The 57,671-nt window shown below is 41.6% G+C and carries 38 protein-coding genes and 4 pseudogenes; 14 read left to right on the forward strand and 28 right to left on the reverse strand.

The window, feature by feature from the left end:
- Nucleotides 1–529: 529 nt before the first annotated feature.
- Genes V7K30_RS19970 through V7K30_RS19980 form a run of 3 tightly spaced genes read right to left on the reverse strand, consistent with a single transcriptional unit; the run spans nucleotide 530 to nucleotide 4,154 of the window.
- Complete coding sequence (locus V7K30_RS19970) at nucleotides 530–1,966, reverse strand: sulfotransferase domain-containing protein (RefSeq protein WP_335002187.1); 1,437 nt, start codon at nucleotides 1,964–1,966, stop codon at nucleotides 530–532.
- A gap of 44 nt (nucleotides 1,967–2,010) precedes the next feature.
- Nucleotides 2,011–3,369 (reverse strand): ABC transporter ATP-binding protein, encoded by a 1,359-nt coding sequence (locus tag V7K30_RS19975; protein WP_335002189.1) that lies wholly within the window; start codon nucleotides 3,367–3,369, stop codon nucleotides 2,011–2,013.
- Nucleotides 3,366–4,154 carry an ABC transporter permease gene (locus V7K30_RS19980; RefSeq protein ID WP_335002191.1) on the reverse strand — a complete coding sequence of 263 codons (789 nt, stop codon included), beginning with the start codon at nucleotides 4,152–4,154 and terminating at the stop codon, nucleotides 3,366–3,368. Before V7K30_RS19980 ends, V7K30_RS19975 begins: the two co-directional genes overlap by 4 nt.
- A gap of 114 nt (nucleotides 4,155–4,268) precedes the next feature.
- Between V7K30_RS19980 and V7K30_RS19985 the strand changes: the two genes are divergently transcribed.
- The gene (locus V7K30_RS19985) at nucleotides 4,269–6,563 is read left to right on the forward strand and encodes a glycosyltransferase (RefSeq protein ID WP_335002193.1); all 2,295 of its coding nucleotides are present in this window, start codon (nucleotides 4,269–4,271) and stop codon (nucleotides 6,561–6,563) included.
- 12 nt (nucleotides 6,564–6,575) lie between these two features.
- The gene (locus V7K30_RS19990) at nucleotides 6,576–8,828 is read left to right on the forward strand and encodes a glycosyltransferase (RefSeq protein ID WP_335002195.1); all 2,253 of its coding nucleotides are present in this window, start codon (nucleotides 6,576–6,578) and stop codon (nucleotides 8,826–8,828) included.
- A 69-nt stretch (nucleotides 8,829–8,897) separates the two neighbouring features.
- Here the strand turns inward: V7K30_RS19990 and V7K30_RS19995 are convergent, their stop codons facing one another.
- On the reverse strand, nucleotides 8,898–9,032 hold the full coding sequence (locus V7K30_RS19995; RefSeq protein WP_335002197.1) for a hypothetical protein: 135 nt from the start codon (nucleotides 9,030–9,032) through the stop codon (nucleotides 8,898–8,900).
- 552 nt (nucleotides 9,033–9,584) lie between these two features.
- The gene (locus V7K30_RS20000) at nucleotides 9,585–14,300 is read right to left on the reverse strand and encodes an amino acid adenylation domain-containing protein (RefSeq protein WP_335002198.1); all 4,716 of its coding nucleotides are present in this window, start codon (nucleotides 14,298–14,300) and stop codon (nucleotides 9,585–9,587) included.
- A 181-nt stretch (nucleotides 14,301–14,481) separates the two neighbouring features.
- Between V7K30_RS20000 and V7K30_RS20005 the strand changes: the two genes are divergently transcribed.
- On the forward strand, nucleotides 14,482–15,582 hold the full coding sequence (locus V7K30_RS20005; protein WP_335002200.1) for an alpha/beta fold hydrolase: 1,101 nt from the start codon (nucleotides 14,482–14,484) through the stop codon (nucleotides 15,580–15,582).
- Between the two features lie 73 nt (nucleotides 15,583–15,655).
- On the opposite strand, the gene V7K30_RS20010 is transcribed toward V7K30_RS20005, so the two are convergent.
- The 3 genes from V7K30_RS20010 to V7K30_RS20020 all read right to left on the reverse strand — a co-directional run bounded on the left by V7K30_RS20010 (nucleotide 15,656) and on the right by V7K30_RS20020 (nucleotide 23,441).
- Nucleotides 15,656–18,916 carry a non-ribosomal peptide synthetase gene (locus tag V7K30_RS20010; protein ID WP_335002202.1) on the reverse strand — a complete coding sequence of 1,087 codons (3,261 nt, stop codon included), beginning with the start codon at nucleotides 18,914–18,916 and terminating at the stop codon, nucleotides 15,656–15,658.
- Between the two features lie 9 nt (nucleotides 18,917–18,925).
- Nucleotides 18,926–22,960 (reverse strand): non-ribosomal peptide synthetase, encoded by a 4,035-nt coding sequence (locus V7K30_RS20015; RefSeq protein WP_335002203.1) that lies wholly within the window; start codon nucleotides 22,958–22,960, stop codon nucleotides 18,926–18,928.
- 241 nt (nucleotides 22,961–23,201) lie between these two features.
- Nucleotides 23,202–23,441 carry a reverse transcriptase N-terminal domain-containing protein gene (locus V7K30_RS20020; RefSeq protein ID WP_335002205.1) on the reverse strand — a complete coding sequence of 80 codons (240 nt, stop codon included), beginning with the start codon at nucleotides 23,439–23,441 and terminating at the stop codon, nucleotides 23,202–23,204.
- 287 nt (nucleotides 23,442–23,728) lie between these two features.
- Between V7K30_RS20020 and V7K30_RS34320 the strand changes: the two genes are divergently transcribed.
- The 3 genes from V7K30_RS34320 to V7K30_RS20030 all read left to right on the forward strand — a co-directional run bounded on the left by V7K30_RS34320 (nucleotide 23,729) and on the right by V7K30_RS20030 (nucleotide 24,904).
- The gene (locus tag V7K30_RS34320; protein ID WP_442941083.1) at nucleotides 23,729–24,037 is read left to right on the forward strand and encodes a transposase; all 309 of its coding nucleotides are present in this window, start codon (nucleotides 23,729–23,731) and stop codon (nucleotides 24,035–24,037) included.
- 62 nt (nucleotides 24,038–24,099) lie between these two features.
- Complete coding sequence (locus V7K30_RS20025; RefSeq protein ID WP_335002207.1) at nucleotides 24,100–24,294, forward strand: hypothetical protein; 195 nt, start codon at nucleotides 24,100–24,102, stop codon at nucleotides 24,292–24,294.
- 130 nt (nucleotides 24,295–24,424) lie between these two features.
- Nucleotides 24,425–24,904 (forward strand): hypothetical protein, encoded by a 480-nt coding sequence (locus V7K30_RS20030; RefSeq protein ID WP_335002209.1) that lies wholly within the window; start codon nucleotides 24,425–24,427, stop codon nucleotides 24,902–24,904.
- A gap of 288 nt (nucleotides 24,905–25,192) precedes the next feature.
- Here V7K30_RS20030 and V7K30_RS20035 read toward each other — a convergent pair whose 3' ends face one another.
- Together V7K30_RS20035 and V7K30_RS20040 are read right to left on the reverse strand one after the other, a co-directional pair.
- Complete coding sequence (locus V7K30_RS20035) at nucleotides 25,193–26,158, reverse strand: aldo/keto reductase (protein ID WP_335002211.1); 966 nt, start codon at nucleotides 26,156–26,158, stop codon at nucleotides 25,193–25,195.
- 318 nt (nucleotides 26,159–26,476) lie between these two features.
- Entirely contained in the window at nucleotides 26,477–26,878 is a 402-nt protein-coding gene (locus tag V7K30_RS20040) for an Hsp20/alpha crystallin family protein (RefSeq protein ID WP_335002381.1), read from the reverse strand.
- Nucleotides 26,879–27,069: 191 nt separating this feature from the next.
- Between V7K30_RS20040 and V7K30_RS20045 the strand changes: the two genes are divergently transcribed.
- Nucleotides 27,070–27,276, forward strand: coding sequence for a hypothetical protein (locus tag V7K30_RS20045; RefSeq protein ID WP_335002213.1), 207 nt, complete (start codon nucleotides 27,070–27,072; stop codon nucleotides 27,274–27,276).
- Between the two features lie 243 nt (nucleotides 27,277–27,519).
- Here the strand turns inward: V7K30_RS20045 and V7K30_RS20050 are convergent, their stop codons facing one another.
- The 3 genes and pseudogenes from V7K30_RS20050 to V7K30_RS20060 all read right to left on the reverse strand — a co-directional run bounded on the left by V7K30_RS20050 (nucleotide 27,520) and on the right by V7K30_RS20060 (nucleotide 28,632).
- Entirely contained in the window at nucleotides 27,520–27,738 is a 219-nt protein-coding gene (locus V7K30_RS20050) for a hypothetical protein (RefSeq protein WP_335002214.1), read from the reverse strand.
- Nucleotides 27,739–28,088: 350 nt separating this feature from the next.
- Nucleotides 28,089–28,469 (reverse strand): annotated as a pseudogene (locus V7K30_RS20055) (hypothetical protein); the annotation flags it as partial.
- A complete protein-coding gene (locus V7K30_RS20060) occupies nucleotides 28,453–28,632 on the reverse strand; it encodes a hypothetical protein (RefSeq protein WP_335002216.1) in 180 nt (59 codons plus the stop codon). The pseudogene V7K30_RS20055 and the gene V7K30_RS20060, both read right to left, overlap by 17 nt.
- Here V7K30_RS20060 and V7K30_RS20065 point away from each other — a divergent pair.
- Nucleotides 28,544–28,834, forward strand: a pseudogene (locus tag V7K30_RS20065) (hypothetical protein); the annotation flags it as partial. The gene V7K30_RS20060 and the pseudogene V7K30_RS20065 overlap by 89 nt on opposite strands.
- 12 nt (nucleotides 28,835–28,846) lie before the next feature.
- Here V7K30_RS20065 and V7K30_RS20070 read toward each other — a convergent pair.
- Nucleotides 28,847–29,305, reverse strand: coding sequence for a hypothetical protein (locus V7K30_RS20070; RefSeq protein WP_335002218.1), 459 nt, complete (start codon nucleotides 29,303–29,305; stop codon nucleotides 28,847–28,849).
- Between the two features lie 209 nt (nucleotides 29,306–29,514).
- Here V7K30_RS20070 and V7K30_RS20075 point away from each other — a divergent pair, with 209 nt between their 5' ends.
- Entirely contained in the window at nucleotides 29,515–30,216 is a 702-nt protein-coding gene (locus V7K30_RS20075; protein ID WP_335002220.1) for a Crp/Fnr family transcriptional regulator, read from the forward strand.
- A 142-nt stretch (nucleotides 30,217–30,358) separates the two neighbouring features.
- On the opposite strand, the gene V7K30_RS20080 is transcribed toward V7K30_RS20075, so the two are convergent.
- The 14 genes and pseudogenes from V7K30_RS20080 to V7K30_RS20145 form a co-directional block, all read right to left on the reverse strand.
- Nucleotides 30,359–30,697, reverse strand: coding sequence for a cupin domain-containing protein (locus tag V7K30_RS20080; RefSeq protein WP_335002222.1), 339 nt, complete (start codon nucleotides 30,695–30,697; stop codon nucleotides 30,359–30,361).
- 390 nt (nucleotides 30,698–31,087) lie between these two features.
- Nucleotides 31,088–31,780, reverse strand: coding sequence for an alternative oxidase (locus tag V7K30_RS20085; RefSeq protein WP_335002224.1), 693 nt, complete (start codon nucleotides 31,778–31,780; stop codon nucleotides 31,088–31,090).
- A 54-nt stretch (nucleotides 31,781–31,834) separates the two neighbouring features.
- On the reverse strand, nucleotides 31,835–32,116 hold the full coding sequence (locus V7K30_RS20090; protein WP_334860033.1) for a hexameric tyrosine-coordinated heme protein: 282 nt from the start codon (nucleotides 32,114–32,116) through the stop codon (nucleotides 31,835–31,837).
- A gap of 33 nt (nucleotides 32,117–32,149) precedes the next feature.
- Nucleotides 32,150–32,800 carry a nitroreductase gene (locus V7K30_RS20095; protein ID WP_335002226.1) on the reverse strand — a complete coding sequence of 217 codons (651 nt, stop codon included), beginning with the start codon at nucleotides 32,798–32,800 and terminating at the stop codon, nucleotides 32,150–32,152.
- 86 nt (nucleotides 32,801–32,886) lie between these two features.
- The gene (locus V7K30_RS20100; RefSeq protein WP_335002228.1) at nucleotides 32,887–33,294 is read right to left on the reverse strand and encodes a hypothetical protein; all 408 of its coding nucleotides are present in this window, start codon (nucleotides 33,292–33,294) and stop codon (nucleotides 32,887–32,889) included.
- Nucleotides 33,295–33,373: 79 nt separating this feature from the next.
- Entirely contained in the window at nucleotides 33,374–34,933 is a 1,560-nt protein-coding gene (locus tag V7K30_RS20105) for a GMC family oxidoreductase (protein WP_335002230.1), read from the reverse strand.
- Between the two features lie 300 nt (nucleotides 34,934–35,233).
- Nucleotides 35,234–36,196: an NAD-dependent epimerase/dehydratase family protein gene (locus tag V7K30_RS20110; protein ID WP_335002232.1), complete on the reverse strand. Its 963-nt coding sequence runs from the start codon at nucleotides 36,194–36,196 to the stop codon at nucleotides 35,234–35,236.
- Between the two features lie 192 nt (nucleotides 36,197–36,388).
- Nucleotides 36,389–36,904 carry a DsbA family protein gene (locus V7K30_RS20115; RefSeq protein ID WP_335002234.1) on the reverse strand — a complete coding sequence of 172 codons (516 nt, stop codon included), beginning with the start codon at nucleotides 36,902–36,904 and terminating at the stop codon, nucleotides 36,389–36,391.
- A gap of 560 nt (nucleotides 36,905–37,464) precedes the next feature.
- A complete protein-coding gene (locus tag V7K30_RS20120) occupies nucleotides 37,465–38,121 on the reverse strand; it encodes a response regulator transcription factor (RefSeq protein ID WP_335002236.1) in 657 nt (218 codons plus the stop codon).
- Complete coding sequence (locus V7K30_RS20125) at nucleotides 38,118–44,132, reverse strand: AAA family ATPase (protein WP_335002238.1); 6,015 nt, start codon at nucleotides 44,130–44,132, stop codon at nucleotides 38,118–38,120. Before V7K30_RS20125 ends, V7K30_RS20120 begins: the two co-directional genes overlap by 4 nt.
- Before the next feature lie 220 nt (nucleotides 44,133–44,352).
- A pseudogene (locus V7K30_RS20130) lies at nucleotides 44,353–44,901 on the reverse strand (tyrosine-type recombinase/integrase); the annotation flags it as partial.
- Between the two features lie 71 nt (nucleotides 44,902–44,972).
- A complete protein-coding gene (locus tag V7K30_RS20135; RefSeq protein ID WP_335002239.1) occupies nucleotides 44,973–45,839 on the reverse strand; it encodes a hypothetical protein in 867 nt (288 codons plus the stop codon).
- Nucleotides 45,826–45,909: pseudogene (locus tag V7K30_RS20140) on the reverse strand (element excision factor XisI family protein); the annotation flags it as partial. The gene V7K30_RS20135 and the pseudogene V7K30_RS20140, both read right to left, overlap by 14 nt.
- A gap of 24 nt (nucleotides 45,910–45,933) precedes the next feature.
- Nucleotides 45,934–46,068 carry a hypothetical protein gene (locus V7K30_RS20145; RefSeq protein ID WP_335002241.1) on the reverse strand — a complete coding sequence of 45 codons (135 nt, stop codon included), beginning with the start codon at nucleotides 46,066–46,068 and terminating at the stop codon, nucleotides 45,934–45,936.
- Nucleotides 46,069–46,678: 610 nt separating this feature from the next.
- Between V7K30_RS20145 and V7K30_RS20150 the strand changes: the two genes are divergently transcribed.
- The 5 genes from V7K30_RS20150 (at nucleotide 46,679) to V7K30_RS20170 (ending at nucleotide 57,402) form a co-directional block, all read left to right on the forward strand.
- The gene (locus tag V7K30_RS20150; RefSeq protein ID WP_335002243.1) at nucleotides 46,679–48,481 is read left to right on the forward strand and encodes a ShlB/FhaC/HecB family hemolysin secretion/activation protein; all 1,803 of its coding nucleotides are present in this window, start codon (nucleotides 46,679–46,681) and stop codon (nucleotides 48,479–48,481) included.
- A gap of 129 nt (nucleotides 48,482–48,610) precedes the next feature.
- Entirely contained in the window at nucleotides 48,611–51,256 is a 2,646-nt protein-coding gene (locus V7K30_RS20155; RefSeq protein WP_335002245.1) for an S-layer family protein, read from the forward strand.
- A gap of 74 nt (nucleotides 51,257–51,330) precedes the next feature.
- Entirely contained in the window at nucleotides 51,331–53,952 is a 2,622-nt protein-coding gene (locus tag V7K30_RS20160) for an S-layer family protein (RefSeq protein ID WP_335002247.1), read from the forward strand.
- Nucleotides 53,953–54,031: 79 nt separating this feature from the next.
- Complete coding sequence (locus V7K30_RS20165; RefSeq protein WP_335002248.1) at nucleotides 54,032–56,734, forward strand: S-layer family protein; 2,703 nt, start codon at nucleotides 54,032–54,034, stop codon at nucleotides 56,732–56,734.
- Nucleotides 56,735–56,784: 50 nt separating this feature from the next.
- A complete protein-coding gene (locus V7K30_RS20170) occupies nucleotides 56,785–57,402 on the forward strand; it encodes a Uma2 family endonuclease (protein ID WP_335002250.1) in 618 nt (205 codons plus the stop codon).
- Nucleotides 57,403–57,671 lie beyond the last annotated feature (269 nt).

Consider the following 57,671-nt stretch of genomic DNA (forward strand, 5'->3'; position numbering starts at 1 on the left):
TCTACTTCCCCTCAAAACTATACCTATCAACCGTTTCGCTTTAATTTTAAGTATTTTATCTGTTTGTTAAGAAAGATCCGGGTAATGGATAGCCTACAAGGGAAGGGGGTTAGGGGGTTAGGTCTATTTGCATACGTGTACCTCACCGGATTGAAAAAGTATAGATATCTATAGCAATCCTAAATCATTCGTGAACAATAAGATCCCTGACGGGAGCATCTCACTTTCGTAAAAAGCCTTGTAAAACCTCACTCCAACCCTCTCCTTCGTAAGGAGAGGGAGCAATAGACCTCTTGCAAAAGTGCCTAACATCGCACGCCTAACCCCTCCTCGCTTGCGGGGAGGGGAGACAAAGCGTAGCTTTGGCGGGGTGGGGTTCTTATTTTTGATTTATGCAAGAGGTCTAATAATCTTGTTTCTCATCTGGTATATTTGCAAAGCTGAGATGCTCCCATCCTCGATTTCTTAGAGAAGTGGGGAATCTTTAGCTTTGCAATATTCACAAATCAAAGAGGGTGCTGTAATATAATTATTCCCAATCAAATTTCATACCTAAATAATCTTCCAGCTTTCGATTGTGCGGTTGAAAAAAATTAGATAGCTTTTGGCGCAATTCGTTGCTAGTTCTTGAATAAGAACCAGAATTAACCTTGGGATATCCTGAAAGCGAGTAATTAGATATTCCTAAAAACTCATAAACCTGTTTCATAGTTTTATCGGTTTGATTATCAAGGTCTTCACTTCGCAAAATCAAAAACTGTTCTCTCGGAAAAAGAGTCATCCACTTTTCTAAAAAATAGAAGTATAAACCAAACCAGAGATATCCTTTTTCTGTTTGCCAGTATTTATCATTAACTTGGGTAGAGTCTATTATATCTTTTAGGATTTCCAGTTCAGATGTCATTGCTACTTCTAAAGAACGATGTTCTTTCATCAGTTTCAGATTCATATAGTAATGAGAAATAGCTCTATCTACTGGGTTACGTAGTATAGCAATTAGCTTAATTTGGGAAAATAGCTGAAATACTTTTTTTTCAACTTCATAGCTACCGAGATACCAAGGAGTTGCTTCTCCGGTTAAAAAGCCTCCTGCTACAGGAAGGGGAGGAAAATGAGCTAGATACCAATCCAGTCCGAGGTCAAAATTTTTAGTAAAAAAATGTAATTCTTTGTCGGTAGCTGGGAGAATTTTAGGGTGTTGACACAGATAATGATAAAGCGAAGAAGTGCCAGCTTTACCCATGCCAATAATTAAGAAGCTTACATTGTAAATTTTAGGAGAATCTATATACTTGTTTGGATATTTGTTATTGGCATAAATTGTTTTATCAATGCCAGTTTTATACGCAGTAATAGCTTCTGTTATTTTACCTTGTTTAGTAAGGATGTCTCCTAACGCCACATCAGCATAGGATGGAGTTAAACGTCCTTCAATGATTTGATAATAGGAGGCAATGATTCTCGCTAATTCATTTTGCTCAAGTAAGGTACAGTAGCAAATTATATAATTTAATGCAAAGTAAGATAAAGATAAGGATGGTTCAATTTCAATTGCTTTCATATAAGCAGCAATTGCTTCATTCCATTGATTTTTTTCTTTGAAATCATATCCTAAGACAATAGCATCCTTCCATGTCTTAGCATCAGCAGCAGTTTTCACTGTCTCAGAACGTGACAGCAGCATATGAAAGCTTTCATATGCTAATTTACTTTGGAGAAGATTTTGAAAAGCAGTAATTTCTTCTCCTTCAAAACCTAGAGTTTGTAGCATCGTCTTTAAAACTTTAGGTACTGATGCTATATCTGGCTGAATTTGCAAAGCTTCTTGGCAGACTTCGAGGGTTTTATCTAATTCTCCTTGTTCATAATAAAGTTCAGCTATTTTTTCATAAAAAGTTAGGTCGTCAGGCTTTATCTGTAGAGCTTTTCGATAATGAGTTACTAACTTTTTTAACTGATATTCCATAATTCCTGCTTGGGCGTTTTCATTATTGTTATCGCTGATTATTACTACTTTGAGCTTGTAATAACTTTAATTTGCCCATTTCCCGGCAAATTACATAATCCAAAATGAGAGTGATGATTGAAGGTGTAATGGGGTGCAACGTAAAAAACACCTACCTTTTCATAAACATCACAAATCTGAATATGGCTGTTAAATTCCGCTTGGGGAAGTTCATCGATGCAAGCATAATCATCAGCCTGCATTGTTACCAAAGCAAAACCGAGAACGTATTCACCCGGAGCGATACTAAGGTTAATACTACGACAAAAACGCACGCGATCGCCTTGACTAACTTGCTTAGGAACACTAACTTTTTGTAGACAGGAAGACTTACTATGAATTATCACATTAAACTTATTAGTAATCATGAGAGCAACAATTGGGACATCAAGACTTTGCTTTATTTGAAACTCGCAACAAAAATAAGCTTGTTCGCCTTGCAAAAAATTGGCTGTAGCTTCACCCTTAGCATTACAAATACCATAACGGGTTATCTGTGCATAGTTCGTCTTCGGAAAAGAAATAGGAATGAAAACTTCATCACCAGGCCAAAAAAAATCATCTGGTGTTTCTAGAAGCGGCACATCCACCTTTTTTTGAACAATAGCCGGAGAAACATTATTTACCAACCCACCTTTGAGTTGATAAAACTTAATAACACCTTTCATTGGTTCGCCTTGAAATATTTTTTCTCCATGATGCAGCAAAATCACCTCTTTACAATATTGCTGTACCGCAGCTAATTGATGAGTCACTAAAATAATCGTAATTTGTTTGGCTATCAGTTCCTCAAGACGGGCATAGCATTTCTGTTGAAAGAAAATATCACCAACTGCTAAAACTTCATCTAAAATTAGGACATCACATTCCAAAAAAATAAATAGAGAAAAAGCTAACCGCGCCTTCATTCCAGATGAATACAACTTCATCGGACGGTCAAAAAACTCTCCCAGTTCAGAAAATTCCGCAATATCTTCCAGGCGTTTTTGTACATACCCTTGAGGAAAACCTAACAACTCAGCACTATAAATTGCATTTCCTCGCCCACTGAGTTCCAAATTAAAATCAGTGCCCAATTCTAGGAGTGAGAGAACTTTCCCGTTTAATTGATAGCTTCCTGATGTGGGTTTCAATACCCCAGTAATAATCTTTAATAAGGTACTTTTACCTGCTCCATTTTCCCCGATAATTCCCATAAATTCGCCTTTTCGCACTTGAAAAGACACATCTTTAAGAGACCAAAACGACTGATGATAAGTTTCTTTTTTTAGACTTAACCATTCTTTAGCACGATGCCAAGGATTAGAATAAATTTTAAAACATTTACTTAGATTGCTGACTTGTAATATAATCTCATTATTCATATCACATCTCTAATTTCATCTTGAAGTTTTTGATTGACAACATTACTTAACCAAATAAATAAACCAGCCCACGATAGCATAATCAGCCAAACATGAATTTCTGGCATTTTGTTTTCTAAAATAATATAACGAACTGACTCAATAAATGCATAAGGCGGACTGAGATAAAGCCAAGGTAAAACATTTTTGGGAATAATAGTTTGTGGGTAAAAAATAGGCATCATCCAACTCCACAAGGGAATTATAAATTGTAAAATCTGCTTGACATCGGGAAAGAGAATTTGCAAATTAGCCAAAATTAACCCCATCCCAAAACCCAATCCTTGTAAAAGTACTCCCAATATGGGTAACAATAAGATTCCTAAACCTAAATGTCCGCCTAATAAAACACCAATGGGGAAAATTAAAGCTAAGTAAATCAAGAGCAAAAACAAAGAAGTTAAACTGGCTTTTGCGACAAAAACCTCAGAAGGAATTGTTAAACGCCTCAGATAAATAGAATTTTGGATAAAAGCATTGCTACCTTGAAAAATTGTTTCTGCAAATGTCCGCCAAGGTAAAAGTCCAGTCATGAGATATAAAGCATAGGAACTACCCCGTACACCGTGAGAAATCAGTAAAGAAAATACCACTGTGTAAATGAGAATTTCGCACAGGGGATGAATAATATTCCACAAAATACCTATACCAGTACCAGCATACCGATAACGCAATTCGTACCAAGCGTTATAAAAGATATAGCGCCGATATTGATAAAGATTTTGGAATAGACTGTGCTTTATCATACATCGTGAATTGTATAGAAATGTTAAAATTACTAGCGATCGCAGTAGTAGTGTAGTATCAAATATCAAGCAGTAATCATTAATTAAGCTGGATTCTATCAGCTTATATATTTTATGTCTACAGTTACACCTTTCTCCAGTGTCAGCGAATTTATCAATTTGCTGGAAACGAGAAAACAAAAATTTTCTGCTTCAGTAGTTTCTCATCCACCAATTGTCTCAATTATTTCTTCATTTTTTAATGCCCATAGGTATTTTGCAGCTACTTATGAATCTGTAATTAATCAAACTTGGCAAAATTTCGAGTGGATAATTGTTGACGATTGCTCAACACAACCAGAAGCGATCGCTCTATTTGATTCTTTACCAGCTAAGTCTGCAAAAATCAAAACGCTTTACCATCAAACCAACAGGGGACTAGCGGCTGGGAGAAATACTGCGATCGCTCACGGTACAGCCACAGGTAAATACCTCTTCTTCATGGATTTAGACGATTTGCTAGATCCTACTTGTATTGAAAAGTGCGTTCTTTTTCTAGAAACTCATCCAGAATTCTCTTTCGTCAACTCTTATTCAGTTGGCTTTCAAGCTGAAGAATATTGGTGGACTCATGGTTTTAATAAACCATCACAATTCATTCACGAAAATTGGGTTACAGGTAGATTACTTTATCGAAAGTCAGACTTTGATTGTCTAGGAGGATTTGATGAAAACCTCAGATTTTACGAAGATTGGGAAAGGTGGCTCAAAGCCATAGTCAATGGTCAAAAAGGTTGGACAATACCTGAATATTTAGATTGTTACCGTCGCATTGATTCTGGTTTGTTAGCAATTTATAGAGAAAATATTACAGAAGAAAAACGAGTTACAGATTTAATTAGCTCTCGATACAAGGATTTTTTTAATAAAAATCATCTTCCTGATATTACTATTAAAAAAAGCGACTTTGTGGCTCATTTATCTGCCAAAAACATAGATGTTGTTAATCTTCTGGAACGCGATTATTCCACTAAGCACGTACTTTGCTTTTTTCCTCACTTAGAAGTTGGCGGTGCTGACAAATTTAATATAAATTTAGTGACTATATTAGCTGCTCGTGGTTACGAACTGACTATTATTACAACTTCAAAATCCGAACATCCTTGGCATAAACATTTTTATAAGGTGACAGCAGATATATTTAATCTCTCTAATTTTTTACAAGACAATGATTGGTTAGGCTTTACTAAGTACATTATTAAATCACGTCAAATTAATATCGTTTTTATCTCAAATTCTTATATTGCTTACTACTTTTTACCCTTACTGCGTAGCGAATTTCCTGATGTCGCTTTTGTTGACTTTACTCATACTGTAGATCCTGGTTGGCGTGGCTGTGGATATCCCCGGATTTCTTGCCAATTCAGCCAACTTTTTGACTTGCAAATTGTATCCTCTCGTCACCTTGCGGAATATTATCGATGTCTGAATCCGCAAACTACTGAAAAATTGCAAGTTATTTATACTAACGTTGATACGAGTAATTGGGTGCAGGATAAAAAGAAGCGTCGGCAAGTACGAACACACCTGCGGATTCCTGATGATTCAGTTGTCATCTTATTTTCAGCCCGTTTAGTCGAACAAAAACGTCCTCTACTGTTAATTGAGATTGTTCAAGAACTAGTTAATCGCTCTCTCAATATCTCGACAATTATTGTTGGCAATGGTCATTTATTGCCCGAAATACAAAGTAAAATTAGTGACTTTGGTCTAGATTCACACTTTCATATATTACCAGCTATTAACCCTGAAGAAATGCTTGGCATCTATTCTGCTGCCGATATCTTGTTACTACCATCAGCTTATGAAGGGATTTCTCTGGTGATTTACGAAGCCATGTCAATGGAATTGCCAGTGGTTGCTTCAGATGTTGGCGGACAAGCAGAATTAGTCATCCCTGGAACTGGTTTTTTAGTTCCTAAAACAGAAGAGGAAAAAAGCGAAGTCGAGGAATACTTGAAAGTATTAATTCCTTTAATTCAAGATAGCCAACTGCGCTGTAAAATCGGCTACTATGCACGGCAACGAGTCGTTGAAATGTTTTCCTTAGACAAGATGGTTGAACGCATGGATACCCTATTTACTGAAGCGATCGCTTCATGCCAAACTAAACCCAAACCACTGATCAATCTTGCTTTAGCTGAAGAAATGCTACTTCTTGCTCTAGAATATCTGCGCCAAGAGCAAGCTTTAAGCCATCTCTGGCAAGAAAAGTGTCATTTAGAGAGACGAACACATCAACTTGAACAAGAAACACAAGAATTAAATTGGAAAAAACGAGCTATGGAATCATCCAAGTTCTGGAAGTTAAGGAAACAGTGGTTCAAGCTCAAGCGATCGCTACATTTGACTCAAGAAGAGGAAATCTAGGTCTTTGACAATATGAAAATATTTTTGATTGCTAGTGAATGTCCTCCAGTTCCTGGTGGTATTGCAACCTATATTGGCAATACGGCAGCGATGTTTGCTGATGCTGGACATGACATTACTGTTTTTGCCCGCAGTCCTCAAACAGGAATTGAAGAAAGAAACAAGCTGAAAATTATTGAAATAGTTCCTAAAGATACTTATTTATTAAATTTCACAAAAGCTCATCCCCGTTCTGAAAACCATCCGGCATTTCCTTATAATGTCATGGGTTATTGGGGCGCTGTCAGCTATCAATTAACAGAAGAAGTCATTAATTATATTCGTACTCATGGCCAACCAGATGTTATTGAGAGCGAAGACTATAGCGGAATTGCTTATTTTTTACTGCAAAAAAAGTTATTAGGCTGTCTAGAACTAAAAGGAGTACCGATAGTTGTCAACCTGCATAGTCCTCAATATCTGCTTTATCCTGCTGACAAAATGCCTAGTTATCACCTTTGTGATTACTGGGTAGGAAGGATGGAAAAGTTTTGCATCCTCGCTGCTGATGGAATTTTCGCTCCTACTCAGTATATTGCTCAACAGGTAAAAAAGACTTTAAATCCTGACCTCGACATTGAAATTATCTCTTTACCAGCACCGCAAAAACTTTTACATCAAGAGCAATTATCATTATCCTCACCCATACCTGGAGATATAGTTTACTTCGGCAGGTTAGAAGTCAGAAAAGGTATTATCCCCTTGTTAGAAGCTTGCAGTCGCTTATGGGATGCAGGCATAAATTTTCAACTTACAGCTATTGGTGGCGATACTTGGTATCATCTCCAAGGCTGTTATCTGAAAGCTTATTTAACAGAAAAATATCGTCAATATATTAATTCAGGTAAATTAATAATTTCTGCACCTCTACCCCAGGCTCAATTGTACGAGCGAGTCAAGAAAGCATGGTGTGTAGTCATTCCTTCTCTGTGGGAAAATTTTCCTAATGCCTGCCTAGAGTCTATGCTCTTAGGTAAAGCAATTTTAGCTTCATCTGCTGTTGGCCATGTAGAAATGCTACAAACAGCAGAAATGCAAGGAGGTTTAATTTTTGATTGGCAGAACAGTAATGATTTCGATGATAAATTAAACCAAATTCTCAGTTATTCAACAACTGAAATTTTAGAGTTAGGAGAAAAAGCTCGGACTTTAATTTTGATAATTTCTGCACCGAAAAATGTCTTGTCAAAACGGATAGCACATTTGCAAAAAGTTATTGGACGGCATCAAGAGAGAAATATTTTTCCTTCTTTAAACTATCCACCTCACGGTAAGGTTGCTTATCTACCATCTTTATTTGGAGATACAGATATAAGCATCAAAGCTAGAGTATCTGTTTGCATTCCATTCTACAATTGTGGCCACTACATAAGTGAAGCGCTCAACTCTGTATTTGCTTCAACCTATCCTGATTTAGAAGTGATTATTTTCAACGATGGTAGTACGGATAAGAAGAGCCTGGAAACTCTATCAGTTATCGAGCAAACATATAGTAACCTGAAAATTATTCATTCTGAAAACCTGGGTGTAGCCGCAGCGAGAAATAAAATGGCAGAGATAGCCTGTGGTGAATATATCGCTTTTCTCGATGCCGACGATCAAGTATCTCTAACTTTTTATGCACAAGCAGTAAAGGTATTAGAGCAGTACACAAATGTAGGTTTTGTTGGTTCTTGGATTAAAGAGTTTGGTGATTCAGAAAAAGTTTGGGTGGCTTGGAATACGGAATTTCCTTATCTACTTGCTCACAATACCCTTGGCGTTTGTACTGTAGTACGAAAGGCTGCTTACCTTGCTACTGGCGGCATGAAATCTCTGTTGGCAGAAAATTTAGAAGATTATGAATGTTGGATTAATATGTGTGAAAAAGGTTGGTTAGGAGTTATAATTCCCGAACTGCACTATTTTTATCGCATTCGTTCTGATTCTCGTTTGCAAAAGAGCAACCGCGAACAACTGCTCTATCTTTATGAGTTAATTACTGCTTTACATCCTCAATTATATCAGGATTATGGAACAGAAATTTATCATTTATTAAATCAAAATGGTGCGTCTTGGCTGTGGGATAATCCTTCACAAAACACCGTTGAACTTAATGTTAATTCAACAGGGATGGAAATACTTTCTCTTGTGACTAATAAGCTTAAGAAAGTGTACAGCGATGGGGGCATATCTCTAATATTAAACAGGTTGTTGCGATTGCTAAAATCACTTCTACGTACCTAGCCTTGATGTTTTGTACTTTTTCATTTGTTGCATTAGCTAAGTATTTCAGACTCCAAAATACTCAACAATTTATCTTCCAAAATAGTCAAATAAGGGCGGTTCAGCTTCCCCAAAGACTCCAAAAACTTCTCCACCGACTCCGATAACGCGCCCGAATACACTGCGATCGCCTACGGCGGGGCGCAGCCCATCGCGCAACTCCATCAGCGCTTTACCTGCCTCAAAAAACGCGCGAGGTACCTCTAGTTACCTTCAAGCGGTAAGCACTAGCCATGCCGTCAGGCTTATCGCTCTAAAACCAATGGTGAATACTCCTGATTCACGATGCCTAAAACCCTGTTTTTACGTTGGTTTTCAAAAGTTTGTGGTTTAGTGAGTCAAGCCCCTTCGTTGTTATTAGAAATAAAAAATGGTTGAGTTTTTTTCATTGTCTCACTTCTGGTATCACGCCTAAGTCGGCATCATAAAACAATGTATATTTAGTTTTGTGAAATAACGTAAAAATCAAGCATTTATAAGCTTTTACCCACCTTATACTTCGCAATATAGGTTCATTATTAATGCTGACTTACTTAAAGCTTATGAGTATTTTGATTTATACGTATCGGAGCGGATTTATGTAGCAGATCTATACTAGATTATGAAGTGCGGAATGTGGGCTATAACCAATGCCCCAAAAATTTTTTAAAATGCGATTGCAACACAAACTTAAAGCAATTCGTTGTAAACGTATCTGTAAATTTTTTTCAAATACTATTAATGCTCCTTGCTCTTTTCATTTAAGGAAGATAACTTAATCCGCCGACTTTCACGTGAGAGTGGTACTAAAAGTGGGGCTTGACTTTGAGGATTGCTTTGTTTAAAGCTTTCCACTATCTTAGAGATTTGTGCAATTGTCGGTGCTTCAAATACGCTACGCAAAGGCAACTCCACATGCAAGGTATCACGCACTCTAGAGACAAGCTGAGTTGCCAGTAATGAATGACCGCCTAGTTCAAAGAAATTGTCATAAATTCCCACGTGCTTAAGTCCTAAAACCTCAGCAAAAATTTTTACCAACACTTGTTCAACAGGAGTGCGAGGTGCGATGTAATTTTCAGTAAATTTGGGTTTAGTTGCATCATAGAATGCTCTTAAGGCGCGGCGATTGACTTTACCATTAGCTGTTAGAGGTAAAGATTCCAATACTACAAAAGCTGATGGCATCATGTACTCAGGCAGTTTTTGTGCTACGAAAGCCTGCAACTGCGGGACTAATTTACGCGCACCCTTGGCTTGTAAGGGATTATTAGCGTAAGATTGCCAGGGACGAAAGTAAGTCGTGCTGTGTGGAAAAATAGTTCTCTTACCTATTTCATCTTGCCGTACAAAAACCACATCATACCGTCCCTGAATATTTGAATGTGACCAGGTAATCTCAACTCCGTAAGGTACATCCAATGTATATAAATCTTCTGGCTCTACTCCTAAATTTTCGAGTTCTTGCAAAGCCTTACGCATTTGACCTACAGTTTTAAAACCTTCTATATTTGATAGCCATTCTGCTGTTTTAACTGCTGCCATCACCCGCGCATTAGGTACATTTTTAATACATAAAATTTCTGGTTTATTCTTAATTAATAACTCAGACACTGCTGAGACTGTTAAATTATCTTCAGACCAGTTCAATACTGAAGTAAATTCAGTATTATTAATAATTTCATCACCGATCTGAAGAATCACATTGTACCGAAATTGAGTTAACTCATTGCGATCGCGTCCCCGCAGCAGTTGAATTTGTACATGGCTAATCTGGGGAAAGTATTGCTTTATTGCACTAAAAAAAGCTGGGTCAATCACCAACTCTGCTTCTTGAAAAATTTGCATTTGAACCCGTTGCTGTAACTCAGAGCGAGTAAGGGAAGCTTCAGCTTGCTCCAGTTGCACTGACGCATGGAAAGCTTGCAATAGTGCCAGACTACGCACATCTCCTATGAAGATAAAGCCACCTGGAGCAGTTGCCCTCACAGCACCTTCCAATACACTAATCAGATAATCAATCCTAGGAAAGTATTGTACAACTGAGTTCAGAATTACTATATCAAAAGCTGCTGTTTCTACTTTATCAAAGTCACTAGCCATTTGCTGATGCAGCGTTACTTGCGGCATTTGTTGCTTTTCTAACTGCTGCTGAATGTAGTTAAGTGAAACTAGGGAAAAGTCTGTTGCACAATATTTAGTGCAGTGAGGTGCAATCTTGAATAGAATTAAACCTGTTCCACAACCAATTTCTAACACTCGCTTAGGTTGCAAAGCCAAAATTTGCGCTACTTGATTATTCACCCACTCACGCATCTGCTCTGCCGGAATAGGCTGATTTGTGTAACTACTGTTCCAGCCGATAAAATTGGATGTTGGATCGGAATCAGCAGCAGGTTGATTATAAGTTTCGTTATAGAGCATCTGCCATTGCAAAACCTGCTCATTCTGCAATTGCATTAATTGTATATTCTCCTGCTCACTCTTATATTCAGCTTTCGCTACTACATAAGCTACTAGCTGCTTTTCCTTTTCTTTATCCTCACGACTTATTACTACAGTTTGCTGTACTGCTGGATGCTGACTCAGTACTGCTTCAATTTCGCCCAACTCAATGCGATAGCCACGGATTTTTACCTGCTCATCGAGGCGGCCTAAAAATTCAATGTTGCCATCTACTCGATAGCGAACTAAATCACTTGTTTTATAGAGTCGTGCTTTTAACTTATTAGTAAAAGAATGAGAAATGAAGCATTGAGCAGTTAAATCAGGACGATTTAAATAACCTCGTGCCAATCCATCACCACTTATATATAAATCTCCTGAAACGCCAATGGGTACAGGTTGTAAATGTTTATCTAGGATGTAAACCTGGGTATTGGCAATGGGATGACCAATTGTAGGTGCTACATTCTCGTTATTCTGAAGATAAATATGACCAGAAGTTGTCACAACTGTATTTTCAGTTGGTCCATAATTATTAATTACCTGGAAAAAATGGTCATTTGAAGGATATTGATTTAGTTTTTCTCCACCTATAAGTAATATGCGTAAAGCTGCGTCTTGAGCAAAATCTAATAATAGAAACTTCTCTGCTATAGGTGTTGGTAAAAAGGAAATTGTTATTTTTTTTGAAATTAGCCAATCTCGGAGATATTCAGGCGATCGCCTGATTTCATCATTTACGATATAGATACTGGCTCCAACACTTAGGTAAGGCCAAATTTCCCAACTGCAAGCATCAAATGCAATCCCAGCTATCTGCGTTACTCGGTCAATATGTGAAACTGTAAATGCTTTGTGATGCCAAAAAACTAGATTTAGCAATCCTCTATGTTCAATTTGTACGCCTTTTGGCTTTCCTGTTGAGCCAGAAGTATAAATGACATAAGCAAGGTTGTCTGCTGTAACTTGGCTACAAAGATTATCTTTAATTTCTTGAGCAATAATTTTACAATCTTTATCTAAACAGATTATTTTTGAATTATTGTTTTCTAAACGTTCAAGCCATTGCTCGTGAGTTAATAAAACGGAGACTTGAGCATCTTTCAGCATAAAGTTTAAACGTTCAGATGGATAGCTTGGATCTAGAGGTACATAAGCTCCACCTGCTTTTAGGATGCTCAACATCCCCATTACCATATCAAAAGAGCGTTCTACACAAAGCCCTACTAAAACCTCGGCTTTAACTCCTAATTTTTTTAGATAATGTGCAAGTTGGTTACTACGTATATTTAACTCTTTATAGCTGAATTGCTCATTACCAAATACTAGTGCAGTTGCATCAGGATTCTGTTCTGCAATCCTCTCAAATAACTGATGGATACACTTATCTTGAGGATAATCTAACTGAGTATTATTCCATTCAATTAATAAATTATGTAGCTCAGATTCACTTAAAAGGGGTAATTGTGCAACTCGTTCTTCTGGATTTGCAACTATACCTTCAAGTAATATTTGCAAATGTCCTAGCATCCTAGTTATAGTAGCGTCATTAAATAAATCAGTGCTGTAAATTACAAAACCACTAATTCCTTCTGAGTTATCTACCCATAAACTATTTTGAGTATTTGGCTCCCAGAGGTGAAACTCTAAATCAAAGCGTGTTGTTTCCGTATCAAATGGTAGCGGACTTAAAGTTAAACCAGTTAACTCTAATGCTGACATAGGCGCATTTTGTAATGCAAATACCACTTGAAATAGCGGATTTTGATTTAAATTTCGCTCTGGATGTAGTTCTTCTACAAGCTTTTCAAAAGGCAAATCTTGATGAGCATAAGCTCCAAAAGCTATGTCTTTGACTCGATTCAATAATTCTCGAAAAGTTGGGTTTCCAGTTAAGTCGGTACGTAGGACTAAGCTATTGACAAAAAAACCAATTAATCCCTCAATTTCAGTACGGTTGCGATTGGCAACAGGTGAACCAATAGCAATATCTTCTTGTTGTGTGTAGCGATAAAGTAAAACTTTAAATGCTGCTAAGAGGGTTATAAACAAAGTTACCCCTTCTTGCTGTCCGAGAGCTAAAAGTGCTTTGCTCAAACTTTTTGATAATTGTATAGTTTGCCTTGCACCCTGGTAAGTTTGAACAGATAGTCTTGGTCTGTCTGTTGGCAGATTTAAAATAGAAATTCCGTCTAATTGCTTCTGCCAGTAGCCGAGTTGTTTTTGTAATACTTCTCCTTGCAACCATTGGCGTTGCCAGTATGCAAAGTCTGCATATTGGATTGTAAGTTCCGGTAGAGGAGAAGGCTGATTGCTAGCAAAAGCTATGTAGAGTCTTGCTATCTCTTGAATTAGCACTCCAATAGACCAACCATCGGAGATAATGTGGTGCATATTCAGCAGCAGGATATATTCTATCTCATTCAACCGCAGCAGTTTTACTTGCAACAATGAATCAGTTGATAAATTAAAAGGATGTTGAGCTTCTTGGTTAATGAATTGTCGTGCTTTTATTTCTCGTTCAGTTTGTGGCAGTTGCCGTAAATCTATTATTGGTAACGGGATTGTTAGCGTAGCATTAATTACCTGAACAGGTTGCCCTGACTGGATAACAAAATTGGTGCGTAAAGCTTCGTGTCGTCGCACAATTTCGTTAAAAGTTTGCTCTAGCGCGATTAAATTTAGTGAACCTGTTAAATGTAAAGCTACTGGAATGTTATAGAAAGGATTATTAGGTATTAATTGGTTAAGAAACCACAGCCGTTGTTGAGCAAAGGAGAGGGTAAGATTTCCAGAATGCGAAATAGGTACTAGAGGTCTAAAGCTGTATTTTTTATTATAATTAGTTGCTTTTAAAAATTCAATAATTTCTGCTTTTCTCTCTTGAATTTCTGCACGTAGTCCTGGTGTCAGAGTTCCTTCTGGCGCGTTACAACGAAACTTTTCACTATCAATAAAAACTTGAATATCTAAGCTACGAAGATAAGATAAAAACTCAACCGTATTCAAAATTATACCCCTTAACAACTGTTGTTACTTAGTAGTTATCAACTAACTCAGCATTTTTATCATACTTACAACACTGTATAAATCATTCTTGGGAGTGAAAGCTGAATGATTCTAACTATGGTATGAAGCTAAAAGACAACGCAATTAACAAGGTATCGCAAGGTTTAGGCTCATGATATTCATGCCTTATAATTTTTTACTTGTATGGCTGTTTCAACTGCTGTCCGTGGGGGTACTCGGCGGGGGAATCTACATTCTTTATGAGTGGTACGAACGAGAACTTGTAGGAACGTCTTACTTGGTAGCTGGATTAGTAATGCTTCTGTGGACTTTTGGCGGCCGTTTTATCAGTTTGCCACTGCTGCGCCGTCCTGGAAACCAAGAACCCAAGTTTATGCGTAGCGAAACTGTGCAGCGCTTGCCACGTCCAGATGGGAGCGTGTTACAAGTAGAGTTTTTTGGACCTGAAGATGGTCAACCAATTATTTTGTCACATGGTTGGGGGCCAAACAGTACTGTATGGTATTATGCCAAGCGACAATTAAGCGATCGCTTCCGAGTAATTGTTTGGGATCTACCAGGGTTAGGAAAATCCTCTAAACCGAAAAACAACGATCACTCTATAGAGAAATATGCCCGTGACTTGGAAGCTGTTGTTGCTATAGCAGGTGATAAACCTGTTATCTTAGTGGGGCATAGCATGGGTGGGATGATTAATTTAACCTTCTGTCGTCTGTTTCCAGAGCAATTAGGGAGTCGGGTGGCTGGCTTAATTCTTGTGGATACTACTTACACCAATCCGGTAAAAACTTGCATCTTTAGCAATCTGGTACGTAAATTGCAGAAACCGCTACTCGAACCTGTGTTGTACCTGACTACCGTACTGGGGCCAATTTTTTGGTTGATGACTTGGCTTTCGTATTTCAATGGTTCGCTGTACATCACCGTAGAACTGTCTGGATTTACGGGTACTGAAACACGGGGTCAACTCAATTTTGCAGGTCTACTGTCAGCATTGGGTTCGCCTGCTGTCCTGGCTCGTGGCACACTGGCAATGTTCAGGTTCGATGAAACAGAAACACTTGCAACTATTAATATTCCTGTGCTGGTAATGTGTGGGGATTCAGATATAGCGACTAAACCTGTGGCGAGCGATCGCATGAAGGCAGAATTACCTTACTCTGAAAGAGTCACCCTAAAACCAGGTGGACACATGGCATTAATGGAACAAAACCAGCAGTTTGCCGAAGCAGTCAGCAGGTTTTGCGATGGCTGCTTATAGCACCGAACCTGATATTAATCGCTACTGTGGTTCGCGCATATATACCGGATGACATAAATGGTGATGTTTCTCCTTAAAATTCAACGTCTTCTCGCTCTTGTCTGGGAGTTTCAGTTTTATCTCCACCTTTTGCTGCCCAACACATTGTATCAATGGACTTAGCAAGTTGTTCAATAGTTGGTGCTTCAAACAAATTGCGTACAGTTACATCTATTTGAAAGATATCTCGGATTCGGGAAATTAACTGAGTTGCTAATAGAGAATGACCGCCCAATTCAAAGAAACTGTCATGAATGCCTATCTGCTCTTTTATCAAAACTTTAGCCCAAATTTCTCCAAGTAACTCTTCAACTTGCGATCGCGGTGCTACATAATCATATCTATCGAAAGTTACTATATTGGGTCTAGGTAAAGCATGACGGTCTACTTTGCCATTAGGTGTTAGTGGTATTGATTCTAGTACTACATAGGCTGTTGGTATCATGTATTCTGGTAACTTTTCTTTCAAAAATTTGCATAGGTTATATGTCAAGTTTGATACTTCTACTACACTAAGAACAATATAAGCTACCAAATACTTATTATCAGGCATGTCTTCTTCAGCGATAACCACTGTTTCTTTCACTACTGGATGTTCACTCAACACCGCTTCAATCTCTGATAATTCAATGCGAAAGCCACGAATCTTTACTTGATTGTCAATCCGTCCTAAAAATTCAATATTGCCATCTGGTAAATAGCGGGCTAAATCACCTGTTTTATAAAGACGTGTTTTTGAGTTATTATTAAAGGAATTTGTAATAAAGCATTGAGCAGTTAATTCCGTGCGATTGAGATATTCTCGTGCCAAACCATCGCCACCAATATATAATTCACCCATAACGCCAATGGGCAAAGGTTGTAAATAAGTATCTAATATATAAATTTGTGTATTATTGATCGGGCAACCAATGGGAATAAATGTAGAGGATTCTGGTAATTGTTGGATATGGTAGTAAGATGAAAATGTTGTATTTTCTGTAGGGCCATAGACATGAATTAAATGCTTTGGCACGCCATGTTTGAGAATCTTTTTAACCCATCTTATATTAATAGCCTCGCCACCGAATAGTAAATATCGCAATGAAGCAAAAGCTTGCGGAACATCTCTAGAAATCTGTTCAAGTAAAGCTGTTGTCAAAAACAAGATACTAATGTCTTTTTGTCGTAGTTGTAATGCAAACTCGTGAGGGGAGAGGATTACATCTTTGCTAACACCCACAAGTTGAGCGCCGTTAAGTAGCGCTCCCCAAATCTCGAATGTTGCTGCATCAAAAGAAGTGTTTGAGGCTTGGGCGATTTTATCTGAGGAGGACAATTTGATATAATTTGTATTACACACTAGGCGATTTACAGCTTTGTGATTTATAGCCACACCCTTGGGTTTTCCTGTAGAACCAGAAGTATAAATAACATAAGCTAAATTGTTAGATGTAATGCTATTTTCAAGGTTATTTTTGTTTCCTTGAGTAATAATTCCCCAGTCTTTATCTATGCAAACGATTGGATTCAGGAAGTATTCAAAAGACTTGAGCAAATTTTCTTGTGTTAGCAATACTGAAACCTGTGCATCTTCCAGCATAAACTTTAGGCGTTCTTGAGGATAGCTGGAATCTAAAGGAAGATATGCTCCTCCTGCTTTCAGAATACCTAATAACCCAACTATCATTTCTATAGACTGCGAAATGCAAATACCTACTAAAATTTCTGAATCTACCCCGATCTTTTGTAAGTATTGTGCTAGTTTATTACTGCGATTATTCAACTCTTGATAAGTCAGCTGCTCGTCACCAAATACTAATGCTATAGAATCAGGTTGATGCTGTACCTGTTTTTCAAACAAGTGATGGATACACTTATCATTAGGATAATTTCCCTTAGTATTATTCCATTCCACTAATACCTGATGTCGCTCAACTTCACTTAATAGTGGTAAGTTTGCAATGCGTTGTTCTGGATTTGTAACAATACTTAACAACAGAGTTTTAAAATGTTCCAGCATCCGGTTAATGGTAGCTTCCTCAAACACATCTGTGTTATAAATTATTACGCCACGGACTCCTTCAGAATATTCCCAGTTTGCACCCCATAAGCTCCTAAAGTCGTCAGAACACTTCCATAAATGTAATTCTAAATCAAAGCGGGTTTTTTTTAAGTCAATATTTATAAAGCTAGGCACTAATCCAGGCAATTCTAGTGCCGACATTGGCGAATTCTGGAAACTAAATACTACTTGAAATAACGGATGATGGCTCAAGTTTCGCTCTGGATGCAGTTCTTCAACTAGCTTGTCAAATGGCAAATCTTGCTGGTTATAAGCTCCTAATGTTACTTCTCGTACTCTATCTAACAGTTCTCGAAAAGTTGGGTTTCCAGATAAGTTGCTACGTAGGACTAAACTATTGACAAAAAAACCAATTAAACCTTCAATTTCGCTGCGGTTACGGTTAGCAATTGGCGAACCTACCGCAATATCTTCTTGATGAGTGTAACGGAAGAGCAAAGTTTTAAATGCTGCCAGCAGTGTCATAAAAAAGGTGACTCCTTCTTGCTGCGAAAGCTTTTCTAGTGCATCAGTTAGCTTTTTTGGTAACTCAAAAAATTGTGTTGCTCCTTGATAGCTTTGTATAGCTGATCTTGGTTTGTCGGTAGGCAAATGCAGCATAGAAATGCCATTTAATTGCTGCTGCCAATAAGTTAACTGCGTTTGCAGCACTTCTCCTTGTAGCCACTCACGTTGCCAGTGGGCAAAGTCAGCGTATTGAAGAGGCAGTTCTGATAAAAACGGAGTTTGGTTCTGTGCAAAAGCTGTGTACAGCATTCCCAGTTCTCGAATCAGCACCCCAATAGACCAATCGTCGCAGATAATGTGGTGCATATTCATTAATAGAATATGTTCTGTCTTGGAAAGCACAAGCAACTTCACTCGCAGTAATGGCCCGGAGGATAAATTGAAGGGATGTTCTATCTCTGCGGTAATAATTCTCCTTGCTTCCAACTCTCCTTTCCCATCTGGCAATAGTTGGAGGTCTAATACAGAAATAGGTATTGTTAAGCTAGGTGCGATCGCCTGTAGAGGTTGGCCATCTAACACTATAAATGTAGTGCGTAAGCTTTCATGGCGATCCACAATTTCGTTAAAAGTCTGCTCCAGTGCTGTTAAGTTAAGTGAACCTGTTAAGCGAATTACTGTTGGCACATTATAAATAGTATTGTTAGGGATCAACTGATCGAGGAACCATAACCGTTGTTGGGCAAAAGATACTGGAAAGACAAAAATCTCTTCAGAAGACATATTGATTCCTTATTTTAAGGTTTGTGCTTTCTCAATACAGGCTCTTAACTGTGCGGCGAGAACCTGGATATTAGGTTTTCTCAGCATTGTTAGGTGATTGCCAGGAATATGATGAATTTCCGTTCTTTCCACAGCTAGCTGATCCCAACCCATACTCGGCTCTCCCTCCGCAATGTTTAACTGAACTTTTGTTCTGAAAAGATTAATTCGCTTAAGGTAGACTTGTGGAACGTAATTGAGAACTGCTTGGCTATTGGCGTAAAAAACACGAAACATAGGAACAATTGCTGACTCACTTAAAAGTCTTAACTTGGATTCCTCAGATATTCGGTTCTTACTAGGAGCGGTAATTAGACGCAAATAATCGAGGAAAAAAGGCCACATATATGGCACTACGGTAGTGAGAAGAAACTTAAAAGTATTACTCAAAGAAGGTAGATTGCTCTTAATTGGTGCTATGGTGTCAAGCACAGCAACTAAAGCTACTTCTTCCCCAGAATTTTGAAGTTGTTGGGCCATCTCAAAAGCAACCCATCCTCCAAAAGACCAACCTCCAATAAAATAAGGGCCTTTGGTTTGTACTGAGCGCAACGCTTTAATGTAGTGGCTAGCCATATCCTCAATGCGGTTTAGTGGAGTTTGCCCATCAAGTCCAATAGGCTGTAGTCCATAAAATGGTTGATTATTGCCCAATTGATGAGCTAATTCATAATAAGGAAAGACAACGCCAAATATTGGATGAACGCAGAAAAAAGGTGGATTTGAACCATTCGGTTGAATCGGAACCAAAGGAGAACACGCCAAATAATCTGTTTTTAAATATAGAGCGATCGCTAAACTTTCAATCGTTTGATTTAAAAACAGATTAGATAAGGGTAGATCGCGCTCAAACTGTTTGTTGATCTGGTCTAATAAACGGACAGCTAGCAGCGAATTACCTCCCAAATCGAAGAAATTGTCATAAATACCTATATTTTCAATGCTAAGAACTTCAGCCCAGATTTTTGCCAAGGTTGACTCAGTTGGAGTCCGAGGAGCAATAAAGGCTTTATCTATTGAGAGGCTCCGAATATCAACTGCTTTTAGTGCATAACGATCCACTTTACCATTAGCTGTTAGCGGCAGAGAATCCAGAACTACAAAAGCCTTTGGTATCATGTATTCTGGTAATTTTTCTTTTAATAATTCACGTAGTTCAATAATTGTTTGCTCCGGCGGTGACTTAGAAATAATATAAGCTACTAAATACTTGCGATCGGATAGATCCCCTTGAGAAATTACAATTACTTCTTGTATATTTTTATGCTGAATTATAACTGTTTCAATCTCGGACAACTCAATGCGGAAGCCGCGAATTTTTACTTGATTATCGATGCGTCCTAAAAATTCGATATTCCCGTCTGGTCGATATCTTGCTAAATCGCCAGTCTTGTAAAGTCTTGCTCCCTTTTTATCATTAAAAGGATTGTGAATAAACTTTTCGGCAGTTAATTCAGGGCAATTAAGATAGCCTCGTGCTAGCCCATCACCACCAATATATAATTCGCCTAAAATTCCAATTGGTACAGGTTGTAAATATTTATCTAATATATAAATTTCAGTGTTAGCGATTGGGCGACCAATGGGAGGTTTTTCACTTACAGATTTAATTTCGGCAACGGTTGACCAAACGGTTGCTTCAGTAGGCCCGTAAGCGTTAAAAAACCTCCGGCTAGAACTCCACCAACGTTTTACTATATCCTCAGAACATGATTCGCCTGCACTAATAATAGTTTGTAATTCGGGGAGGGATTCTGTAGGTAAGACTGCCAAAACCGCCGGGGGAAAAGTGACGTGAGTAATAGCTTTTTCGCGTAATAGTTGGAGCAAAGCTTTTCCAGGGAGAAGACATTCTTTATTTGCTAAATAAAGAGTTGCCCCTATTTGCAATGCCATCACAATCTCAAAAATTGAAGCATCGAAACTCAATGATGCAAATTGCAGAATGCGGTTACTCTGTTGTAAGTTAAAAACCTCAATCTGATCTGCTGCTAAATTAGACAATCCTCGGTGTTCTATAGAAACGGCTTTTGGTTGCCCTGTTGAGCCAGAAGTGTAGATGACATAAGCTAAGTTTTCAAGTGTTACACAACTCTTTGGGTTTTCTTGACTATGTTGTGTAATGGTTCCCCAATCTTTATCTATACTAATAATTGGTTTTGAGAATTCTGTAAAATGCTGAAGCAATTTTCCTTGTGTTAGCAATACTGAAACTTGTGCATCTTCCAACATGAAGTGAAGACGCTCTTGAGGATAGCTAGGATCTAAAGGTAGGTATGCGCCACCAGCTTTGAGGATACCTAATAACCCAATTATCATCTCTGGCGATCGCTCTACACAAATACCAACTAAAGATTCAATTGTTACACCTATTTTTTGGAGATGATGTGCAAGTTGATTGCTGCGTATATTTAACTCTTTATAGCTGAGTTGTTGATTACCAAATCCAAGTGCAACTGCATCTGGGTTTTTCTCGACCTGGGCTTCAAATAACTGGTGAAAACATTTATTATTTGAGTAAATTTTTTTAGTGTTGTTCCAATCAATTAATAACTGCTGTAGTTCTCCTTTAGTAAGCAAAGATAAATCTGAAAGATGCTGTTTTGGATTAACAACAATACTTTCTAACAGTATTTGGTAATGTCCCAGCATTCGCGTAATAGTGCTTTGATCAAATAAATCAGTGCTATATACTACTTCTCCTTTGAGAGTTTCCAAGTCTCGCCACACATGGAACTCTAAATCAATCTTTGCAATTTTGCTGTCGAAGTCGAATAGCGAAAGCTTTAGCCCAGGTAACTCTAGCGTTTCAATGGGAGTATTTTGCAGGCTAAATACAACCTGAAATAAGGGATGGCGGCTCAAATCTCGCTCTGGATTAAGTTCCTCCACCAGCTTTTCAAAGGGCAAATCCTGATGGGTGTATGCTCCTAAAGTTACCTCTCGCACTCGATTTAATAATTCTTGAAACGTCGGGTTCCCTGAAAAATCTGTACGCAGCACCAAACTATTGACAAAAAAACCAATCAACCCCTCTAGTTCGCTTCGGTTGCGATTAGCGATCGGCGAACCTACGGCAATATCATCTTGCTGCGTGTAGCGATATAGCAAAGTCTGGAAGGCTGCCAGCATTGTCATGAATAACGTAACATCTTCTTGGTAGCTAAGTGCTTCTAGCCCTTGAGTTAAGGACTGTGGTAGTTCTAGAAAATGTTTTGCACCCCTGTGTGTTGGAACTGCTGGTCTTAGTCGGTCAGTGGGGAGATTCAGTGCCGAAATCCCGTCTAATTGTTTTTGCCAATAAGCTAACTGCGTTTGTAACGGCGAACAGCCATTTGTCCCTATGCCTTGTAGCCACTCCCGTTGCCATTGGGCGAAATCTGCGTACTGAATGGGTAGTTCTGGCAGAGGCGTAGACATCAGATATCGCTGATCTTCTACAAAACTTTTGTATAATACCCCCAGTTCTCTAACTAGCACTCCAATTGACCAGCCATCAGCAACAATGTGATGTAGATTTAGTAGCAGTACATATTCTGCTTCATCTAGTTGTAGCAGCTTCACTCGCAGCAATGGCCCGGTATTGAGATTGAAAGGATTTTGAGCCTCTGCGGTTGCGATTTGCTGTACTTGTATCTCACGTTCTTGACTATCGAAATTGCGTATATCTATTAGGGGAAAAGGTATGGTTAAGCTGGGTGCGTTAGCGCAGCTTGACGCAGCGATCGCCTGCACTAGTTCTTGCTGTACCATAACAAACATAGTGCGTAAGATTTCGTGGCGACGGACAATTTCGTTTAATGTCTGCTTGAAGGCGGTGAAGTTTAGGGAACCTCTCAGACGAAGTGCTGTTGACACATTATAAAATGGATTACCGGGTGCTAACTGATCGAGAAACCACAATCGTTGCTGGGCGAAAGAAGTGGGGAAGATAAAAACCTCTGCATCTTCATAAAAATTAAGTTCTTCATCATCTGTAAGGCTACTAAAAATATACTTGCTCATCAGAATATCTTTCCCAAAAAAAGAGTATGAAGAGAGAGGGCTGATAAAGTTATTTCTTCCACAACGATAATGTTTTTGCTAAAAGCAACCCATATTTTACATCCTATCACTGTAAATGACACCTCCCAGCGTAGATAATAGGACAACCAGAAGTCAATATAAAATCGACATCCTAAAAAGGTATTTTGAGTAAATTTACACCTTGACTTTTTTTGCCATTTGCCTTGGGGATATACATCCTTCAAGTAGGATATGGTTTCCAAGGTATGAACTTAGTTAGTATGTCTACTAATAGTCCCCTGGCTACTGGTGTTTTGATTACCAGTTTATCTACTCCTGGAGTGTTCTTGCCAATGTTTATTTGCGTCACTTTCCTTACGCAAACAAGGATGTTTGAGTAGCTATGCAAGAGCAATCTTTGTAAATTGTGAACCAACTTGAGATTCCCTATTCTTGCAGCCTTGAATATTCTCTGCCTCAATCGCCTACTTTATCGTAAATTAAAGGGTTTAAGACCCCTACGTTTAGGGGGTAAATGAGCAATCGAACAGAAAGTTACGCTCAGGCTGTAACCCTTACTGGATAAGCATTCTGCAAACCGATATTTTTCAAAATTCCGAATGTACCAATTAACCTATAGGCTATTTGGTGCAGCAATTTAATACGGCTCATCTTGGGTTTGAAGCTCCTAAATTTCCGAGACTTCAATTGGTACAGTTTTATTCCTGGCGATCGCAGTAAGAAATCTACTGTGTCAGGCTCGGACAAATGGACAAATCGAGGCAAAACGACGTGGAGGATATCAAAAGCCAAACTGAGATATTAATACCTCAGTTATGGAAAGGGGCAATCGTGGTCATGGATAATCTCCGGGTTCATCACGCTGAGTGTATCAGAGTGGCAATCGAGTCAGTCGGTGCAAAAATCAAGTTTTTGCCCCCTTATTCTCCTGATTTATCCCCTATAGAACTGTGTTGGTCGAAACTAAAGCAATTTCTCCGTTCCTGCGAAGCACGTACACTGGAATCACGATGGCCTTGCAATGGCGCTTGCTGTCAATTACATTACCGAAGATGATGCTCTCGGTTGGTTCAACCACTGTGGTCTATTTACCTGAAAATTGCTGTAATAGTTGCTGAATGCGGATCACCCCTGGCGAGAGGAGGTTAGCGCAGCGCTTGGAGGAGAAATTAGAGGATGATTACCTGCTGTGGTATGACGTGCCAGTAGGTAAAAAGCGTGTGCGTTCTAGCAGCAAACATGGACATTGCGCGGGAGCTCGCCAGAGAATAAATAAACTATTGCGCCGTGGTATTCCTAAGACTTTAGGCTAGAATCCCCTAGCCTAAAGACAGGGGTGTTGACAGGGGATTTCTAATTTTTGGCTCATGTCACCTGATAATTCAGGTTTTATAATTAAAGTTAAAGGGCTTAGAGCATTAAGCATAAATGAGGTTAAAGGCTGTGAAGAAAATAGTTGTTGCTGCAATATTCAGTTTAATCGCTGGCTCAACATCTTTACTTTTTCCCCAAGCCGCTAAAGCTGATAGGGTTGTTTATTGTCATCCTGTTACTGACAATAGGGTGGTCAAAGAATCGGCGGCTGACCACTCCCATGCTTATGCAAATGGTTTTCGAGAAGGAGAACAAAGCGCTCGGAATAGAGTTGCTTATAAACCTCGGGCTGCGGGAGGTGAATTTGCTCGTGGTTTTCAGGATGGTTATTTGAATCTACCTTATGCTGGGCAAGAGAATGTTGTATCTAAAACAATTGTGCAACAGACTACTCAGGTTTGTAATGAAGATGGTTATTACACCGTAGCGCCTCCTCCTGCTTACATCTACAACCCCTATGCCATCTACGGGTCGCCCTATCCTACTTTTGGCATCAACTTCGGATTTGGAAGAGGGGGCTACAGATGGGGTCACTATCGAAGATGGTAGAGGGTGGGGAATTCCGCACTAACCAGTTGTGGCGTCCCTTGCGCGTCTCCAAGAGTTGCGATGACCGAGGGCTGTGGGTTGGCTGCTGAGTTATTCTACAGCTTTGGGTCAACAACTGGCGATTTGTGACTGTTGCGTTCTCTTGATATCTTATTTAAATTGCAATTCACAGACAAGTTATGCCAAATTGCCAGAACCTTTGAATATGGCATCGTAATTTAAACTTTTTCAAGCGATCGCGAGTAGCGTTTCGTAGAGAGGAAATAAAAATTCCATCAAAATGCGGTACTAGCTGTTTGAGGAACTGGCTTGATTGAGAAGGTTAATAGCATCTTGGTCGAGCTTTATATTGACAGCTTTGATGATATCGTCGAGCTGCTCAACCTTTGTTGCACTAACAATAGGGGAAGTAATGGTCGGATTAGCAATGAGCCACGCCAAAGAAACTTGGGTAGGAGTAGAATTATAAGTCTTTGCTACCCGATCAATTGCCTTTAGAATTCCTAAACCACGAGGGTTTAAATATCTTTTTACAGAACTACCGCGGAGACTAATAGACAAATCTTCTTCTGAGCGATATTTCCCAGAGAGAAAGCCACTGCACAGAGAAGAATAGCTAATCACAGCAATTTCCTGTTCTTGGCAAATTTGTTGTAAATCCTGCTCATAGCCATCTCGGTCATACAAGTTATAACGGGGCTGAAGGCTTTCGTACCGAGGATAGCTATGCTGACGGCTGATTTCTAATGCCCTCCGCAGACGCTCTGCACTATAGTTTGAAGCACCAATCGCACGTACTTTTCCTTGACGAATCAATTCTGCGTAGGTTTCAAGAGTTTCTTCAAGTGGAGTACTTTCATCGTCAATATGCGATTGATATAAATCAATATAATCAGTTTGTAACCTTTGCAATGAGTCTTCAACAGCTTGTTGAATGTGTTTGCGAGAAAGCCCTTTGCCTTTAACACCCATATCGTTGCCAACCTTAGTTGCAATCACCACTTGGTCACGATGACCACGCTGCTTGAGCCATTTTCCTAAAATTGTCTCAGACTCTCCACCAATATTTCCTCTTACCCACTTGGAATAGACATCAGCTGTGTCAATAAAATTACCTCCAGCCGCTATAAAGTGATCTAAAATCTCAAATGAAGTATTTTCATCAATTGTCCAGCCAAACACGTTGCCACCAAAAGATATTGGTGAGACTTCTAGTCCTGAACGTCCAAGTTTACGTCTTTCTGTAATGACCATGAGTTTTCTCTCAAGACAGTTTTAGAATTAATTGTGCCAACTAGGGCAAATTCAAATAAAAAATACAGTATGCTATTAAAACCACGATAAAGCTATCGCTGAAACCGTAGTTTAAGAGACAAACGCAGGTTATCATGGAAGATCATCCAAAATCAAGTCTTATTATCAGCGATAAGCTACGCTATTGACATAGGCGATTGAGCAAAGTGAAGTGCTGGAAGCGATCGCTCCCTCACAGGCAATTGCTACAAAAGAGCTTGGTCATCTCATAACCAAGCTCTTAGCTATCTCAATCAATTATTGAAAAATAGTTTCACACTATGCAGCAGGTTGTTCCAGATTAACCTTGACAACTTTATTCTTTTCTTGCTCGGACTTGGGTAGTGTCAGGTTCAAAATACCGTCTTTATAATCTGCGATGACATTGGTATTTTGAATCCGAGCAGATAGAGGAATTACACGTTGGAATTTACCATAGTAGAATTCACTCTTAGTAGTGCCATTGTTTTCGGTTTTAGCTTCAGACTTGCGCTCACCGCTAATGTGAACAGCGTCTTCGGTGACTTGAATATCTAAGTCTTTAGCTTCAAGTCCTGGTAGTTCTAGTTTTAGATGAATCGCATCATCAGTTTCTTGCAACTCAGCAGCCGGAACTTTGATAAAGCCTTTTTCAAACCGTGCAGAGGGGACTCTGGTATCTCCAAATAAGCCGTTTGACAGAGGTGCTGGTGCGAGTGTCAAATCTGAGAATAGGTTTAGCTGATTTGGTTCCAAGGGTATTATGGGGAGCGTGCCGACTAGCTGATTATCCGCCAGAACTGACAAATTAAGAGCATTTGCCTTTGGTGTCGCCAGAATAAGGAAAATGGTAGAGTTAAGAGTGATCGCTACGCTAAAAATGTTTTTAAGATATGGCTGACCAAAAAGATAAAGCTCAAGAAAAAAACCGTCTTGAACAGCTTCAAGAAGAACAAGGCAACACGGATTCTAAACACTCAGGCGGTGCTGGCGCTTCTGGCGGCAATTCGGGTGCAGGTAAATCTGGCACATCAAAAATTTCTGCTACTGGTACACCTGATGATATCGAAAAAATTGATCACGATCAGGATCAGGAGTAAAGCTGACTCCGACGAGTCAAGGTTTAACTGGGTCGTCTCTGATTAGTAACTCAACTCAACAATGCTGGATTGAATACCTTATTATTCAGTCCACATAAGCTTTCGCAACGCGATCGTCAGAAGGCGCACTTGAAAGTTAAGTAAGGATTTTGGCGATGATTACGATTATTATGACGAGGAGGATGATGAGGAATGAACTTTTCAACTAGAGGTTAGCAAATCTCTAACTACATAGTGCAATTATTACTTGTTCCCGGCGATCAAATGGTTGATAATTTGAGGTAAGTTAACAATTTCGTGCATTAAATCTTGTGGGCTAAATCCTAAAACCTTCAAGATAATCACGATGATAACAATTGCGATTGCTGTACTGAGGAATGTCTTAAATAAATCCAGTAATGCCCTGAAAATTATCAAAGCAACAATCACTGCCGCTACTAAAAGAATTAAATTAACTGGCATATTTTTGCCTGGGTAAATCTCAAAAAATCAGTAAACGCTAGAATTATTTGATTAACAAGCAACCTCCACCTATCGCCCAGATTTCATCCCCCTGTTGCTTGGCATCAAGTGTCAGATTTACAAAGAAGGCAGGAGGCAGGGGGCAGAAGGCAGGAGGTTAGAAATATTAATTAAAACAAAAGTTGCTGAGTTTAAAGCTCAGTTTAATATTGAATTATACCGAGACGCGCAGCGCGAGGTATAAAGCGTCCTTACTTCAATCCCACGTTTTTAAACGTGGGTTCCTCCAGCAAGAACTGCCTTCGACCTCCTGCCTCCTGAACTTGCTTTACTAAAGTTTATAATGTTGCGATCGCTAGTTCACCACGGCTTTCAATTATTGTCGTATTGCCATCTGACAGAAAGCGATTTTTGCCAGAACACTTGACTGCTTTTGTGAAAGCGTGAGTTTCAATACGCCATTCAACTGTAAACAGAGCCTGATTCCACGTATTGTATTCTGTCCACGAGAGCATATCTTCACTGAGGATAACTCTTGCTGCTGCTGGAATTTCGCTACCACCATGCCACTCATTAACAGTATAAATATTACTGCCTACTTCACTACGTGATTTAACTTCGATGTCGCGCACGTTTGGCATATAGGGAACTAGCTCAACCAGTTTGTCCCGATAGGTAGCATAAACCAGGGAACGGGGAAAAGGAATTTGGGTATTAGCACAGATGAGCATTAATTAATACCATATCCAAACATAGACCGAAGAATTGCCAAGAATTTAGCGATGGCGTAACCGCCCCCCGGAGGCGATCGCTAGCTGCCCAAGCACCGAAAGAGAATGCCCAAGAATGTCTGCGGCTGATGGGCATGGCTTTGAAGAATCTCGCCAGCGCCATGAACAATACCCAGGCGCTCGAAGCTGCTGCGATAATTCTGGGGAGTGAGCTGACACAATCCGCGATCGCATATCGAGCCGAGCAATTGCAATTGCTACCCCAGGCGATTAGCGACATTAGAGCAGTGCTAGCTAAACCGGGGTGTCGTTGGCAGGACTATTGTGCAGTGGCGCAAGAATATGAGGTGATTAAACATGATTTTCAATCCAGATAATTAGGGAAAAACAATCTTTTGTTCTGGGGCATGACCGAGATAAATGTAGGCTGCGGATTTCAATACTATTTCCGAGTAGAGAATTTTTTGAATTTCCAAACTCTTAACGCGATGAGCAGTTGCTTGATAAGCTTTGATTTCACCTGCAAGATTAAAATCTCCACCAGTTTGATAGTGGTCATAATCATGAATCGCCAGAAATGCAAATCCATAAAAAGGGCTAGGATAAATTGCACTATCATAGCTTTCTGCTGATTCCCAGAGGTGTCCTTGCTCAATATCTGCAAACATTTCTACTACTGTTTCATAGCGCATATAATCAGAAAATTGAACGTTAAGAGGAAGTTGTTGAAACTCGCTCATCAACCAATCACAAAGTTCATTTTTAGTTTCTTCAGAGATATCGACTGGTTGACTTTGTAAGTAAAGTTTGGCTAATGTCTCTAATCTAGATGTCATTTTTGTCATCTCCTTTAAGCCGTATTTTTATTTTCAGTACATCAATATTTTTATCAAAAATAAAGTATTTTTTTATTCTTTTAATGTCTGAATGCCATTTGTTATCATCTTAAGATGACAGAAATTATAAATAAAATCTTTGAGCTAGCTCAGTTTTCAGAGAAAAGTTATTGAATAAATTACGTCTATTTACATAGCGCGAAATCATTATGTTAGTGACTGTCAAAGATTTAGGTAAAGTTCACATTTTTGCTGAGTTAAAATCAGAAGAATTAGAGCAACTAATACCCCATGCTAAAATGCGTCAATATTTGCGTGAAGAAATTATTTTTCACGAAGGTGAATTATTAGCAGCAAAACTGTATGCTATTGCATCTGGGAGAATTCATCTTAAGAAAACTGCTGCAACAGGTAAAGAAACCATATTAAGAATCTTATACAGTGGGGAAATTTTTGCCGCACATGCGCTACTTGGGGATGGTACGGCACCAGCAACGGTGGTTTGTGAACAAGACTGTCAAATTATCACAATTGACAGGACAGCATTGCTGGAAGCTATTCGACAAACTCCAGAAATAGCCTTACGGATGATGACTGTTTTGAATCAACGCCTTCAGCTACTCCACAACACCATACACGGATTAATTTCGGAAAGAGCAATAGTTAGGTTAGCGAGGTTTATTCAGTATACAATGTTGCATTATGGTACGGAAATATCCAAAGAGGGGCAATATTTAAAGGTGAATCTTTCTTACTATCAAATGTCTCGGAGTATTGGCATTACTTATGAGGAATGCGTACGTTTGCTGGGGAGTTTAAAGTCTGTAGTTAATTATCGACGGGGCGGGAAAATTACTATCTTGGATGTGGATGCTTTAAATAAAATAGCAGAAGGGGACGAAAGTTTATAGGGCTACTATTTGATTTTCAAAAATACACATATGGTGGGCAATGCCCACCCTACAAGTACTTATTTTTTTTCAAAAATCAAAACGGATTCCTATAGAAAGGTTGAGTTTCGCCATCATCTCAATCAAATCAGGGCTAAGTTAACTAGGAATTTCCCGAAAATATCAGCAAGAAAGCCAGATTTTCTTGCGCTTGCACTGCATGAGGTGCATTTGCTGGTATGAATACAAATACTCCTGGTGCTAAAGTAATATCTCTCCCTTCTAAATTGATATTTCCTCTTCCTTCCACTACTGTTATTGCCGCGTTACGATTGGAAGTATGTTCGCCAATTTCCGTACCCGCAGCCCAACAAAATAAACTATATTGACTGTTGTTATCTTTGAGTAATACTTTACTCAAAATGCCACTTGTAGGGTATTCAATTAAATCTTGTAAGGTAGCAGTAAAAGAAGTGTTAGATGATGCAACTTTGGTATTCATAATTTCACGAACTCCTAACTTGATATTCTTACTCTGACATCAAGTTTGTGTCCTGTCTCTGAGGTTGCTCATAGTTGAGGATAAATTTTTGTGGAACAAAGGGTTATTTGTCTTTTGCCATTTGTCATTTGTTTGGAGTTATTTGGATTTATTTTATAAACATTCTCTCAGACGTAAGAGCGCGATCGCAGTGAGCTGTCGGTGCTGACGTAAAAAATAATTTTGCGTCAACACTGATATCTCTAAGTAAAAATTTCACTACCCGTTAACTTGCGTTCGCGTAGCGTGGGCTTTGCCCAATCGCTTTCTGTGAAACGCAACCTGCGGCTTTAGCAAGTGTTGGCTAAACCCCTGACGAGGGCGCGTTTATGTTTAAGTGTGTGGTTCATATCAAATTTCTCCTTCGATGGGTAAAGCTTTTGCCGCAATGAAAACTGTATGAGGACTGTGAAAGGTTAGCCGCGCTTGCGGTTGCTGGAGTGCCTTCATTGTTTTTACGTGTTCGCATTCGTCCTCGCGGATGTTCGTAAACACGTCGTACAGATTATCCACAGTAGGACGGCGAAATTCACGACCTGGTGTAGTCTGCATTTCCTCAAACATATAGAGATCGCCATCGCGATAGTAGTCGATCGCTACCTGGGGAGCGGATTGAGTTTTCAGTTCCTCCTCATTACTTTTCAAGTAGTCGTCATAGGTGTGGTAGGCATGATCTTCAATTAGCTCCATTAGGTAGTAAGCATAGCTGGGAAATAGCATATAGAGGGGCACGACCACCCAGTAGTAAGCAACTGCAATATGTTGGGCGATAAAGCGATCGCCCCAAATACGATTGCCCCCCAATGATTCCATAATCAACAGATGATGTAATTCGTTCCAGGTTTCAGCAAAGTGAACTTTTAACAAGTCAGCTTTGCGCCAAAAACCAAGCGTTTCGTAGAGATGCAGCACTGATAGATAGGAAAAGTAAGGAACGCGGGCGATGGTTTCCAGTACATAAAACCGAGCGTAGGAACGATTTCCATAGACGACATCGACAACGAATACAAAAAAGCTGACGATCACTCGAATTAAAACTTTCATGGTACATTCCTCCAAAATCTGAACACATTAACCCATAAGAGCGATTTTGAGAGACTATTTACGCCAGTAATTGTTAGCAGCAGCAATTGTGGCAAACTCTGTTGCCACCGTCTGTCCAACGGCAATCAGCATCATGGCATCGTTACCATATACGTCTCGCAGTTGGTTGCGTTTTTCTTCATCCGGCTGAGTCAGTTTAATAATTAGCCGTGCCATTTTGACTGCCAATTGTCGTCCTGCTTCTGGTGTCTCAGTCAATAGTGAGTTATTAGGAACCAATGTAATTTCGGGTGGTGTCACAACAGGTGAATTGGTTGAAGCTATTACATTATCCATGTCAAAATCTCCTAAAATAAGGAAAAACAGGCTTTAATGGTCGAGGAACGTAACGTTTTTCTCAACAGATTCACGGCTAATATGCAGATGATTAGCGGAGAAATCAGGATCGGAATAGCCAACGGCTAAACCACAAATAATCAATAATTCCGGTGGGATGTTCAATTCGTTACGGATGATTTCGGGATAACCCGCTAGTGAAACCTCTACGCAAGTGCCAAGTCCGCGAGCAGTTAGGCACAACACCAGCGTTTGTAGATACATCCCCACACTCACAGCATCCGCAACGCCAAGGTCTCGGTGCATACAAACAATACCAACGACTGGTGCGCCAAAAAATTCGTAATTGCGGAGAACGGCTTGTGTTCTATTCGCTTTATCGTCACGAGCAATGCCCATTGATCCGTAGACTTGCACGCCTAGTTCCTGGCGGTAATGCTGGAAGGCTTCTGGAAGTGGTGGGATGTTAGGCAGTTGCTGCTTGGCTTGGTTTAGCAAAGCCTCTTGGAGGCGATCGCGACGGACACCAACAGCAAACACCATGCGCCACGGCTGGATGTTTGAATTTGACGGCGCGAACTGGGCTAAAGTGAGAGCTTCATCAAGCAAATTTTGCGGCACTGGTTGAGATAAGAATTTGCGTGTTGAGTGCCGGTCTTGAATCGTTTGGTCGAGATCGAACATATTCAATCAACCTTGATGAGAAATAAATGTGAACTCAAATACTCATCTAGCAGCCTCAGAAGACTCCCGCCACGCCGAGAAGTAGTTTACAAAACTTGTTCTTGCTGAGTCGCCGTTTTCAATGCCACTATACCAACCCAACAGCCAAATCCATTCACAATTAATATCAAGATGGCTGTAACTTGGAATAGCATTCCCCAACCTGCAAAGGCAACTTGAGAAACATGATCCGGACTAATTACAAGCAAATGATTGTAGATTGCAAAAAGCAGCGATCCTGCCATTGAACCCAGCAACAGCCAGCTACCGAGGCGGTAAAACTGTGTCCAAACTAAAACAGCTGCAATGATGGGAATTAGAAAAGTCACAATCGCCACAAACGAACTCTGAAGCACAGAGAGGGGAACTGGGATTTCTATATGTGCTAAACCATGTAATGCATTAGCGATCGCATGAAGAACCACGATCGCTGTTCCATATTGAGCAATCTTCATTTTTCTTCTACCTCAAAATTTTAACTGGCATGAAGAATCGTCACTTAGTAACTTCTAAATTGTCCGGTCATTGAGCGAGTCAGTTGGCAATTGCTTTCTGTCCTTGCTTTGAAAAGCTACCTGCTGTTTTAATTAAAGCAGCTGCTTTTTCGCCAATCATCATACTGGCCGCGTTCGTATGTCCCGTAATTACAGTTGGCATGATTGAAGCATCGACGATACGCAACCCCTGAACTCCATGTACCCGTAGTTCGGGGTCTACAACTGCCATAGAGTCAGTTCCCATTTTGCAAGTGCCGATAGGATGAAACACCGTACCGCAAACGTTGCGGATATAAGCTTCGAGTGCTGCATCACTAGTCACGTCGGCACCAGGAGCAACTTCCCGACCTCGAAACGGATCGAAGGCACTGGTATGAAACAATTGGCGCATTAATTTAATTCCATCAATTAGCTTTTTCACATCGGATTGACTTTGCAGATAGTTCAATCGAATCATTGGTGCATCTTTGGCATCCGGCGAACGCAAACTGACACTGCCAATATTTTGGGGATGAGTCAAAACGACTAGACCCGTGAAGCCTAAACCAGAGTTGGGATAGCCAGGAGGTGCCCACAGAATCGGGCCGAAGACCAGCTCTAAATCCGGTGCAGCTTCCAAATTACCTTCACTATGCAAAAACAATACAGCTTCGGCGATGCCATTGCTGGTAATTGCCGTGTGTAAATCACCAGTTGCTTCGTATGGAAAAGGAACAACAATGTGGTCTTGTAGATTTTGACCGACACCAGGCAAATCAACGACAACAGAAATCCCCATTGCTTGTAATTGTGCTGCATCTCCAATGCCAGACAGCATCAGCAACTTGGGCGAATCGAATGCGCCTGCACTAACAATCACTTCCCGATCGACCCTGGACTGGTGCAGTGTTCCTTTGTGCAGATATTCTGCTCCAACGGCGCGAGTTCCTTCAAATAACAACCGAGTTACGCAAGCTCCAGTCATTGCAGTTAAATTGGGGCGATCGAGAATGGGCAGGAGGAAAGCAGCCGCAGCACTATGCCGTTTCCCATCTTTGACCGTCAATTGAAATGGCCCTACTCCTTCCTGTTGGATGCCATTGAAATCAGGATTGTAGTCATAACCCAGCGTTATTGCTGCCTCTACAAATTGTTGGGATATTGTAGCAGGAGCAATCAGATCGGTGACACTCAACTCGCCATCTACACCGTGGTATTCGGAGGCACCGCGTTGCTGATGCTCAAATTTCTTGAAATAGGGCAATACATCCTGATAACTCCAACCGGGATTGCCTAGTGACTGCCAGCGATCGTAATCGTGATGATTCCCTCGGACATACAGCAGGAAATTGATTGAACTGCTGCCTCCCAAGACTTTGCCACGAGGACAAAAGATTTTGCGATTGTCGAGATACGGCTCTGGTTCAGAGAAGTAACCCCAGTCCACCTCAGTACCAAGTAGGGTTGTGCAGTCTAACGGAATTTGAATCTCTGGTTTTGTATCTGGATTGCCGGCTTCGAGTAACAATACAGTCGTATCAGGGTCTTCGGTCAGACGGTTGGCAACTACGCAGCCTGCTGACCCGGCACCAATCACAATGTAGTCATAGCGAGTCATGATTCTTTCTCCTTTAGTCAGTAAAAATCCAAAGTAGACGTAATCTCATAGTTAAAACCCCGTTTTGTAAGGAATGATCCTTAATAGAATGGCACTAAGTTAAGATATAACCCTTGCCCTGACTGGTTCCTAGCCTGAAGGCTGGGAACCCATCCTGGGAGGGCTGCCGCCTCCTCTTTCTTGACGAGAGGCAGCAGCCCTCTTGGAATACATTCCCAGCCTTCAGGCTGGGAACGAGGCAACACAAGGCTTTGGGCTTATCTTAGTGCCATTCGATCCTTAATAGTTAGTGTTAGTACGTTAGCTTGCACGAGCAACGGCACTTTCAACCAGCCATTCCAGCGATCGCGGCTGAAAATTGAGTTCGCGTTTTGCCTTAGCATTGGATGCGCCCCGCATCTGCGTACCGTAGTAGACGGCATCCGCACCACCTACTTTCAGTGCCTCTGCAACTGATATCTGCGGAGGTGGTGGTGCATTGAGCCATTGGGCATAGGCAGGAAGCCACTCGCGCACTGCTAAGGGGCGATCGCCCGTAATCAAGTAAATGCCAGGATTGCCTCGTTCTGCTGCTGCAACTGTAGCGATCGCTGCATCGTCAACGTGTAACCACGACCATACGCCTTCTCCATTCCCCACGATTGGGAACTGTTGCTGTCGCACCTGGTTAGCAGCGTCACCATCGGCAGCAAACCAAGTCCCAGACCCGTAGAAGAAGCCATAACGCAGAGCAATCCCTTCTAGATTCGGCGTTTCAAGGAGGTGATGCTCAATTTCGGTGACTGTGTGTGCATCGGTGGCAACGGCGGGCGAAGCATCCAACGATAGCGGTGTTTCTTCGTCTGCCAATCCAGTACCAGGAACTCCCCAGAATGCGATCGACTGTCTCAAGTAACGGCGCACGCCTGCCGCTTGTGCTGCTGCCAACACATTAGCACCCCCTTCTAAACGAATACGCCGATTGAATGGTGCGGCAGCACTCATCGATTCGCCAGTGTAGGTTTTGGGTAGTGCGGTGAGTTGTTCGATTACCACTTCCGGTTGAGCGCGAACTAGAGCAGCTTTGACAGCATCAGCATCAAATACATCTGCGATCGCGAAGCGTAGGCTCTGCCTAATCGCAGGTTCCACACCTTGTTCGACTAAAGTTTGCGCGTTTTCTGAAGAACGGGTCAATGCAACCACATTATGACTTTTGGCAAGCAATTGCGCGATTAGCGGACGACCGATTACTCCCGTTGCGCCTGCAACAAAAATCTTCATCTGTGAACCTCCTGTTAAAATCTGTGAAACATTTTGATAGATAAGACGAATTAAAACGACTAATTAGGCTGATATTAGTGCGGGTAAATGTAAGCCTGCTTAACAATTTCTAGAGCGTTCATTGTCATCTTTTCCTCATCGAGTCGAGCCAGATTAAGTTACCTCTCATGCTTGCCTAAATTCATCCCGCTATTATGTAACACCAGAATTTTTAACTTGGGCGATCGCTATGAGTAGTCTCTCCATATCCCAGGCATCCCTGTAGCGAATTTTGTTGATAAATAAAGCTGGCGTACTACTGACACCACTTTGTATACCACTTTCAATGTCTTGAGTGACCCGTTCAGCATGAACATGGTCTGTCATGTGCCGAAGGAATGGATCGATGTCAAGCTGTATCTCATGGGCATACTGTAGAAGATATCCATTATCAAGTGTAGATTGATTCGCAAATAAGGTATTATGCATTTGCCAAAACTTATTTTGTGCGGCGGCGGCTTCTGCCGCTTCTGCTGCCTTTTGTGCTTGGGGATGAAGGTGTGTGCGGGGGAAATGGCGGAATACAAAGCACAATTGGATCTGTTGCTGAATCTTTTGAATCATCCTGTTAACCTCACCACAGGAAAGACATTGATAGTCCCCGTATTCCACTAATATGACTGATGCATCCATTCCTCCTTGGGTATGGTCGTGTTTTGAAACTGGCATGAGCAGCCTATCACTATCGCTTGTCTGACTCATCATTTTTTTCTGCGGTCTGTGCATAGCATCTTGCCGATGAAAATGCTGGAAAGAACAGTAATATCATGTCCGCTTGATTGCTTATTAAACCCGAAGAACCCCACCCCGCCAAAGCTATGCTTTGTCTCCCCTCCCGAAGAGCGGGGAGGGGATTAAGGGGAGCCAGTGCGGTCTTGGGGTCTCCCCAAGTGGAGCATCTGGCGTGTGGGCTGCAATAACTATGGGAATCACAACGAATTACCCGGACATGATATAATACCAATTCAAAAATCAAAATTCAAAATTCAAAATTCAGAAAACTAGATATCACAAGGGTTTGAGAGTATGTATCTGTCGTATTCTTTTTTTTCAAATTGGTATAAGAAATTGAATATCGTTTCTTAATTCTGATAATATGGAAATTCTCCCGGTTTGTCACATCCCCTGCGAGAAGTTTTTGTACTAGCAATATGGATAGCAATTAACTTACTCTCAGGGCTAGAAATAACCTATTCTCAAGAGCAGGTGATGACTCTGGAGCTAAATTTTTAAAGTGTAATAATGCCGCGCTTGAGAGCAACAATCATCGCTTGAGTGCGATCGCTTACTCCCAACTTACTAATAATATTTTTAACATGAAATTTGACCGTTCCCTCAGCGATTCCCAAGACAGTGCTAATCTCTAAGTTGCTCTTACCCGTTGCCATCAGCCGCAGCACTTCTAACTCACGCTGGCTCAGTTCTGGACTATGTAGCCGTTCTGCTAGTTTTGCGCCCACGGCTGGGGGGATATATTGTTTACCGTTGTGAACTGCCCGAATCGCTGTTAGAAGTTCGTCTGGTTCTGCATCTTTTAAGACATAGCCCTTTGCGCCTGCCCGCAATCCCCGATAGATGTCTTCGTCACCGTCGTAGGTTGTCAGGACGATGATTCGAGCATCGGCAAACTCAGCGCAGATGGTAGCGATCGCTTTAACGCCGTCCATCTCAGGCATTCGCAAATCCATCAATGTGACATCGGGTTGATGTTGGCGGAACAATTCTACTGCTTCGTAACCGTTGCAGGCTTGTCCAACTACGGTCATATCAGGTTTATAGTCGATTACAGCTGCCAAACCTTCACGCATAAATGGATGATCGTCGCCGATCAAGACGCGGATCGCACAGGAATCAGGTGTAGGGGATGAGCGATGTGGGTGCGTCATAGTGTTTGAACTTTAACTACGATTTTTGTCCCTTGTCCCAGGTGGCTTTGAATCGTCAATTCTGCTCCAATCCGTTGGGCGCGTTCGGTCATTCCGAGTAACCCAAAGCCCCGACCGATAGACAGACTGCTGCTTTCAAACCCTTGCCCATTGTCTCCGATCTCCAAGACGAACTGCGATGGTTCATACCGCAACTCAACCCAGATTTCCCTTGCATTCGCATACTTAAAAGCGTTGGTTAACGCCTCTTGCCCGATGCGAAGCAGATTCACTTCGACCTCATTCGGTAAAGGATAGGGTTCGCCGATCGCGCTGCAAACTACCTGTACGGATGTCAGGGAAAACATCTGATTCATGAATCGCTCCAGGGCGCTATACAAATTCCCTTCTTCTAATATCTGTGGGCGGAGTGCTTCTACCGAACGACGAGCATCGGCAAGCCCAGAACGCGCCAAAACGCGCCCTGTTTTCAGGTGTGACTGGGCGGCATCTGGATCGAGCTTGAGGCGCTGGGAGGCAGCATCTAAGTGAACAATGATGCTAGTAAAAGCTTGGGCTAGCGTATCGTGAATTTCTCGCGCCATACGGTTGCGTTCTTCCAAAATTAATGCATTTTCGCCGCGTTTGCGTTCGCGCAGTGCCGCGTTTCGCTGTTCGCTGATATCTGTAATCAAACCATAGTATCCTCTCACCTGAGCATTGATATCTAAATCAGGGATGGAGGTGACAGCAACATACTTTTTGCCCATCGGCAAAGGTAATTCTGCCTCATAAGTTATAGTCTCTCCCGCTAGCGCTCGATTGATGTATGGTTCAATAATTTGATAAGCTGCCTCACTCATGACTTCACAAACCTGCTTACCCAAAATCTTATCTCGACTACAGCCATACCAATCCTCATAAGTTCGGTTGGCAAATCGATAGCGCCGATCTGCATCTATATAACAGATACAAGCGGGGAGAGCGTCGGTAATCAGACGTAACTCCTGTTCTCGGTGGCGCAGTGTGGCTTCGCTTTGCTGTAAAGCTGCTGTTCGTTCTACTACCTGTTGTTCTAAAGTGCGGTTGTAATTGGCTAACAGTTGCTCTGCTTGTTTGCGCTCGGTGATGTCTTGAAAAGCTGCGATCGCATAAATCACCTTGCCCTGTTCGTCAAAAATGGGTGTCCCCCAACCTTCAACCGGGATGGTTGCATTGTTTTGGCGAATTTCTAAATCGTCAATTCTTGTGCGATCGCCTTTCAACGCCCGCATCACTGGAAGGTTTTCAATGGGATATGCTCGATCTGTTCCCGCCAGATAAAGTTGATAAATTTCTGCAAGTTGCTCTGGTGTCGCACCAGGAACAATGCCTTTACCTAATAGCTGAATTGCCTGTTGATTGGCATAGCAAGGGCGACCAAGCGTATCCACGACTCCAATTCCTACCGGCACTGCTTCTAAGAATTGAGCCATCTTACTTTCGCTAGCGCAAAGCTTTGAGTAAAGTCTGGCATTTTCTATTGCGATCGCTGCCTGTGTCGATAAAAGATTTAAAACTTGCGATCGCGTAGCGTCTCCAAAGGAGACTCGCTCTGGTGTAAATGCCCCAGCCGCTAGTTGATTTTCTAGATACAATACGCCGACGAGCTTACCTTGATTCAGCATCGGCATACATAAGATTGATTGAGGTTGATGGTGTTGAATGTATGGTTCATTAATAAAATTACCTTCACGAATCGCATCATTTAAAATGACACATTCATGAGTCCGAATAACATAATTAATAATTGATTCTGGAAGATGATTTGCTGTTGGGATAGATTGCAAAACTTGCGTAGTATAGGCATTCTCACCATCACTATCATTTAGTTCACAAGCAGCTTCAATCAACCATTCTCCTGAATTCTCCAAAATCAAAATTCCTGTCTGTGCGCCAGCATTCTCAATTAAGATTTTCATCAAGGACTTGAGCAATTGATCCAGTTTAATTTCACTAGAAATTGCCTGAGATGCCTTTAGTACCGCTGCTAAATCAAAAGCGATAGGTGAACTGTTAGAAGTCGTTTTAGAAACTTTGGGAATTGGCGTGTAAGCCACATCTGATAACTGAGGAAATAGCTGTGGATAGCGAGTTTCTAAATCTTTGACCTTTGCAGTCGCTCCCCAACGCTCATAACAGTAATGAGCTTCTTTCATGTAAGTTTGGGCGAACTTTTCCCGACCTCGCGCCAAATAATGTTTTGCAGCCAATTCATAAGCTAACGCCTCTTCTTGGATATATTTATTTTCTCTAGCTCCAAGAATTGCTTGTTCGTAAAATTCTTCTGCCTCAAAAAAATGACCTAAAACTCTTGCAATCTCTGCTTGCAGCAAATGATATTTATGCAAATGATTCATTGGCGCATAATCTGCCCATCGCTTTATTTTCGCCTGGCTAACACCGACGTTTTTGATAATTTCACCCTGCGTTTGATCGCTGCTTTCGGGGTATGTCGCGAGCTTTGCCAGAGAGTCATAGAGGTAATACAAAGGAAAAAGGGCTGTCCCTCTTGCTTTAAGTAAATGTCTTTCGGCTTTCCTAGCATTTTCAACTGCTTGAGAATACTCAGAAAATAGATAGCAGAGGAAAAGTTTGTTGAAGTGTACTAGAAAAATTACGGCTCCATCTGTTTCATGCTGTGGCAGTCTATTCTCCTCATTGTAAGCTTCGCCAATTAGATGAGTTAGACTGCCCGAACATCCCATCAAATTTAAGACAGACTGCTGAAATATTTGATTCCAGGCGAGTGGTGTTTCCTGTTTGATTTGATGGATTGCTTGACCATAAGTTCTCAACTCGCGTTCAAGTTCCACGAGATATTTTCCGGCAAGAAAGGATTGCAGGCAGTAAGTGTGAGCGCAATAGGCGGCAAACTCTAAATCTCCCGTTTCTAACCCACTTTGATAACCTTCGGGTAATTGCTGAGATGTTTCTCTAATATGTTCTTTCCAGTGAATAATGAAGACATATACAATGAAAAATGTCTTAGCTCTGAGTGAATAAGTATTAGTAGACTGTGACAACAACAAAAGAGCAAGCTGCCCAAATTGGTAGCCTGACTCAATGTTTCCCACCATTCCACAAAGAATTAACCCAAAGTTGGCATAAGCAAAACCAGAGGTAAACGTATTGCCATACTGGATTGACAAGTTGACCTGTTTCGATGCCAGTAGCGGCATCAAATCAGGAGCAGCTATTTGGGCAGCAATCATAATACTTGATAGAATTCGCATTGCCGCCAACTTCTCCGGCTCGGTCATTGCTGGTAAATATCTCAAGTCCACAATCGGCTTCTCACCCAGAAGTAATGTAATTGTGTCTAATTCCAGCTGAATATCTGACTTACTTGGCTCTTTGGGAAAACTGATCCCTAGTTGCTGCAAAACTTGCAATGCAGTATTAATTGCTTTCAATGGCTGGCTCTGTGCCATGTCGGTTTGAATTTTGACTTCGTAAACTTTTACGATGTCGAGGATAGTTTTAGCTTCTTGAACAACGATCGCCACCCAATATTCTACCTGCTCAAAATCGCCACACAAGTACTCGACTTCTGTTATTTCTAAATATAAATTTAAGGTCAACTCATAGTTGGTTTGCCAGCTAGAAGCTGCCATCAATTCTCTGGCTTTGGCTAAATATTTTTTCGCCATACTATAGGCGATCGCTGCCTTTGCTTTCTGACCAGCAATTAAATTTAATCTAGCAATTTCATTTCGTTCTGGTTGATTGGTAACAAGCTCAATCCCCTGATTCAGATGATCGACAATTTCAAACAGCCTGTCTTTTATCTGCTCTGGTGAAGTATTTTGTAGCAGATTGCGACCAATTTGTAAATGAACAATTTGCTTGTGCGCCTCATCAATTAAGGCGTAGGCTGCTTGTTGCACGCGATCGTGCGAGAATTTATACTCTTGAATTAACAAGTCTTCGTCTAATTCAGATACGGGTTGGATTAATCCAGCTTGTATCGCTGCTAATAAATCTTGGAAAATCGTTTTAGATGATTTCTCACAAATAATTGATAAAGTATTTAAATCAAATTCAGCCCCGACACAAGCAGCTAAACGGAGAATTTGCTGTGTGTTCTCTGGCAATTTCTTCAACTTGCCAAGCATCAACTCCACAACATTATCGGTGATATTTTTAGCTTGAATTTGAGCAATGTTCCACTGCCAACTTAAGTTTTCAGCATCAAAGGTCAATAAATTTTCGCTAGACAGCATTCTCAAAAATTCATTGACAAAGAAAGGATTGCCTTCAGTTTTACGCAATACCAACTCAGCCAAGGAAAGATAGGTATCAGTATTGTGATGCAACGTCTCGGCAATTAACTGACTTAACGGCTCCAACGTTAAGGGTTTCAGGATAATTTCTTGAAGTACTGCTCCTTTTTTTCGCAATCTCTCCAAAGTTAATATCAGTGGATGTGTTTGATTTACTTCATTATCTCGATAGGCTCCAATTAAAAATAAGAATTGAGTTTGCTGATCCAGCAGCATCAATTCAATTAACTTCAGTGTTGCTGAGTCTATCCACTGCAAATCATCTAAAAAAATCACAAGCGGGTGTGCTTTTGAACAAAACAGCCGCACAAATGATTGAAAAATGCGATTGAAGCGGTTTTGGGCTTCGGTTGCGCCAACTTCCAATACAGGTGGCTGCTTGCCAATAATTAACTCCACTTCTGGGATCACATCAATAATGATTTGTCCATTGTTTTCCAAAGCTGTAAGTAGACGCGATCGCCATTGTTGCACTTGCTCGTCTGATTCACAGAGTATTTGTCTTACCAATTTTTGCAGAGCATCTGCGATCGCGCTGTAGGGAATATTGCGCCCAAATTGGTCAAACTTACCAGAGACAAAATAACCGCGCTTTGCAGTAATGGGTTTGTAGAGTTCCTGCACTAACGCTGATTTGCCAACCCCAGCGTAGCCAGATACCAACATCATCTCGACTTGGAATTTTGGTTTGCCTCTTTGTTCCCTTTGTGAAGTCGTTTCTGAATTGTTTGGTAAAGCTGGACACGCTACGCGAACAAACGCTGCCAGTAACATTGCAACTTCCTTATCCCGTCCATACAGTTTTTGGGGAATTTGAAACCGATCGCAAACGTCTTGAAGAGCTAGTTGAATGCTAGAGATTTGACCGATTTCTGCTAATTGAGCGGCACAAATTTCTAAATCTGCTTTGATTCCCCAGGCACTCTGATAGCGATCTTCGGCATTTTTCGCCATCAGTTTGAGAATGATATCTGAAACTGGCTTGGGAATCGTTGTATTTATTTCATGAGGCGGAACAGGCTGTTTAGCTATATGACAGTGGACTAGCTCAAGGATGTCCGTTGTTGGAAACGGCAGATGTCCGGTTAGCAGTTTGTAGAACGTCACACCAAGGCAGTAAAAATCGGTACGGTAATCGAGCGAACGATTCATCCGCCCGGTTTGCTCTGGAGACAGGTAGGCAAGTGTGCCTTCTAACACATGAGGACTTTTGAAAGTCGGATTTGTGTGATTAAATTGGGTAGCAATCCCGAAGTCAATAATTTTGACAACGCCAGTATCTGGATTGAGAACAATGTTTCCCGGATTGATATCTTTATGAATGACACTAGCTGCATGGATTCTACCCAGAATGTCGCTCAGATTGATGGCAAGACGCAAAAAAACAGATAAGGGCATGGGGGAGAAATCTGGGCACTTGTGCATCCATTGCTCCAGAGACTCTCCGCCAAAGTCTTCTAAGAGAATGACGAGAGTGCGTTGATACTCCTGCTGACTGTACGCCTTGACAACTCCTCCCAGGTTAAGGAAGCGGGTAATTTCGTATTCCTGTCTGTAGCGGGTTAGTTCCTGGGGAGAGGGATAATCTTGCTTGAGTATTTTTACGACTACCGCCAAATTATCTTGTACCCTGATGCCCCGATACACCAAAGATGCCGAACTTTCATATATCTTGCTTTGAATGGCAACTCCCGGTAGGGCAATCATTGCGCTCTCTTTCGATGATGATTATGAGCAACATCGTTAATTATACAGTTTGTAATTTGTTTTCATGATAATTACCAAAATTGTTTTGACTTGAGGCAAAATCTGCCGAGGACACAAAGCATAACCACTACCATTAGGGAGCATCCCAGTTTTTATTCTCTTGGCAAGAATAAAAGATTGTTACAGGAATATAAAAGACGGAAGTGATGAGACACGATAAGTGGATAATAAAGTGAATGATCGCTATATCCCGTTGCTTTGTCTCTCCCAGCAATTCCAATGCTGACCACACCCGTTCCATCTGTTCTGGGGTCAAACTCTGGTCTGGTGGCAGTGGCACTTTTTCCAGTTTAATCCCTAGTGTAGGATTAGTAGCAATTAGCTTAGGATACGTATAGCACATCCATTTGAAAAAGCTTTTGAGTGCCGCAATCCCAGCATTGATGCTGCTTTTTGAAAGCGGTTTACCTGCATCAGTCCGCACTTCAGAGAGCAAGTATTCTTTATATAGCGCAAGGTGACGTGGACGCAATTCATGATAGTGTAGCTCACTCCAAGCCAAAAACCGCTTTAGTTCCCGCTCATAAAGCTTACGGCTGTTTGGTGCTAGGTTATTGCTGCGTAAAAACTCCAGCACCTTTACCCACCGGACATCAGTTGGTGGGGTTGTTTTTACAGGTCTTTTAATTCCTCCTGATTCTCTAGTAAGTGCTGCATCTTCAATTGGAATTAATTTAATTGGTGGTAAAGAATCTGCACTGTAATTCATTAATTTTCACCTCCCCTCTTCGAGCAGCCAGAAGCTTTTGGGCACCCGAATCAATGTATATCTTTCCCAATTCAAAGACCAGCCTCAGTAAATGCTTGGCTAAAAACATCAACCAAATCCAAAATTTCTGCCCATTGTGTCAGGTATGTGTAATCTAAACCTTCTGCCTGTAATTTTAATATCCCTAACACATCGCGCCACTGTTTTTCAGATTGACTTCCTTTACCCCATCGCAATTTCTGTAAAATTGTATCTTCTGCCGAAGCCACCCAAAACTTAGGTATTCCTTCTAAGTCAATTAGCTGGCGACGTACCATTTGGGATACTGCAAATGCTGAACCGTCCGTGATATATAAGTCAGCATTAGCAATAGTTTCGGTATGTGTAATATTCAGCATTCGCTCACGTCCTTGCTTTAAACCCTCAACCGCACCTGCTGGACAATAGTATCCTGCACCTTCAAGTGTTGCCACCAAAAAATTGATTTGCTCCGGCTGGACTTCAATTACCAAATCTAAATCACGAGTCGAACGCGGTTCTCCGTGTAGCGAAGCTGCAACACCACCGCTTACGTAGTAAGGGATATTAGTTGACTCAAAAATTTGGTGTAGCTCTGCCGCTAAAGAGATAGAATCCTGAATCCACATGTTCTCATCATTACCTTTGGGATGGAAATCAACCCTATATTTTTCTGCTAGTACAGCACGGGTAAAAACATGGCGTATTTCCTCTAAAGATGCTCCCCGATGTCGAAATTTAATTCCTGCAAGGCAAAGTTTCTTCACTCCTCGATCATGAGCCATGAACATTTTTAACCGTTGGGAAAGCGAAAATTGCCGCAGGCGAGCGAACAGATATATGTCTGCCTCAATGTTTGTATCAGCTGCTTGCGGCTGGTAATTCAACTTTGAACTGATTGCTGTTTTAACTAACTGCATATTCTGTAAACTGACGCTTAAATGGCGAATGAAAACCAATCACAATATCTTGTTGAGGTATTCCCAAATTAACCTTCGGGAATGTTTATCGTCTCTACATTGGCTGTAGTTCCATTATTTGCCCTAGTTTAATATCCAACAATAAGCAAAGCAATTCAGGTAAGCAACTTTGCTCCCGTTCTAAACGCCCAGCTAGTTCATCCGGTATTTGAATAGTTGGTTTTGTCACGTTTGAAACCATTAGGTGAGCAGTTTGCTCATATTATGCTTGATATTACGTTGTAATACAAGACTTTAATACAAAATAAAGAGTAATTATTCTATCTTCAACTCTTTCTTATTGTCCATTTCAAAAATCTGTGACATATTCGCTTTCATCTGAAAAAGCGCATGAGATTTGATCAGGGATTACTCATGACAAAGCCGATCATTGTCATCAAACAGTAGATTAGACAAAAATTCCACTCTTGTGAGATTACTGATGAATCAAAATTGTGCTTTGGTGCAGTATTGTTTTGAGAAAATACTATAAAAAATAGTAGTGTATGATACCGTTTTTGGGGGAATGTAAGAAAGCTGATTGCCCAACTCTTCACTACATACTTTCGCAAATGCGCTCCGGTTTCAGGAGCGCATTGCGTTACGCGATCGCTTTCCCCAAAACAAAACCTGCATAGCAATTGTTTCCAGGTAGACGCTCAAGGGCTAGTTCACAAACTAAATAGTAATATTACTGATTCTTCCTAGAAAAATTTAAGTTAAATATAGTATTTACTACGTATTTACTTGTACATTCCAGGTATTAAGGATTCCATCTGTAATTTATTTAATTACAAATAATGATTATAAAAACCTTGGTTAGAAATCAGCCAGAGGTCGGCAACTTCGTAGGCAAACTGAGGATTTCTGCTGGGTTTCTAACACTCAGTTTTGCGATCGCAGCAGTATTATGCAACTATCAGGATGCGATGTCTACGACGGGCGTAGCTACGGCCCAAACTCCTAATCCTCAGACGTTACCGCCTAGTCGATTAGAGGATCTTCCGGTCACTCCCTTACCGTCGGATCTGCTGCCGAAGCTACCAGACAAGAATCAATTGCTTCTATCCCCAAAAGTACCGAATCAGCCAATTCTAGGACAGGATGACCCCAATGCCAGATTTCGGGTCGATCGCATTGAAGTTGTTGGTAGTACAGTTTTCAAACCAGAACAGTTTGCGGCTATTACAAATCCCTTTGTGGGAAGAGAACTGACATTTGCAGAATTATTGCAAATCAAAGATGCGATCACCAAGCTTTACACTGACAACGGTTATGTCACAACAGGGGCATTGATTACACCGCAGACACTGGAAGTTGGAACAATCAAAATTCAGGTGATTGAGGGCAGTCTGCAAGAAATCAAGATTATCGGTAATCGACGATTGAGCAGCAAATACATTCGCGATCGCATCCAACTTGGTGCTGGCAAACCCCTGAATATACCACGCTTACTGGAAAAGCTGCAACTACTCCGCCTCGATCCGCTAATTCAAAACCTGTCAGCCGAGTTGCAGACAGGCGTACATCCGGGAAGCAATATATTGCAAGTTGAAGTTCAAGAAGCAAAAACTTTTAACCTGACGGCAAGCCTGGATAATGGGCGATCGCCGAGTGTTGGCAGTTTTCGCCGGGGAGTGGATCTGCAAGAAGCCAATTTATTGGGTTTGGGCGATACCCTGAGCGTGGGATATGCCAATACCGATGGCAGTAATACAATCAATGCCAATTACACGCTGCCGATTAATGCCCACAACGGCACTGTATTCTTTGGTTTTAGCCAAGGGTGGAATCACGTAATTGAAAAGCCATTCAGCGTCCTTGATATTCAGTCAAATACCCGGTCATACGAATTAGGCTATCGCCAACCATTAGTACAAAAACCAACCCAAGAGTTGGCAATTGGGCTGTCATTCTCGCGCCAGGAAAGCCAAACTGAGTTAGGTCTTGATAACATTGGGCCGTTTAAACTCTCCCCTGGTGCAGATGCGAACGGAAAAACCAATATTTCAGCCCTGCGCTTTTTTCAAGAATATACCCAGCGAAGCAACCAATATGTATTTGCGGCGCGATCGCAATTTAGCCTAGGCGTAGATTGGTTCGATGCAAATGTCAGTAATAATGAACCAGATAGCCGCTTTTTCGCGTGGCGGGGACAGGCGCAGTGGGTGCGGCAATTAGCACCGGACACTCTATTTTTAGTCAGGGGCGATTTGCAATTGGCAGCAGATTCCTTAGTGCCTTTGGAGCAATTTGGTCTTGGTGGACAGCTAAGTGTACGGGGCTATCGCCAAGACGCATTACTCACAGATAATGGCCTATTACTTTCCGCAGAATTTCGAGTCCCCATTGTCCGCGCTGCCAAGATTGGCGGAGTACTGCAACTGACACCCTTTATTGAAGTTGGCAAAGGCTGGAATGTCAAGGGCGAAAATCCATCACCGAGTACGCTTCTGAGTACTGGGTTGGGGCTGTTGTGGAAACAGGGTGATCACTTCTCAGCCCGTTTTGATTGGGGCATTCCCCTGATCTCAGAGGAGGGTGATAAGCGATCGCTTCAGGAAAATGGGCTGTACTTCTCGGTGCGTTATTCGCCGTTTTGATCGAGGCGATCGCCTAGTTGATGGTTCAAGACAATACCATTTTGGGCATCCTAAATACATTTAATCATGTTATCAATCATGCCCTTCATGGGAACTATAACTTGAAATCACTAAAGGAAGTTTTTAGTCATGAGAGTCGTACCCTTTCTATTTATATTAATCAGTGGGCTATTAACTCCAGGGTTGATGCGATCGGCGATCGCTCAAGTGACATCCGATGGCACAACTAACACCACTGTCAATCCAAGTAGTAATAATTTTACTATTCTTAACGGAATTGAAAAAGGTAATAATTTATTTCATAGCTTCAGTAATTTCTCTGTACCTACAGGTGGTTCAGCCAGATTTGATTTAATTAACACCCCAAATATTACAACTATATTCAGTCGGGTTACAGGTGGAAATGTTTCCAATATTGATGGGTTAATTAGCACGCTTAATAGTAGTAACCCGGTAAGTTTGTTTTTGATAAATCCTGCGGGGATTGTGTTTGGGGCAAATGCCCGCTTGAATATTGGTGGCTCCTTTGTGGGGACGACGGCGAATAGTATTAAGTTTGCCGATGGGACGGAATTTAGTGCTGTGAATGTTTCGGGTACTCCTTTGCTGACTATAAGTGTACCTGTAGGTTTGCAACTTGGGGCAAATGCTGGAGCGATACAAGTTCAAGGGGCAGACTTGCGAGTTAAAACCGGACAAACACTAGCGTTACTTGGTAGTCAAATCGACATGACAGGGGCAAAATTGACGGCACCAGATGGGCATATCGAACTATGGGCTGTGCAGAATGCTGGGATTCAAATGGAAAATCAAGCTCAATGGCAACTGACGAGTCCTGTGGCTACGACAAATTGGGGCACAATTACGTTACAAAAAGCTTCATTGGTTGATGCAAGTGGAATTAACGGGGGTGCAATTAACATCCGTGGACGTGGGTTGACGGTGCAGGATGGGTCGAATATTAGTTCTATTACCTTTGCTGGGCAAGGTAAGGGAATTACTGTCAAGACCACAGACTTTGTTGACCTGCTGGGTGCTTCTCTCCCAGGACAAATTAATCCTGGCATTGGAACTTCTGTAGGTATCTTTTTTGGACCTCCAGCAACTGGACGAGCTGGAGATGTAACAGTAGAGACAGGACGCTTAAAGTTAGCAAATGGAGCTTGGCTTCAGTCCTCTTCTAATGGCAACAATTCTCGCTCGGGAGATGTAACTGTTCGGGCTTCAGATGTACAGGTGGTAGGTTCTAATCCATTTTTTCAAATCCCCACCTCGATTACCACCACTCTCTTTAGTGGCAAGAACAATGAGAGTGGAAATATTTCCATCGAAACAAATCGAATGCGGCTGCAAGATGGTGGAATCGTCAGTACATCTTTGATACCCTTTGACCCTGTCTCTGCTCCCACGGGCAAGGCTGGAAATATCTCAATCCGAGCAACTGAGAGCCTTGATATCTCAGGATACACACCCTCTCTACTACTGTCTGGAGTGGGTACGAGAATTGGTCAAACAGAAGGAGACGCGGGAAATATCTCAATCGATGTTGGACGTTTGCATCTCTTTAATGGCGGGTCTATCCGCAGTACTTTATCAGGAAAAGGGAAAGCGGGAAATATCACCATTCACGCGCAAGAGGTAGCAGTTAGCGATCCAGTAATTGATGTTATCAGCAAATTACCTGGTGGCATTACTGTTTCCGCGGGTGATAATTCAGTAGGTTCAGGTGGAAATATCGCCTTAACTGCTGACAACCTACGGCTCTTTAATGGAGGACAGATCACCTCTTCCAGCCAGGGTCAGGCAAATGCGGGGAATATTAACTTACAGGTTAAAAACATTGATATCCAGGGTATGTCTCAACCTTTAACTAACGGTCAAATTTTGCCCAGTGCGATCGCAGCATCTTCAACAACTAATTTTAAGGCTGGAACGATAAATATTACATCTGATACAGTTAAAATACGCAATAGTGCGGAAGTGACCGTGAGCAATATAGGAGGCGGAGATGCAGGTAATTTGAATATTACAGCCAATAATATTTTCCTCGACAATAAAGCCAGTCTGCGATCGGAAGTCAAAGGAGGTAGTCAAGGTAACATTCACCTCCAAGCAAATGATGTTTTGCTGTTACGTCGTGGCAGTAATATTACAACTAATGCCACTGGTACTTCTACCGGAGGTAACATTGATATTACTGCTGGAGCTATTATTGCCCTTCCTGACGAAGATAGCGATATCGTTGCCAATGCGGTACTCGGAAGCGGTGGAAATATTCAAATCACCACTCAAGGCATCTTTGGGCTGAAATTCCGTCCCCAACTCACCCCAGAAAGCGACATCACCGCCAGTTCCCAATTTGGAGTGAGTGGCACTGTTCAAGTTAATACTATCGGTATCGATCCAAATTCCGGCTTAGTCGAACTACCAGCAAATGTAACCGATCCATCGCAGCAAATTGCTACAGGCTGCGCGGGTAGTCAAGGCAGCAGCTTTGTGGCAACGGGAAGGGGTGGAATACCACAAAATCCAACGCAGGATGTGAGGAGCGATGTCTACGACGGGCTACGCCTACGCACTTGGTCTGATATCCGCGATCTCTCTGCATACCGCAAAACCCAGAAGGTACAAGCCCAAATACCCCCAACCCCAGAGGTTCTTGTCCAAGCTACTTCCTGGCATCGTAACGCTCAGGGCAAAATTGAGTTAGTTGCAGATAGATCTCCTGCTCAGATGCAACAGTCGTTAACCTGTGCTGCTGTTCCCAAAAGTTAATGATGTTATCAACAACGCCCTAAATGGGAACTCTAATTTTAAATCCCTAAAGGAAGTTTTTGGTGATCAGAGCGATGTCTAACAACAAGCCCAACTCTTGGAGAGGCTGCGCCAACGGGTTCGGGGGGTCACAATCGACGCCAAGCGCCAAGACTGCGACCCCCTCACCGCGAAGCGTCTACGCTTTTCTATCTACACTCACAATCGGGTTCTTGAGTTCCGCTTTGGTACTACCAGCGATACTCCTTTGGAGTCGCTGCGCGATCGCTCAGGTGACATCGGATGGTACTACCAACACCATTGTCAACCCAAATGGTAATATTTTCACAATTATTAACGGTACTGAAAAAGGTAATAATTTATTTCACAGCTTCAGTAATTTCTCTGTGCCTACAGGTGGTTCAGCGACATTCGATTTAATTAATACGCCAAATATTACAACTATATTTAGTCGAGTAACTGGTGGAAATGTTTCTAATATTGATGGTTTGATTCAGACTCTTAACGGTAATTATCCTGCCAGTTTATTTTTGATAAATCCTAACGGGATTATATTTGGACAAAATGCTTCGTTGAATATTGGTGGTTCGTTTGTGGGGACAACTGCTAATAGTATTAAGTTCGCAGATGGGACGGAATTTAGTGCCACGAATACTAGTGCGACACCGTTGTTGACAATGAGTGTCCCCATTGGCTTGCAAATGGGTAATAATCCAACCCCCATCACAGTTCAAGGTACAGGTCATGCTTTAACATCTGTCAATAGCATCGCCCCCATAACTCAAAACCCCAGTCCCTCAGAACTGAGGGTAAAGCCAGGAAAAACCCTGGCATTGGTAGGAGGCAACTTAAATCTCACCGGAGCAACCTTAAATGCGCCCCAAGGGCGGGTGGAATTGTCAAGTTTAAGCGGAGTCGGAATTGTCAGTTTGAACCCCATCTCCGAAGGTTATCAGTTAGGTTACGAAAGTGGACAAAGTTTTGCAGATATTAACCTCACCCAAGAATCCTTGCTGACTGTAGGAGCATTGGCAAGTTTAGGGGCGTTGAATGCTGGTTCAGTACAGTTGCAGGGAAGGCACATTCAACTCAGCGATGGTTCAATTATATTTTCCCAAAATTTGGGAAATGTCGCTGGGGGTGAAATTTTTTTACAGGCTTCAGAAGGGATTGATATTGTTGGCACAACAGCCAATGCCCAAATTCGTAGTGGTATCCGTTCTGAAGGGTTAAATACCGGTACAGGTTCACCCATCCATATCATCACTCCTAACTTAACACTCTCCCAAGGTGCGGGATTCAACACCAATGCCTTTGGATTGGCTGCCAGTGGCGACATTCAGATTGATGCTGGGACAGTGGAGTTATCTGGTTCCTCTCCCATCAATCCCACAGGAGTAACTGCCCTCACCACGAGTTCCCGAACTACTCAGTCAGCAGGCAATCTCTCCATTAATAGTAATAATCTACTGGTTTCTGGGGGAGCAGCCATCTCTTCACTAACATTGGCCAGTGGTTCTACGGGGCAAGTAACTATTCGCACTAAAAATACTACTGTCACGGGAGATAACCCGGTAGGACTCTATAGCAACATTAGTATAACTACGTTTGGCACGGGAGATACCAAAGACTTGATACTGGATACTGGTAAGTTACAAATTTTGGATGGAGGAACAGTTGGTTCATCCGCATTCTTTGTTGGTAATGGGGGAAATGTCAGCATCAATGCTAGTGAAGCGATCGCAATTAGTGGTGGCAGTCGTAACCATAACAGTAGCATTAACTCGTCTGCCGTCCGTTTAAATCCGCAATTGCGTCAATTCTTTGGTTTGCCAGATATACTGTCGGCAAATGCAGGTAATCTCAGCATCACTACACCAAATCTCATCCTGACGAATGGTGGTACAGTGAGCGTTACTAGTCAAGGTAGTGGTAATGGCGGCATTCTCAACATCACAGCCGATCGCATCCAATTAAAAAATCAAGGCTTAATTCAGGCACAGACAGAATCAGGTAATGGGGGCGACATCCGCTTACGAGTTGGTAACTTGTTGTTTCTGCGCGACAATAGCCAAATCACCTCAACAGCAGGCGGTAATGGAAATGGCGGTAATATTAACATCAATGCACCGATTATTGTCGGATTAAACAACAGCGATATTATTGCCAATGCAGTCCAAGGAAAGGGTGGCAATATTCAAATCACTACTCAGGGAATTATCGGGCTGAAATATCGCCCCCAACTGACTCCCGAAAATGACATCACCGCCAGTTCGCAATTTGGGGTCAACGGTACAGTTCAAGTTAATAACATTGGTGTCGATCCCAATTCTGGCTTAGTCGAACTGCCAGCAAATGTAATTGATCAATCCCAGCAAATTGCCACAGGTTGCGCGAGTAATCAAGGCAGCCAATTTGTGGCAACCGGACGGGGTGGTGTACCGCAAAATCCCCTTCAACAGGTGGGGAGCGATGTCTACGACGGGCTACGCCTACGCACTTGGTCTGATGTCCGCAATCTGACTGCATACCGTCATACTGGCACAGTTACGGCACAAATCCCCGAATCTCCAACGGTTCTTGTCGAAGCCACTGGTTGGCGACGTAACGCCCAAGGCAAAATTGAGTTATTTGCCGATCAATCTCCTACTCAGGTGCAGCAACCATTAACCTGTGCGGCTGTTCCTCAAAGTTAACGACTCTTAACATTAATAATGTTACCAATCATACCATTGAGGGAATTATCAGTACATAAGATAAAATCGAGATAGGATAATGAAAGCAACTTCTGCTTGGTGTGGTTTAATTGGCGGAATGTTAACATTTGCCATTTGCAGCAGTTTTGCAAACGCTCAAGTTGCTCCTGACGGTACTCTCAACACCACCGTCTCCCAAAGTGGCAATGATTTCACCATCACTAACGGGAATCGCGTTGGAAATAATTTATTTCACAGCTTCAGCCAATTTTCTGTTCCCAGCAACGGCTCTGCATTCTTCAATAACGCTTCAGATATACAAAATATTTTTAGTCGTGTGACTGGTGGTAGTGTTTCCAACATTGATGGTTTAATCAAAGCCAATGGTAGCGCCAATTTATTTTTGCTCAATCCCAGTGGGATTATCTTTGGACAAAATGCCTCCTTGAATATTGGCGGATCATTTGTGGGGACAACGGCGAATAATATCAAATTTGCTGATGGGGTTGAATTTAGTGCAACTAATCCCAGTGCGACACCATTGTTGACAATGAGTGTGCCGATCGGTTTACAACTGGGAGCCAATGCTGGCTCAATCCAAGTTCAAGGGGCGCAGCTACCTAATTCAGCCTCAGGGTTACAAGTCAAAACCGGGCAAACGCTGGCGTTGGTCGGCGGACAAATCGACATGTTCGGGGCAAACCTCAGTGCCGCCGATGGACGCATCGAATTATGGGCATTGCAGAATGGGGAAATTGCCATTAATAATCAAGCTGGATGGCAACTCACTTCTGACCCGAATACTGCCAACTGGGGTAATATTTTGCTGCGGCAATCTTCCTCGATTGATGCAGGTGGAATTGATGGCGGAGCCATCAACATCCGGGGGCGAGGTTTAACAGTGCAGGATGGGTCGAATATTAGTTCGACCACTTCGGCTGGACAAGGAAAGGGGATTACCATTCAAACCACGGAATTTGTCGATCTTTTAGGAGACTCTGCTCCAGGACAACTTCCCCTTTCTGGAGTTAACACATCGGTGGGCAAGCAATCTAGTTTTTTTGCACCGCCGGGACCGCCAGGACCGCCAACAACTGGGCAAGCAGGAGATATTACCATTGAAACTCCCCGCTTACAGCTAGCGAATGGGGCTTGGGTGCAATCTACCACATCGGGCAACAATTCCATCGCGGGAGATATTACCATTCGCGCTATCGATGTGGATATGGTCGGATACACAACTCTGGCTCCGGACCTTGCTGTGAGTACGATTGCTAGTTTAATCACCGCTGGAAGCAACAATGTGAGTGGAAAGGTGATTGTTGATGCCCAAAGGGTTCGCCTACTGGATGGTAGTCGAATTAGTAGCAGTTTGTTGGGGGGAAATGGTGTAGGCGGGGAAGTCTCAATTCAAGCTCAGGAAAGTTTAGAGATTCGTGGCATCAACCCTTATGGCATAACCAGTGCTGTTCTCGCGTCTATCGAAGCTGGAGCAACAGGGCAGGGGGGTCGCATCTCAATCGAGGCGGGCAGTCTGGTTTTGGCTAATGGTGGTACAGTTAGCAGTGAATTGGCCGGTACTAAGACATTCTTTTTCTCAATACCAGGGGCCCAGGGTACAGCTGGCGATATTACGATTCGAGCTAGGGATATCCAAGTTAGCGATCCATTAATCGATGGCTTTAGTGGAGGCATCGCTGGCATCACGGCTGCTCTGGACAATGGGGCGGTGGGAGTGGGAGGAAACATCAATTTGACGGCCGACAACTTGCGTGTGTTCAATGGTGGACAGATTATTTCTTCCAGTCAGGGTCAGGGAAATGCAGGGAATATTAATTTACAGGTTAAAAACATTCATGTGCAGGGTATGTCTCAACCCTTAAGGAATGGTCAGATTCTACCCAGTGCGATCGCCGCATCTTCTACAACTAACTTTGATGCTGGAACTGTAAATATTACATCTGATACCGTGCGCGTTCGAGATGGAGCGGAAATTACTGTGAGTAATACTGGAACAGGTAACGCAGGCAACCTGAATGTTACAGCTAAAAATATTTTCCTTGACAATGGGGCAAGTTTAAGTTCTGAGGTAAATGGAGGTAGTCAAGGTAACATTTACCTCAAAGCGAGTGATGTTCTGCTACTACGAAACGGCAGTAATATCACTACCAATGCCCGTGGTGCCTCCACAGGAGGAAATATTAATATTAGTGCTGGGGCAATTGTGGCAGTCCCTGAGGAAAACAGCGATATTGTCGCTAATGCAGTGTTAGGAAGTGGTGGAAACATCCAGATTTTCACTCCAGGTATCTTCGGGTTAAAGTTCCGTCCTCAAACCACATCCCAAAGTGATATTACAGCCAGTTCTGAATTCGGGGTCAATGGTACGGTTCAAATTAATAATATTGGTGTTGATCCAAATTCTGGATTAGTAGAATTATCAGCAAATGTCACTGATCCATCGCAGCAAATAGCCAGTGGTTGTTCTGCAAATCAAGGTAGTCGATTTGTAGCAACGGGACGGGGTGGTGTGCCGCCAAATCCCCTTCAACAAGTGGGGAGCGATGTCTACGACGGGCTACGCCTACGCACCTGGGCTGATATCCGCAATCTGACTGCATACCGCAAAACTGGTGAGGTGACAGCCCAAATTCCCCCATCCCCAGAAGTTCTTGTCCAAGCTACTTCTTGGCATCGTAATGCTGACGGCAAAGTTGAGTTAATTGCGGCTCAACCAGCCCATGTCCAACCATCTTTAACCTGTGCTGCGGTGCTAAACTAATCAGTGCCGACGCTAGAAATGGTAAAGTCAAAACAAGCGGAGGTTTTGATATGGCTCAAGCTTTACCCAAACTATTTACCTTTGAAGAATTTATCGAATGGCTGCCGGAAAACACTCTTAAGCGTTACGAATTACACGATGGGATAATTGTTGAAATGTCTCAGCCGAGTGGAAAACATGAAAAAGTTACAGGATTTTTAGCAGGGGAAATTAGTGTTGAGTATAAGCGCTTAAAACTGCCATACTTTATCCCCAAAACAGCATTAGTAAAACCGCCGAGAAAATCATCTGGTTACTCTCCAGATGTGGTTTTAATCAATGATGCTAATTTGCAGAATGAGGAATTCTGGGAAAAAGAATCTACCGTGACTCAAAGTGAATCCATTCCTTTGGTTATTGAGGTTGTAAGTACAAACTGGGAAGATGATTATTACACCAAATTAGGTAATTACGAAGTAATGAAGATTCCCGAATATTGGATCGTTGATTATGCAGCTTTGGGAGCAAGAAAGTTTATCGGTAATCCTAAACAGCCAACCATTTCTATTTATCATCTAGTTGATGAAGAATATCAAATCGCTCAATTTAGGAATTTTGAATATATTATATCCCCGACTTTTCCAGATTTGAAACTGACTGCTAATCAGATTTTGAATGGTGCTTTGTAGAACCTTTTTCTATTTAGGACTTACGCATCAAATCCGAAATGTCGGGGCAATACCCTGCGGGGAGCCGCTTCTCTACGAGACGCTCCGCGAATGCGTCTACATGAATTGCCCCGACGGTAAATCAAGGCTTTCACTGCCTTTTTGAGTAATATCATGTCTGTCAAATTACCCATAATAAAAGAACCCCACCCCCAACCCCTAAGAGCTATTCGGGAGGGGAAACAAAGCACAGCTTTGGCGGGGTGGGGTTCTTGGGGTTTAATAAGTAA

The sequence above is a fragment of the Nostoc sp. genome (genome assembly GCF_036917655.1).
Classification (GTDB): Bacteria; Cyanobacteriota; Cyanobacteriia; order Cyanobacteriales; family Nostocaceae; genus Nostoc.

Bases quoted from the DNA above. Each gene is read 5' to 3' on its own strand.
- V7K30_RS19970 (WP_335002187.1), bottom strand. From the start codon at position 1,966: ATGGAATATCAGTTAAAAAAGTTAGTAACTCATTATCGAAAAGCTCTA.
- V7K30_RS19975 (WP_335002189.1), bottom strand. From the start codon at position 3,369: ATGAATAATGAGATTATATTACAAGTCAGCAATCTAAGTAAATGTTTT.
- V7K30_RS19980 (WP_335002191.1), bottom strand. From the start codon at position 4,154: ATGATAAAGCACAGTCTATTCCAAAATCTTTATCAATATCGGCGCTAT.
- V7K30_RS19985 (WP_335002193.1), top strand. From the start codon at position 4,269: ATGTCTACAGTTACACCTTTCTCCAGTGTCAGCGAATTTATCAATTTG.
- V7K30_RS19990 (WP_335002195.1), top strand. From the start codon at position 6,576: ATGAAAATATTTTTGATTGCTAGTGAATGTCCTCCAGTTCCTGGTGGT.
- V7K30_RS19995 (WP_335002197.1), bottom strand. From the start codon at position 9,032: ATGGAGTTGCGCGATGGGCTGCGCCCCGCCGTAGGCGATCGCAGTGTA.
- V7K30_RS20005 (WP_335002200.1), top strand. From the start codon at position 14,482: ATGCCTTATAATTTTTTACTTGTATGGCTGTTTCAACTGCTGTCCGTG.
- V7K30_RS20010 (WP_335002202.1), bottom strand. From the start codon at position 18,916: ATGTCTTCTGAAGAGATTTTTGTCTTTCCAGTATCTTTTGCCCAACAA.
- V7K30_RS20015 (WP_335002203.1), bottom strand. From the start codon at position 22,960: ATGAGCAAGTATATTTTTAGTAGCCTTACAGATGATGAAGAACTTAAT.
- V7K30_RS34320 (WP_442941083.1), top strand. From the start codon at position 23,729: ATGGACAAATCGAGGCAAAACGACGTGGAGGATATCAAAAGCCAAACT.
- V7K30_RS20025 (WP_335002207.1), top strand. From the start codon at position 24,100: ATGCGGATCACCCCTGGCGAGAGGAGGTTAGCGCAGCGCTTGGAGGAG.
- V7K30_RS20035 (WP_335002211.1), bottom strand. From the start codon at position 26,158: ATGGTCATTACAGAAAGACGTAAACTTGGACGTTCAGGACTAGAAGTC.
- V7K30_RS20045 (WP_335002213.1), top strand. From the start codon at position 27,070: ATGGCTGACCAAAAAGATAAAGCTCAAGAAAAAAACCGTCTTGAACAG.
- V7K30_RS20050 (WP_335002214.1), bottom strand. From the start codon at position 27,738: ATGCCAGTTAATTTAATTCTTTTAGTAGCGGCAGTGATTGTTGCTTTG.
- V7K30_RS20060 (WP_335002216.1), bottom strand. From the start codon at position 28,632: ATGGCGCTGGCGAGATTCTTCAAAGCCATGCCCATCAGCCGCAGACAT.
- V7K30_RS20070 (WP_335002218.1), bottom strand. From the start codon at position 29,305: ATGACATCTAGATTAGAGACATTAGCCAAACTTTACTTACAAAGTCAA.
- V7K30_RS20075 (WP_335002220.1), top strand. From the start codon at position 29,515: ATGTTAGTGACTGTCAAAGATTTAGGTAAAGTTCACATTTTTGCTGAG.
- V7K30_RS20080 (WP_335002222.1), bottom strand. From the start codon at position 30,697: ATGAATACCAAAGTTGCATCATCTAACACTTCTTTTACTGCTACCTTA.
- V7K30_RS20085 (WP_335002224.1), bottom strand. From the start codon at position 31,780: ATGAAAGTTTTAATTCGAGTGATCGTCAGCTTTTTTGTATTCGTTGTC.
- V7K30_RS20090 (WP_334860033.1), bottom strand. From the start codon at position 32,116: ATGGATAATGTAATAGCTTCAACCAATTCACCTGTTGTGACACCACCC.
- V7K30_RS20095 (WP_335002226.1), bottom strand. From the start codon at position 32,800: ATGTTCGATCTCGACCAAACGATTCAAGACCGGCACTCAACACGCAAA.
- V7K30_RS20100 (WP_335002228.1), bottom strand. From the start codon at position 33,294: ATGAAGATTGCTCAATATGGAACAGCGATCGTGGTTCTTCATGCGATC.
- V7K30_RS20105 (WP_335002230.1), bottom strand. From the start codon at position 34,933: ATGACTCGCTATGACTACATTGTGATTGGTGCCGGGTCAGCAGGCTGC.
- V7K30_RS20110 (WP_335002232.1), bottom strand. From the start codon at position 36,196: ATGAAGATTTTTGTTGCAGGCGCAACGGGAGTAATCGGTCGTCCGCTA.
- V7K30_RS20115 (WP_335002234.1), bottom strand. From the start codon at position 36,904: ATGCCAGTTTCAAAACACGACCATACCCAAGGAGGAATGGATGCATCA.
- V7K30_RS20120 (WP_335002236.1), bottom strand. From the start codon at position 38,121: ATGACGCACCCACATCGCTCATCCCCTACACCTGATTCCTGTGCGATC.
- V7K30_RS20125 (WP_335002238.1), bottom strand. From the start codon at position 44,132: ATGATTGCCCTACCGGGAGTTGCCATTCAAAGCAAGATATATGAAAGT.
- V7K30_RS20135 (WP_335002239.1), bottom strand. From the start codon at position 45,839: ATGCAGTTAGTTAAAACAGCAATCAGTTCAAAGTTGAATTACCAGCCG.
- V7K30_RS20150 (WP_335002243.1), top strand. From the start codon at position 46,679: ATGATTATAAAAACCTTGGTTAGAAATCAGCCAGAGGTCGGCAACTTC.
- V7K30_RS20155 (WP_335002245.1), top strand. From the start codon at position 48,611: ATGAGAGTCGTACCCTTTCTATTTATATTAATCAGTGGGCTATTAACT.
- V7K30_RS20160 (WP_335002247.1), top strand. From the start codon at position 51,331: ATGTCTAACAACAAGCCCAACTCTTGGAGAGGCTGCGCCAACGGGTTC.
- V7K30_RS20165 (WP_335002248.1), top strand. From the start codon at position 54,032: ATGAAAGCAACTTCTGCTTGGTGTGGTTTAATTGGCGGAATGTTAACA.
- V7K30_RS20170 (WP_335002250.1), top strand. From the start codon at position 56,785: ATGGCTCAAGCTTTACCCAAACTATTTACCTTTGAAGAATTTATCGAA.